Genomic DNA, 57,671 nt, shown 5'->3' on the forward strand with positions numbered 1-57,671 from the left:
TCTAACCATTTCTGTAGATAAAAAGAGCAACCTCCCCGGTTACGGCCCCTGGACGGTAAAGCACGAGCAATTTGCTGTGCAGCCTCCACTTGCTATACTTCAGGATAATTTTACCGTCCGTATTCATTTAGACGATACGGATGAGCAGAACGGTGCGCTGAAAGTGATCCCCGGTTCACATCTAAAAGGCATTTATCGCCCCGAAACCATCGATTGGACAACAGAACAGGAGGTAAGTTGTAATGTTCCGGCCGGAGGCATTATGCTGATGTCGCCATTGTTACTGCATGCATCGGGCCGCACTACTAATCAGCAGCAACGCAGGGTGCTGCATATAGAGTTTAGCCGGTCTGAATTAGCTGGTGGGTTAAGCTGGGCGGAGAAGGTAAATTGCTAAAGTAGGAGGCTTGTTTACAAATCTTTTTCTGTCTTAATCGTTCCGTAGGTAATTCCCAGATTGATGAACCACTTCTTCATCAGATCATATTTCTGATTGCACAACGTCCCGATAGAAAGTCGGTCATCGTTCATAGAGTGGCTTTCCATGCAATGAAAACATATTTGAATATAGTCAATTACTTTTCCATCCTTGTCGATAAAAACTACGGCGTTTCTGGGATCGTAACACCCGCCATGACCTTCAACATGGTAAGGAAAAGATGGGTTTCGCCAGTTGGTGTTATAAATCAGTTCTGTTAAGCCGTTAATCTGACTTTGGTTAATTTCTTTAGTTTCTATTAAAGTGGATCGATCAAGTGTGTCATGCGCTATTATTAAACCTTCTTTTCTATTGGTCGTATCTTTTGCCAATATTTTACTTCCATCGGCCATTGTTTTCCATATTTCATGTGGTGGTACCACTAATGGGTAGGAGACCGCAAGAATCTTTACAGCTTTGTTAAACGGGTATTTATTAAGGCGCTGGGCTAGTGAATATTTTTTTGTGTAAGTACAATCGTCATAGCTTGATCGATAACGGGCATCCAGCCATTGTATGGTATGGGGCTTTTTGGGTACCTTATTTGTTTTCGTTTGAGCAAGTAATGTGTTGCTGAAAATCACCAACCCCAATAATAGACTCAGCAACTTATTCATCGTCCCTTTTGATTGTACCAAATTGTACCCCCTGGTTAATAAACCATTTCTTTGCTAAATCCATTTTTTGGTAGCACTCAGTCCCAAGATTTATACGGCCAGATTTTGATTCATAATTTTGGCATGCAAAGCAAATCTGTATATAATCGAAGATCTTCCCGTTTTTATCAAAAAATAACAAGGCGTTTCTTGGAGCAAAACAGTTATAGCCGGGGTCCACACCATTATTGCCTTTTACGCGAAAATCGGTATTATAAATTAAGTTGGTTAAACTGCGTATTTGAGCTTTACTGAGTTTGACTAGCTCAACTATCGAGGTACCGTCTAAAGCCCCTTGTTTAATCCAAAGACCATATTTTAGGGTGTCTATTTGAGGAGTAGGGATGATTTTACCAAGACTATCTACACGTATTTCCTGGTTGGGTTGCCCTCCATTAAAATTGTGATAGGAAACAGCCAGAATAGTAACTGCCTCATTAAATGGATAGCGTTTAAGCCGCTCGCCTAAAGTGTATTTACTGTTAAATACGCAATCATCATGAGGGGAAACCATTGGATAAGCGTCATAGCGATATCGCTTACCTTTAGCTGGCTTCTTCGGCTGCGCACAAACAGCTACACCACAAAAACATAATAAAAGCAAGACAAGGTATTTAGGCATGCCCTAATTTACCTTTTTCTTCAAAAACTGCAATATCCTGCTGTTTACGGTGTCAGCCTGTTCAATCTGTGGGAGGTGACCTGCATCATCAACCGGGAAAAACTCTGTTTTGAGCACGGCCCGTACCGAGTCGCTAAAGCTGTAGGGAACTGTTTTGTCATCGCGCCCCCAAATGAGTAATACGGGTTTATGTCTGGTGTTTAGGAGCTTGTTTTCGCCGGCTCCGTCGCTTTCGTAATTGTACATGGTTGAAATGAGGGCGTTAACAAAGCCTTTGTATTGCATTTGTACATGGTATCGTTTTGCCCAGTCTGGGTGACGTTCAGGGTATTTAAAATCTGCCAGCTGGCTTTGAATGCGCTCTTTAGGGTGTATGCTTTCGTAGTAGCGGGCTATAAATTCAAACTTATCAGGCTCCATAGGTTGATAGGCCGGGTCTATCAGTATCACCTTGTCAACAAATTGAGGGTATTTCCCGGTAAAGTCGGTGGCCAATCGTCCGCCGAAAGAAACTCCGGCAAGTGTGACTGGCGTTTTAATGTGAAGTCTTCTAATTAGTTCTATCAGCTGGTTAAAGTAAAACCGCTGATCGTACTGGCCGTCCGGACGGTCGGAATAGCCGCGGCCGTAAAGGTCATAACGTAATACGCGGTATCCGGCTGCGGTTAGTTTGTTGTAGGTGCTGTCCCATATGTAATAGGGTACACTAAAGCCATGTAACAAAATTACGGTCTTGCCTGTGTCTGGGCCACCCAATTGGTAATGGGTTAGGCCGTCGCTTAATTTGATGTAACTACCACCGGCCGCTTTCCGGTCGGCATCTGTCAGGTTTTTTTTTTCTGAGTTCCGGTAAAGATACAGCGAGCCCAGAATCAAAATAGTTACTGCCGCCAGAAAAATAAACGGAATAGCAATAAGTTTTAAAAATCTCATTAGGGGGAAATGATTTATTATTGGTTAGTTAAATATAAATATTACTGCCAATAATTCACCATTTATTCGAACTTTGAATACTGTTATTATGCGTATTACAATTATAGGTTCGGGTAATGTGGCCACCCATCTTGCGGCTGCATTTAAAAATGCGGGGCACAATATTGTGCAGGTTTATAGTCGTAACATGCAAAACGCAGCCCTGCTGGCTTACCATGTTAAGGCCGAACCGATTGATAGTCTGGAGCAGATCAATCCCAAAACAGATCTGTTTGTTATCTCGGTAAAAGATGACGTGATTGGCGAGCTGGCCTGGGAGCTGGCCCGGTATCAAAAACTGATGGTGCATACCTCTGGCGCCACTGGCCTGCAAAAGCTGCTGGCCTATACAGAAAATGCGGGTGTGTTTTACCCATTGCAAACGTTTTCAAAAACCAAAGAGCTTGATTTTTGGCAGGTGCCCTTATGTTTAGAGGGGGCAGATGTAAAGATCACCAAAAAGTTGGAAACACTGGCGCGTACTATAAGTAACAACGTGTACCGGGTTGATTCTGCGCAATGTAAGGTATTACATCTCTCGGCGGTGTTCGCCTGTAATTTCCCTAATTACCTATATGATGTGGCCCGTCAATTGCTGCAGAAAAGTGAATTGCCATTTGATATGCTGCGCCCGCTGATTGCTGAGACCGCAGCCAAAGTTATGGAGCAATTACCGGCCGATGTGCAAACCGGTCCAGCTATAAGAAATGACCTAACTACCATGAATGCACACCTGCAAATGCTTGACGGTGAGCACGACTTACAGCAGGTGTACGAATTATTGAGTCAAGGTATTATCAAAATGGACAAAGGGGAGGTGGCAGACGGCTAATTTTATTACTTTTGCCACGATGAATATTTTTAAAGTTAAAATAAACTTTGAGGAAAAAGGGCTAGAGCCCATTGAGCTGCCCGTTGCCGAAGGCGAGTCTGTATTGGATGTTTGCCTTGACAATGGTATTGAATTGCAGCATAACTGTGGTGGTGTTTGCGGTTGCAGTACCTGCCATGTGTATGTAAACAAAGGGATGGACAACATCCAGGAAATATCAGATAAAGAAGAAGACTTTATTGACCGCGCTGTTAACCCGCGCATCAACTCTCGTTTGGGTTGCCAGTGCGTGCTGATTGATGGAGATATAGAGATCACTGTTCCGGATCAATCACAGTTTTTAGGACATTAACAATAACCGCTGACATACACTTTTTATGCAAGACAAATTTGCCCTGCCCATTCACTGGAACGATTACGAAGATATAGCCATGGGACTTTATGAAAAGTTTGGCGATGATTTCGACGAATCAAAAATATACCGTATCCGCTTTACCGATTTGTTAGAGTGGGTGCTATCTATCCCTCACTTTGCTGGTAAACGCGAAGAATCAAACGAAGGCCATCTGGAGCAGATCCAGAGCGCCTGGGTTTACGAGTGGCGCGATAACCAATAGATAAGTTTGCAGTAGGCAGTAGCCGTTATTAATTTATTGGAATTAAAAACGGCTACTATTTACTGAAGAACTGTCTATAACATAGTGAATACTGCTACTACTTACTGAAAACTGCTACTTAAAAATGGCCTTCTTAGACAAACTGCACGATATTAAAGCCTTTGTGTTTGATGTTGACGGCGTGCTCACTAACGGTGATGTTTACGTGACCGACAAAGGTGATCATTTCCGCCAGTTTAACATTAAAGATGGTTATGCGCTGCAATTGGCCGTAAAATGTGGTTATAAGGTTTGCGCCATCTCAGGTGCAGGCGCCGAGGCTATTCGCGTGAGGTTGAATAACCTGGGCGTGGAAGACGTTTATCTGTCTAGTAAAGACAAGCCCGAGGTTTTCCATAACTGGTTACAAGAAAACCAGCTCGATGCAACGCACGTACTCTTTATGGGCGATGATATTCCAGACCTGGGTCTGATGGGACTGGCTGGCTTACCTGTTTGCCCTGCCGATGCGGTTGAAGAAATTAAAGCCGCCAGTCAATATATTTCACCTATCCCAGGTGGTAAAGGCTGCGTGCGCGATGTGATAGAGAAAGTGATGAAGGTGCAGGGCAACTGGATGGGAGCTGAGGCATATAGCTGGTAGTAATGAGTTCATGGATGATGGTTCATTGTTCATGGAAAAAGAAATAAATACTTTTGGGAACTATGAACCATCATCTATCAACTATGAACACACCTAAAATCATTCTCGCTTCTAAATCTCCTCGCCGCCAGGAACTGCTGCGCTTGATGGATCTTGATTTTGAGATCGTACTGAAAGAGGTTGACGAAAGTTACCCCGACGGCCTCACCCCGGAAGAAATTGCCGTTTACATTGCCGAAAAGAAAGCCCTTGCTTTTGATGGCGATGCCTATAATCAGATTGTTTTGACGGCCGATACCATTGTGGCTATTGATAACCAGATACTTGGCAAACCCAATGATGCTGCCCATGCGATAGAAATGCTGCAAACGCTATCTGGCCGTGTGCACCGTGTGGTTACCGGCGTGTGCTTAACCTACCAGGGTAAAGTCAATAAATTTTATGATGTGTCTGAAGTTTTCTTTCGTCCGTTTAAAGACCAGGAAATCATCAGCTACGTAGAAAAATACAAACCATTTGATAAAGCCGGCTCATACGGCATCCAGGAGTGGATTGGTCTGGTGGGTATACAGCGTATCAATGGCTCTTATACCAACGTAGTGGGTTTGCCTACCGAGAAGTTGCATCAACAGTTATTGGCGATTCAGAATTAGAGGATCGTCGGGTTGAAGTTATAAAGGAAGGGTGTCATGTTGAGCTTGTCGAAACACGTGCTTAAGGTCGCGCGCGCTTCGACAACTTCAGGATGACACCCTAGTTCTTTTAATACCCTGTAAATCCTGAATGGCTCAGTTCATTCGCCCTTTCCACATTCTTGGATATGCCATTCCATATTTCAATAAACATACCGTAGCACAATTGTTTCAGGCTGATAATATTTGCACATTTGTAGATATGCACTTCCTGTATCCGGCTTTTCTTTTCGCTTTGGTTTCGCTGGCAATCCCGGTTATTGTGCATTTGTTCAACTTCCGTAAATACCAGAAAGTCTATTTCAGTAATGTTCAGTTTTTAAAAGAACTACAGGAGCAGCAGGCCTCGCGCCGCAACCTGAAAGAACGATTGATTTTAGCTGCGCGATTATTAGCCTTATTGTTTCTAATCCTGGCTTTTGCCCGGCCTTATATTCCGGCTTCGCAAACCGTAACGGCAGGTAAGCAACAGGTAGCCAGTATATTTATTGATAACTCATACTCCATGCAAACCCTCAGCAAAGAGGGATCATTGCTGGACGAAGCTAAGCATCACGCCAAAGAAATTGCGGCGGCTTACGGGATGAATGATCGCTTCCAACTGCTGACGCAGGATTTTGAAGGTAAGCACCAGCGCTTACTCAGCCGTGACGAGTTTAATGACGCGGTAGATGCTGTAAAGATTAGTCCGCAAAGCCGCACCTTACAACAGATTGTTAACCGGCAGGAAGGCTTGCTGAAGATGCAGGCGCCGGGGAGTGCTATTTATATCCTGTCCGACTTTCAGTCGAATATGGGTAAGCAAGCATTGATGGGCGTCGATAAAAGTACCAAAGTTAACTTTATCAGGCTAGATGCCAATAAATTGCCTAACCTGGCGGTTGATTCTGCCTGGTTGCTAAGCGCCGTGCACCGGCCGGATGATAATGAGAAACTGGTAGTGCGTCTGCACAATTACTCAGATGAACAGGCCGAAAGAGTGCCATTGAAGCTGACCATTAACGGTCAGCAAAAAGCATTGGGCAGCTTTACCATCCCAGCGCGGTCCGTTCAAAATGATACCATGAGTTTTTCAGGATTGAAGGCTGGCTGGCAACAGGGCGAGCTCACGCTGCAGGATAATCCGGTTACGTTTGATAATCGGTTTTTCTTCACGTTCAACGTAAAACAACAACTGCCCGTACTGCTGATTAACGGCGGTGTGTCTAATCCGTATTTGGCAGCTATCTTCAATACTGATAAATTTTTTGTGGCTAGTACCGTGCAGGATGGCAATGTAGACTATGCAGGCCTCAGCAAATATCCGGCAATTGTGGTGAGTGATGTTAAAACGATATCGCCTGGCCTGGCCCAACAACTCAAGGTTTACGTTAACAAAGGCGGTAATTTGGTGTTTTTTCCAGCGGCAGACGCGGATATGGCTAATAACCGGAGTTTCCTGCAGGCGCTTAATGCCGCTTATCCGGAGCGTTTGGTAACTGAGCCTACCAGGGTGACCGACATTAACGTAAAAAGCAATTTGTTTAAAGGCGTGTTTGAGCAAATGCCAGAGCACCCCGATTTGCCGGTGATTAAGAAATATTATCAGCTGAGTCATGCCGGCAATACGGTGACCGAGGGTTTGATGCAGTTGCAAGGCAATCAACCTTTCTTTTCGCTGTACCGTTCCGGCAGAGGAAGTGTCTACCTATCCGCAGTTGCCTTGACCGAGGATTTTAGTAACCTGCCACGCCACGCGTTGCTGTTGCCAATGCTGTTTAGGATTGCCTTGTTGAGCAGTAATGATCAGCCTTTGTTTTATACGCTCGGGCGCGACGAGAATATTGAATTGCCCCCTATACAGGTGGGCGAAAAACAGGTATTGAAGCTGATACATAATGGCACCAGTATTATTCCCGATGCGCGGCAACAGGAGGGAAGTACGATACTTTACATCTCAGATCAACTGAAAGAGACCGGCAATTATCAGCTAAAAATGCAGGACAGTACACTTGCGCAATTAGCATTTAATGATAACCGGAAAGAATCAGACCTGAGTTACCTTACGCCAACTGATCTCAAAAATATTTTCCCGCAAGGCGAAATGATTAATGGTGCTAAGCCAAGTTTAAAATCAGAAATTTCTGGTTTGAATTTAGGCACGCAGTTATGGAAACTTTGCATAATTTTGGCGTTGATATTTCTGGCAGCCGAAATTGTGCTCATCAGATATTTTAAAACAGACCGGCAGGCCGCAAATGCGCCTGTTTAAACTACTACACCTGCATGAATTTGCTCATCACATCAGCCATTATTATTGATCCAAATTCACCTTTTCATCAGCAAACGGCTGATATCTTGATTGAAGACGGTCGCATTAAACAGATTGGTCAAGGCCTATCATCAGACTTTGAAAAATTTGACGCCACCGGTAAATACGTTGCGCCGGGTTTCTTTGACCTGAACTGCAACATTGGCGAGCTGGGACTAGAAACCAAAGAAGATCTGCAAACCGGTACCCGCGCCGCTGCCGCAGGCGGTTTTACTGGCCTGGCGCTAATGCCTAACAGTAACCCACCCGTGCACTCAAAAGCCGAAGTGGAGTACCTGCGCAATAAAGCCAAAGGCAACCTGGTTGATGTTTATCCGCTGGGCACCATCTCGCAAAAACGCGAGGGTAAAGATCTGGCCGAACTGTATGATATGTACCAAAGTGGCGCCAAGGCTTTTACTGATGGTAACCGCCCCGTGCAGGATGCCGGCTTAATGGAGCGCGCGCTGTTGTACGCCCAGGGCTTTGACGCATTGATTTTCTCTTATCCTGAAGATACTGCCATAGCCGGCAAAGCTAAAGTGCACGAAGGCGAGGTGAGCACTTTGTTGGGGATGAAAGGTATCCCATCATTAGCTGAAGAGCTGATGATAGCCCGCGATTTGTACCTGGCCGAATACACCGGCTCGCCCATACACTTTAGTACCGTATCTACCAAACGCTCGGTAGAACTTATTGCCGAGGCAAAAAAACGAGGCCTGAAAGTAACCGCCGACGTAGCTGCGCATCATTTGGTACTGACAGACGAAAGTTTGATGGGCTTTGATAGCCATTATAAAGTTAAACCGCCGCTGCGCACACAAAGCGATGTGGATGCGCTGGTAGCCGGTTTAAAAGATGGCACTATTGACGCCATTGTAACACAGCATACACCGCACGAAATTGAATTTAAAGATGTAGAGTTTGAGATTGCCGAGTACGGCATGATTGCCCTGCAAACTACTTTTGCAATTGCCTTGAAAGCCGGATTGAGCGTAGAAACCATTGTTGAAAAAATGGCTGTTAACCCGCGCCGTATCTTAAACGTAGAGGCCGCTGGCATCGCCGAAGGCAATGCCGCTAACCTGGTGGTACTGGATGCTGCCAAACAGTGGGAATTTAATCGTGCTGATAATCAATCAAAATCAAATAATTCGCCGTTCATTGGGCAACAATTAACCGGTGCGGCTTTGTTAACGTGTAATAATAACCAGGTTTTTAAATCTAACCTTTAAAAAATATGACCGACCCAAAAGTAAAAGCAGCCATCAGCGCCGCGTTGAGCACCTTTGCCAAATATGGCGAAAGCATTGATGTAGCAGCACTTACCGCCAAGTTTGATACCGTGTTTTCTTCTGAAGAAGAGTTTATGGACAAGGTAGATGACCTTGACGAGGTATTTGACGATGAGCCTAAACTGGAAGCCCTGCGCGAGGTTTTCTTTGACCTGCTGATGGTAAACTTTTTCAGTGCTGATGTTGTGCGCCTGGAAGAAGATTACCTGGATACCCCTGAATGGGAAGCTATTGAGGAAGAAACTTTAGACCGCGGTACTGAATTGTTGAATCTGCTGCTTTATTTAACAGAGTGCGCAGATGAAGACATTGAGCCAGGATTGGAAGATTACCTGAAAGAGTTTTTATTGGTTGATGACGATGAGTTTCAGGATGAATACAGCATCTACGAACCGATAATTGAAAACCAGATACTGATTGAAAGCCCGGCATCAGAAATTGCCAAAGTGGCGTCAAAACTGCCTGATAATTCTGAACTGAAAGAACTGTTCTATCCAATTATGTGCTTCTTCCAGCAGCCTGATGGATCGGCGGAAGCAGAAACAGAGGCAGCAGCAAGTGCTCCATTTGATAAATCATTCGAGATGGCGGTATACCAGGTTTTAGTTAACTTCAGATAAACTAAGACATCATGGAAGACCAAACCCTTGAACAAAAAATAAAAAAAGCAGCGGTGCCTAGCGGCCTGATCTACGGCATTGTGTCGTTGGTGATGGCTATTGCGGCTTTCTATTACATTGTTGGCGTTGCCAATTCGCTAGTGGGCTTAACGGTAGTGCCTTTTATATTATCTGTAATTGTGCCGATTGCCGCGGCGGTATTTTTGACGCTCGATCTGAGAAAGAGAATTGGCGGCTTTTGGAACTTCCGCCAGGCGGTTACCGGCATCTTCATTGTGTTTTTTATAGGTTTCTGGGTAAGCTATTTGGGCAGAGATTTTCTCTTTGCCAAGCTAATTGAGCCCGATATGGTAACCAAAACAGAGAACGCCTTTGTTGCACCGATGACCAAAATGCTGGAAAAAAGCGGTGCCGATCAGGATAAAATTGATCAGCAGTTAGATAAATTCAAACAGAATTTTGAGACCCAGAAAGTGATGACCGTTGGCTCCGTAGTAAAAAACGTTACGATAGCCATTATCCTCACCTTTGTTTTTTCGCTCATCTTCGCAGCTATCTTTAAGAGAGAACCGCCGCTGTTTGATACACCGGTTGAAGAAGCTACTACCTGATAGTATAAGCAACTAAGAAATAAAAATCCCCGCAGTGTTTCTGCGGGGATTTTTTTGTTGTTTCCGTTTTCATTGATCGGCTAAATGGTTTTACAACCATCGGTTATAATTGCTATTTTTGCACCGATGACCAACAAGAAAGAAGATTACTCGTTCTGGACCAAATACAAGCGTTTTGCGGGTAACGAGGTGTTGTTATACGTTGTAATGATTATCGGCATTATAGCTGGTATCATTATGTTTAGTTAAGCTTGGTAAACACCACCTGGTAATTATCAGCATGGGATACGGCTTCATAAAAATCAATCAGGTTTTCGTATTCGTCTTTGTTAAAAGTACCGTCATTTAACTGTAGACGTCTTTTCAAGGTAAGTTTATTACCTGTTAAGCTCATATTCAGTTTGTAGGTCCCAAACGGCTTTTCAATATTCTTGCTAATCAGGTCTTTATCTAATTTATAGCCTTCGGGTAGGGTGTAGGTAAATTCATCCTCATCTACATATCCCCGGTTAATATATACGTCTCTAGACCGGTTGCGCACGTCATCTGGCACGTAGTTGTGCCTGTCGGCCAGATTGGGTAAAAAGTAAACCCGGCCGTTATTGTCGGTAGCAAAATCTACAGCTTTTAAGCTCATTGTTTCTGTGGTAACCGGTGTTTCGCTTTTAAGTTTAGTAAAGTTAAGGTGTTGTACATCCAGGTTATTGATATTATACTCATCGTGAATGTCTTTTACCTGCTCTTCGTAGGATTCGCTTATCAAATGATCGCGATTGTCAAATTCGGTGCCGGCAAAAGTGGTTTTCATATCGCCAGACAGTAATCCGGTATTACTAATAGTAAATTGGCCTGTACGGTGTGTCAGGTTTTCCTGCGGCGCATAACGGCGCGTGTGCATCAGCTTACCGCCCTCTGGCGTACAGGCTAATACCACGCGGTCATCGGTAAAATCGCCAATAAAGCCGAAAGGATTGGTACGACTGGTGCATTCTACCCAGGTGGTATCGTTTTTAAAGGGAACACAAAGAATAATGTGGTTACCTTCCATGCTGGCAAAATCAGTGGTCATGCTGCGTTTTACAGCGCGTTCGCCATAAACCACACAATACCAGGCATCAATACCTACGGTTTTAAGTAATGCCTTGGTATAGTTTACCAGCGCCTTGCAATCGCCGTAGCCGTTTTGATCTACATCAGTAGCGGTAAACGGCTGATAGCCGCCTATACCCACCTGAATGCTTACATAGCGCGTTTTCTGCTGCACAAACTCATAGATTTTACGAGCCTTTTCTTTAGGGTCTGTAATGTTTGCCGTTATCTCTTTGATATGATCGGCTGTCTCCTGAGGCACCACATCCCGACCGGTCAGCAGTTTATCATAGATCCATTTACCCAGACTGTTCCAATCGGTAAATACCCCCTCGTAACCATCATAAAAGAAATCAGACGAAGTGATGCGCACATCAGGCATAAACTTATCTGCCGACGGACTCATAGGCTCCTTGCGGTATGCATTAATATTTGATGCGTTCCAGGTATAGACAATCATCCCATTTTTGGTGGTAGATGTTGTCATCTTCTGCGGAATGTTTGACTCTTTGATGTTGATCTTCAAACTGGGTTTAGCAATAAACGTATATGAGCTGTTTTGCACGCTTAAGCCAAAATCGCATGGGCTCCATTCATGAAAATACATCGTTTGCCGGTTGCGCGTTTCATAATCATACTCAACGGTAAAAGGGTAGGTTGATACCGGCGGCGCAAAATATTTAACGCGTGTATCCAAGAAAAGCGAGAAACCATCAGCCGCAGAAAAGTCTTTCATGTCCCGCTCGTTAAATTTTCCCACCAATTTGCCATCCGCGTCATATATCGTTCCTTTTACGTTTTTGATGGAGGCCATTTTGTCATAATATAGATATAACGATGCTTTGTCGGCACCGCTTTTATTCAGTACCGTTATGGCTTTTTTGCAATGATAACTGTAGCTATACTGGTCATCGGCCTGCAGGGTCTGTTCGCTGGTGCGTACTACTGCTCCCGCGTACGATAAAAGCGGCTTTGGGATCAGGCTTACGTTATAATCGGCTTGCTGCGCAACGCTTTTCAATGTAAGGAAGCACAGACCTGTAAAAAACAATAATCTTCTCATTTCTTCTTAAATACCACTTCTGCGCTTTCTGCCTGGATAATTTTATTATACATCTCCTTAAGATAAGGATACTCCTCTGATGAGTATAACGAACGGTTAAACTGGATGGAATAACTGCAGTTAAACCCGTCGTCAGTAGGGGTGTAGCCTAACAGGAAGCGGCCGCCCTGGTTTGGCAGTGCCAGGCCTACTTGCTGTGGTAACGCTTCTGTGGTCATCTTATCCGGCAGGTGCACGGTGAGGATAAATCGCTCTTCAGACGGTGCGCCACAATCTACCGGGAAGGTACGCTCTGCTAATTTGAAAGGGTTGCTGGTAGTACGATCATACAGGAATGGGTTGAAAGACAAGCGCTTATCATTCTGCATATCATCATAAGCGTTAATCTCAATCTCGTATTTTTCAGCAAGTGGCTGCTCCAGACTGTCAAGGTTGTGAATTTCTGATTTCAGAATCTTCATTTTTTTAAGACGATTGTCCAGATCCTCTACATACTCATCTACAGTATTAAAGTTTTTAATTTGCTTGCGCTTATTGTAGGCGTCATAACCTCTTGAGTAGCAGGTCATAGAGCCTTTAAGTTTGCCGTCGTCGGTGAGCTTTAAATCAAAAGCATAAGTTTTGGTCTGCTTTTCGGCCTTCAGATCAATCCAGTATGATGGTTTATCCAGGCTCATTACCCTGCCCTGATCATTCATACATTTTAAAGGCAGCAGACCAAAGGGAAGTAAAGGGTCTGTTGCATCCAGCAGGTAACTCTGGTCGCCAATGTTAGCTTTTGCTATTACATAGTTAAAGTCAGAAATACCGGGATATAATTTATTAATTACGCCATTATTACGGGTAGATAGCAGCACTGCTTCTGTATTAATACCGGCCGCATTGAGCGCCGCAACCAGCGATAAATTGATATCGGCCACAGAGCCTGAATGCGAGTCAAACGCTTTGCGTATGCCATCATCACTGCCAATACTATAAATGTTGTTCCAGCGATAGTTTTTTTGTACAAACTCAAAAATGGCTTTGGCTTTTTCCAGCGGATCTGTAGTATTTGCGCCCACGCCTTTAATCCGGTCTTTCATCAGTTCGGTACGCCGCAACTGGGAGCCAAATGATTCGTTGTGCTTCAGGTCATAGTCAATGTCTTTCCACTCTTTGGTAACCTTTGTTCTGGCACCTGTTTCAAAATTGGTATATTCTGATAACTCGAAATTAATAGCCGACATAAAGTTTTTAGGCGATGTCATGAACGCCTCTTCTTTAAATGCCGGGATGTCTGTCATGATATAAGTAATCTTTGAACAGTCGCACTTAATGCCATTAAATGAAAAGCAGTCGCGATCTATATCAGAGTTTACTTTGGTTAGCTTTAGTGCTCCGCGCAATGATGCATTGTAAACATATATGCCCGGTATATGCACTTCATACTCTGAGTAGATTTTAGGAATATCAGCCTGGAAATTCCACTCTTTAAAGCTCCATCGGCGTGGTGATTCCAGTGTGTATTTATATTCAATAACACAACCTTTTGTTAAGTGCGGCAGGGCGAAGCTTAACTGGTCATAGTATCTGTTTAGCTTGGTATGGAAAATGTTTTTAGGATCTAATTCCGCTTGTCGCAACAAGTTGTTTTCATCCCGGTAATAGGTTATCGCTTTAATATCTCTTACAGATTCGAAATAGTTGTCGTCTTCTTTGTAAAGAGGAATTTTAACGTCGCCCCATTCGCGAAATGCTTCGGGATTCAGAATTTTAATTTTAACATGGTACTCGTGAATAAGCGGAATATGATCTGCACTACTGATCCATGTTTTGCCAAATTCTTTCAAAACCACGGCCTGTGCGCTGGTGTCTTTGGCATACTTAGTCATGTCTACATCGGCTCTGTCAACTTCGCCAAATTCAAAATCCTGGGCTTGGCAAAAACCAAAAGACAATGCAAAGACAAGGAATAGGAAGGTTCTTTTCATCAGAAATTAATTGTAATAAGTAGGTATTGAAGGTATAACTTCCACCTTAATAATTAAAAAAAAATTAAAAATTATTGCCTTGTAAACTTCGGCCATTTGGCCGACCTTTGCGATTACAATTATCTAATGAAACTAAACTTAAAAAGGCCGCTGGCTTTCTTTGATATTGAGGCTACCGGAGTAAATCTGGGTGTTGACCGCATTGTAGAACTATCTGTAATTAAACTGCATCCTGACGGTAGTGAAGAGGTAAAAACCTGGCGCGTTAACCCGGGCATGCCTATTCCGCTGGAAGCCTCATTGATCCATGGTATTTATGATACCGATATTGCTGCATCTCCTTTGTTTGCTGCAATAGGTGCAGAAATTGCCGCATTTATTGATGTGAGTGATTTGGCTGGTTATAATTCAAATAAATTTGATATCCCGATGCTGATGGAAGAGTTTATGCGTGCGGGTATTGAGTTTGATCTGGATCAACGCCATTTTGTTGATGTGCAAAATATTTTTCACCAGATGGAGCAACGTACGCTAAAGGCCGCCTACCAATTCTATTGCAGTAAAGATATAGTTAATGCGCACAGCGCAGAGGCCGATACCCGTGCTACCATGGAAGTTTTGCTGGCACAAATTGCCCGTTATGAAGCCACCGAATGGGAGGATAAACAAGGCAACAAGCGCATTCCGATTGTAAACGATATTGAAGCGTTGCATAAGTTTACCAACCTGCACAACACGGTTGATTTTGCCGGTCGGATGGTTTATAACGAAAATGGCGAAGAGCTGTTCAACTTTGGCAAGCACAAAGGCAAAAAGGTAGAAGATGTTTTTGCTATTGAGCCAAGTTACTACTCCTGGATGATGCAAGGCGATTTTCCACTTTATACAAAACGTAAGCTAGAAGCTATTTATAACCGTTGGAATGCCAAGCGTCAGGCAGAACGGCAAAGTCGCCCGCCACAGCCAAAACCTGCCGGTGACGCTGCTGCGCCAAAAGCAGATGCGCCGCCGTCACAAAATCAGCAGCCTAAGCAGAATTTTCAGCAACGCCCAAACAATAACTACAAAGGCAACAACCACAACAATAACCGCCCGTTTAAGCGCGACGACAAGCCTGCAGCGCCAGTTAATGACGATATGCTGCAGCAGTTGAAAGATAAGTTCAAGAAGAGCTGAGGCGGGTATTGAAGATTAGAAATTAGAGATTGGTGATCTCTATATAAAAAGAAAAGGAAGCACGATATGCTTCCTTTTCTTTTTATAAATCATTTGCAGTCGCTTGGCTCCAGCCGAGTGGCGATTATCTCACGGCCTCAGGCTGCCGATCTGCTATGCGAACTAATTTTTAATCTTCGCTAGTCTTTATCGCCCAAAAACTTAATGTTCCGTTTTAGTCCTGCAAACTTAGTGCGCTTTACTGCCGAGCCTTTAAAGAGTTTCTGATACACTTCTTCGCTGATATCCTGCCAATCGTTTTGTGTTAGATTCAACAGATCGGGGTGTGGATTAAATGCAGGCTCACTGTGAATGACCGAAAACTTATTCCAAGGGCAAACATCCTGACATACATCGCAGCCAAACATCCAGCTATCCATTTTATCTTTAAATTCCGCAGGGATCTCGTCTTTCAGCTCGATGGTGAGATAGGAGATGCATTTGCTGCCGTCTACCACATACGGGCCAACAATGGCATCGGTAGGGCAGGCGTCTATACATCGGGTGCAGGTGCCGCAATGATCGGCCGTGGGAGCAACGTCATATTCCAGTTCCAAATCTACAATCAGCTCTGCCAGGAAAAAGAATGAGCCGGCTTGTTTGTTAATCAGATTGCTGTTTTTGCCCACCCAGCCCAGTCCGGCTTTTTTGGCCCAGGCCTTATCTAAAACAGGGGCAGAATCAACAAATGCACGACCATCAACTTCGCCAATGTTTTCGCGGATAAAGTTTAAGAGATGTTTTAACTTGTCTTTAATAACCGTATGGTAATCAATCCCATAAGCGTATTTTGATATCTTGGGAGATGAAGCGTCTACCTGTTTATTATCGGTATAATAATTTAGTGCTAGGGAGATGACCGATTTTGCCCCATCAACCAGCAGACGTGGGTCAAGACGCTTATCAAAATAGTTCTCCATGTACTGCATCTGCCCGTTCATGTTGTTGTTGAGCCAGGCTTCCAACCGCGGTGCTTCTTCCTCCAGAAAACCGGCTTTAGCAATACCACAATGCAGAAAGCCGAGGTTTTTAGCCTCAGCTTTTATCATTTTACTATATGCTGAAAGATTTTGTGCCACAACTGGGGCAAAGATACGCAATACTTATTGCTGATCGAAAAAGCCCATTTGGCGCAGGAAAGAGATCTGATCGAAATACAGATCTTCTTTTATAATCTTACCATCCTTTATTTTCAGGATCAGGCAATTGTTGAGGATGAATTTGCGCCCTAACATGTAGGCCGGTGTTTCGTTTTCCGGGTGACTGAGGGTACCTGTGGTGGTATATTCTATGGTGGCTACGCTATCGCCGCTGTAATAAATGTTACCTACGTCATAGCGCAGGTTAGGCATCGATTTAAAAGAGCTGGTGTATGATGCTTTTTGTGCCGCCACACCGTTATGAATGCCGTCCCACGATGGGGACGTAGATTCTACTTTGATGTCGTAATCGCGGAGTAATTCATTAACATCATGGCGGTTCAGTGCATTAAAGCGATGCCTGATGAGCTGTTTCATATCAGTATGACTGTTACATCCTGATATTAACAAGCTCAGCAATGCAATTAATGCACTGAACGCCTTTATACTTCTAATCATTAGTTTATTAGAAGCTATTTTTAATGCTGTTGCTCAGGGTTTTGGTGCTCCAGTATCCGCTATCCAATATGCGGCGAACGGTCATTAGCGGATAATCGGGGTCGCGCTTATCAGCCAGCTGGAATGCAATTTTAAAGCCTTTTTTCTGGAACTCTGGTAATACCGGTTTTTTCCAGATGCCGAATGGATAGGCGAAGTAATCTATCTTCTTACCTGTAATTCCCTCCAGTTTTTTGGTTGGCTTGTCAATCTGGGTAACCCAGTCGTCAGTTGGCTTAAGGGTGATTTTGCCGTTTTTGCCCAGAATTTTCAGGCTTGAGTTGTGCGAATATTTATCTACACGGTGGTGATCCCAGGTGTGGCTGCCAATTACGTTACCTTCGTCGCTCAGTTGTTTTACCTGGGCCTCGGTCATGTAATGCGGGCGGTTTAACGATACGGTCATTACAAAATACACCGCTTTGAAACCATATTTTTTCAAGGTAGGATTGGCAATGGTAAACTGATCCTCGTCGGTATCATCAAAAGTAAGCATGATGGGTTTGCTTGGCAATTTGGCACCGGTGGTAAGATAAGCGTAAAGCTGATCTGGCAGAATGGTATGATAACCGCTGTCGGCCAGCATTTTAATATGTTCTTTGAAAGCAGTAATGGGTATAATATAATCTTTAGCGCTTTTAGAGTCTGTCGGACGCCAATCACGTATCTGGTGATAACAAATAACAGGCACCTGTTTGCGAGCCATAATGGCTGCGTTATTAACCGGACCAGAGGCTGCAGCCGTAGTGGCAGAAGCACTTGCTGCTGTAGCACCGGATTTATCGCCAACTGGTTTTGACTGGCAGTTGCCAAAGCTTATCAAACTGATTAAAGCAGTTGCTGCTAAAAATTTAGACATATTAAAGTAGATTGATGTAGATATATAATGCCCGTAAAATTAAATTATTTTACAAGCCGGCAAATTTAATTTATAAACAATTGAACCAGGATTTAACGGATTCTATGGATTAACAGAATTTTTGTACTAAATCATTTACTGATTAATATTATATCCTGCAAATCCTGCAAACTCGTTTAATCCTGGTTCCTTAAAATAAGGAATTCTGCCCGCCTAATTTGGTCAAACCCAAGTGGCGGTAAGCATGCTCAGTAGCCTCTCGTCCGCGCGAGGTCCGCATCAGAAAACCTTCCTGAATCAGGAACGGTTCGTAAACTTCCTCAATGGTACCCTCGTCTTCTCCCACGGCGGTGGCTATGGTTTTTAAACCTACCGGGCCGCCTTTAAATTTCTCAATAATGGTGAGGAGGATTTTGTTATCCATCTCATCTAAGCCATGTTCGTCTACATTCAGCGCGTTCAGGGCGTATTGAGCAATGTCGCGGTCTACGGTGCCATTGCCTTTTATCTGGGCAAAATCTCGGGTGCGGCGCAGCAGTGCATTGGCAATACGCGGGGTGCCACGGCTGCGGCGGGCAATCTCAAAAGCGCCGGTTTCTTCAATCGGGGTTTTAAGGATGGATGATGATCTTAAAACTATGGTGGTTAAGAGTTTAGCATCATAATACTCCAATCGGGCATTAATACCAAAACGCGCGCGCAAAGGGGCCGTTAGCAAACCAGAGCGGGTAGTAGCGCCAATTAAAGTGAACGGATTAAGTGATAACTGCACCGAGCGCGCGTTAGGGCCGCTCTCCAACATAATATCAATTTTAAAATCCTCCATGGCAGAGTAGAGGTACTCTTCCACCAGCGGACTCAGGCGGTGGATCTCGTCAATAAACAAAATATCGCCTGCTTCCAGGTTAGTTAGTAGCCCGGCCAGATCGCCGGGTTTATCCAGTACCGGTCCTGATGTAATCTTGATACCGGTGCCCATTTCATTAGCGATGATGTGCGACAGTGTGGTTTTACCCAATCCCGGGGGGCCATGCAACAGCACGTGATCAAGCGCCTCGCCACGCTGGCGGGCGGCTTGTACAAACACCTTGAGGTTAGTGAGGATTTTTTGCTGACCGGTAAAATCTTCAAAAGCCTGCGGCCGCAGCACTTTCTCAATATCATACTCGGCCGGCGAAATATTGTCACGTTCGGGATTAAGATGCTCGTTCATTGCTAACAAAGTTAGTGATTTTTATTTCGGATTTCGGATGTTCAATTTCGGATTTTAAGATTTTAAAACATGAAATTATCATCCAAAGAGGCAAAATCCGAAATTGAAATTTCGAAATCCCAAGTACTAATTAATCTCCGTCACCTTCAGGGTATTTCCTGAAAATGCTGTTAATCTTCATCTGGATTACACCAAAGAAGGCTTCGCGGAAGATGCTTGTAGACATTTTAGAGGTACCGGCGGTACGGTCGGTAAATATGATAGGCACTTCTACCAGGTTAAAAGCATGTTTAACGGTAGTGTATTTCATCTCAATCTGGAAGGCGTAGCCCACAAATTTAATTTTGTGCAAACGGATGGTTTGCAGCACGCGGCGCTTGTAGCATACAAAACCGGCGGTGGCATCGGTTACGCTCATGCCGGTAACAATGCGTACGTACATAGATGCAAAGTAGCTCATCAGTACGCGGCTCATTGGCCAGTTAACCACGTTAACACCTTTCAGGTAACGTGAACCTACAGACATATCGGCGCCGTCAATACAAGCCTGACGCAGGCGCAGCAGATCTTCAGGGTTGTGCGAGAAATCGCAGTCCATCTCCATAATGTAATCATAATGGCGCTCTAATGCCCACCTGAAACCATGGATGTATGCGGTACCCAAGCCCAGTTTGCCCTGGCGTTCTTCTATAAACAAACGGCCGGGAAATTCCAGTTGCAGCTCTTTAACTTTTGCGGCAGTGCCATCGGGCGAGCCATCGTCAATGATCAGCAAATGAAAATCATGCTCAAGCGAGAACACTTTACGCACCATGCGTTCTACGTTCTCAATCTCGTTATATGTAGGTATTATGACTACGCTATCGGGCACCGGGGTATCTGTTATGTTAAAAAAGACTGCGAAGCTAAGGGCTTATAATTTAAATAGCAAATATAACAAAGCCATTTAACATGGTTTAACAGTTAAATGGCTTTGTTTATTGCAGATTTAAGGCTATAAATTGTTGGTGTCGGCTACAATTTTGCCTTCTTCGGCAGCGGTAATGTAGTTATGTTCTTTTAAGCGTGGCGAAATAATCATAAATGCCACCGTGAAAATCGATACAAAACCCACAAAAAACCAGTAGTAGTTTGCGCCTATCATGTATTTCTCCAGAAAACCGTGATTAGATATGTTCTTGTTGACGGCTCCGGTAATCAGGTTACCCAGTGCTACCACCAGTAACCAAATGGCTGTCATGGTACTCTTCATTGATTTTGGTGAATGGGTGTAAGCATATTCCAAACCGGTAATTGATACCAAAACTTCGGCAGCCGATAACACCACGTACGCCAGGATCTGCCACCAGATAGATGGGTGAGCGCCGTGGTCAATCAAACTTTGTATCCAGGCAATAATAGCAAATGATAATGCGGTTAGAAATAAACCAAAGCCCAATCTTCTGAGTGGGGTGGTTTTTAGTCCCATTTTATCTAACGCGGGATAGATCCAGTAGTTAAATATAGGGATAAAGATAAGCAGGAACACCGGGTTAAAGGTTTGTACCTGTCCGGCCAGCATGGTAAACTTGGTGAAGCCCAGGTTAATTTCGCGGTTCATCGTGTCGGCCTGCAAAACCCATTCAGAAAGGTTTTGATCCCAAACCGCCCAGAACGCCAGCGCAAAGAAGAATACCATAATAACGCGGTAAACAGCTTTAACACCCTCTACTTTTTCAGGATCGTGCTTGGCTTTGGCTACATCCAGCAATGATTGTCCTTTTTGCTTTTGACCAGCGTGGAAAAGCGCATATAACGAGATAAATACAAAGTTGTCTTTATTAACACCGGCCGGAGGTACGCGCACATACAACTTACGGCCAGAGAAAAAGATAATAGTGGCCAACGCCATTAATACGCCCGGAATACCGAAAGCCCATTTGGCACCATAGGCCTCATATACCCATGGAATAAGAATAGTAGATATTACTGAGCCTGCGTTGATGCTGAAATAAAACCAGCCATAAACTTTTGAAAGCAGATCCTGGTTAGAGGCATCAAATTGGTCTCCTACGTTGGCAGATACACACGATTTAATACCGCCGGCACCAATGGCTATCAACACTAAACCTGCAGTAAACATATCCAGGTTGTTATCAAACAACGCCAGGAAAAGGTGACCAATACAGTAAACAATAGAGATGTTAAGGATGATGCGGTATTTGCCGGTAAACCAATCGGCCACAAGGCCGCCAACAAATGGAAGGCTATAAGCCAGCGCCACAAAAAAGTGCGTGTCTGCGTTGGCCTTAGCCTGGGCTACGGTGGTTAAAGCGGGATTGTGAGTTGGATTATAAAACTGGTTCACCAAAAATATTACCAGGATAGAGCGCATGCCATAAAAGCTAAATCGCTCGGCGGCCTCGTTACCAATAATAAAAGGGATACTTCGGGGGTATTTTGACTTGGTTTTTTGTACTGATACAGCTGTTTCTGCACTCATGTTAATTTTTTGTTTGTTTCGTTTGTTTGTCGTGCTAAATTAATATTAATATACCAATTCAAAATTTAAAGCAAGATTATTATGCAATGCATAGTAATTTTTTTGACCTACTGCTGTTTCCTTATGGGTAAGATCTTCTTGCGTTCGCCCATGGGGCGTTTGTTGGGTTCTATGTACTGATCGTCTTCCGGGTTGGGCATGTTGCGCATGTCCAGGTTTTCAATCAACGTCCATTTACCATTTTTGAGCTGATAGCCATCGTAACTCAGATCGGGGCCATAGGTTTGCGGTTTATCTTTCAGCTTTTTATCAGGCGGCGCCAGATGATCAAAAACAATCAGGTTGCGTTCGGCCACAAAGCGCAGCAGCATGGAGGCCTGGCGGGTGTACTCAAACACACGGCGCTTTTTGGTGGTGCCGTTAAAAACTTCCATACCCAGCACCGGCTTGTTTTTCTGAAATGAAAGTACCTCAATTACTTTCTTTGTTGATTCTACCGTATTGCCCTTCCAGCCCAGTAACATATAATAAGGTTTGGAACCGTAAACCGGGATAATCTTGTAATACTGCGCACCATACCATCTACCATCGGTTAAAACCGAGTCCTCGGGGGCTTTATCCAGCAGTGGAGTATAATCTTTGAGCGGGAACATTTGCAGGGGCCCGCCGGTATTCATTTGTATGGTGCCGAAGAAGCGGTAGCTGCCATCGGCATACTGTACGTACCAGCTAAAAATGCGGAAACGGTTATCGGGCGCGTTCAGTATACTCACATATTTCAACGAGTCGAACTTGTAGATAAACGAGTTGTTGACTTTTAGCGCGCTGGTCAGCGTCTTGATAAAATTGTAGTTGGCATTCTGACGCTCCAGTTCGTTATTGTCTTCAACAATTCTTTTGCCAAGGTGTATCAGGCTATCCTCATACATTTTAAGTGATTGCAGGCGAGAGCGCTCGTCTGAATGTTGAGCAAACGCATTAGATATAGTGGCAAAAAGGAAAAGTATCGGCAGTAATTTTTTCATGTACCTATTAACGCATATTTTCTATAACAATTGCACTTGCACCACCGCCGCCATTACAGATGCCGGCTGCGCCATATTTGCCTTTATTTTGCTGCAATACATGCAATAACGTAACCACAATACGCGCGCCGGACGCCCCCAGCGGATGCCCCAGCGATACTGCTCCGCCGTTAACGTTTACTTTAGCAGGATTTAGTTTGAGGATCTGATTATTGGCAATGGAAACCACCGAGAAAGCCTCATTGATCTCAAAATAATCAATCTCATCTGAAGATAGGTTCGCCCGGTGCAAGGCCAGCGGCAGTGCTTTCGACGGCGCTGTAGTAAACCACTCGGGCGCCTGCTGGGCGTCGGCATAAGCAATTACGCGGGCCAGGGGAGTGATGCCCAACTCATCGGCTTTATCTTTACTCATCAGTACCAATGCCGTGGCGCCATCATTTAAGGTTGAAGCGTTAGCGGCTGTTATGGTTCCGTCTTTTTTAAAGACTGGCTTGAGTGTTGGAATCTTGTCGAATTTTACATTTTGGACATCCTCGTCTTCTGTCACCAACGTTACTTCACCTTTTTTGTCTTTAATTTCAACCGGAGTAATCTCCTCATTAAAACGCCCTTCGGCTTGTGCTTGTTGCGAGCGCTTGTAGGATTCTATGGCATAAGCGTCTTGTTCCTCGCGACTAATATTACATTCCACCGCGCACAACTCTGCGGCCGAGCCCATGTGGTAATCGTTATAAACATCCCACAGACCGTCTTTTACTAATCCGTCGGTTACCTGGCCGTGACCTAAACGGTAACCATTGCGGGCCTTATCCAGGTAGTAGGGTACATTGCTCATGCTTTCCATACCACCTGCTACTACAATGTCGTTCTGTCCAAGGGCTATACTTTGTGCCGCCAGCATAATGGCTTTCATGCCCGATGCGCATACTTTATTGATGGTTGTTGCGGGCAGATCCGGTAATCCGGCAAACTTTGCTGCCTGCGTTGCCGGTGCCTGACCTAGGTTGGCCGACATAACGTTGCCGAAATAAACTTCCTGAATCTGATCTGGTTTTAAGCCAGAACGCTCTACAGCGCTTTTTATAGCTATGGCACCTAACTGCGTGGCACTAAGCCCAGACAGTGAACCGCCAAACGCACCAATAGGTGTGCGGGTAGCACTAACAATAACTACGTCTTTCATTTGAGTTTCTTAAGTAATTGGCAATGCAATTTAGGGTTTTTGTGGTAAAGTTAAACCGGCAATAGTTAGTAGTTGATGGAGTTTATTAAGTGAATGGTCGTCTTATAAAAATAAATAGATGGCAATCGAAACAATTAATTAACTACTCACTTAATCAACTATTCACCACTCACCAAAAAAGCGTATTTTTGATGGATTTTATCATATAAATGGCTACACTAACGGTATCACGCCAAAAGGCATTGCTGCGTAAATACAACCGCAACGTCAAATATTTTATGATGTTGCTGAGTGTTTGTTTAATAGTTTGGACGCTGCCCAAGCAAGCCAAATTCAGATATGAATATGAGAAGGGTAGGATCTGGAGTCAGAAAGATCTGATATCGCCCTACAACTTTGCCATCCTGAAAACCAGTCAGGAAATGGCTGCCGATCAGGAAGCCGCCCTGCGCAGCATTACCCCAATTTATCAGTTAGATGAAAGTGTAGCTAACGATCAACTGAACGGCTACAAAAACGATTTTGAGATTAAGTGGCATGATGCGGGTATTAGTGAGCGGTTGAAAGACCGCTATCAGCAAATGGGCTATGATTTGCTGAAAAACATTTACGACAAAGGAGTGCTCACGCTGATTGCTAAATACCAGCATGGGAATGAAAACTATCCTATCACCATTCTTGACCACAATGTTGCTACAGATAAAAATACTGCAGAGACCTACACTCGTGAACATGCTATTGCCTATGCCGGCCAGCAATTGAACGGTTTAAAGGATGCAGACAAGAACTTTTTACTGGGGCTTATTCAAAACCGGTTGCAGCAAAATCTTGCTTATGATGATCGGTTGACGGCCCGCCTGGAGAAGGAGGTGTTAGAAGGCCTGTCGCTTACCCGTGGTATGGTGCAAAAGAATGAGGTAATTGTAGCAAAAGGATCTGTAATAAACGATGATGTTTATCAAAAGCTGGAATCATATAAAAGTGCTTTTGAAGATAATGCCCGCGTAAACGGTAACCCGTATCTGGTATTACTGGGGCAATTTATGCTGGTAAGCATTGCGGTGGCCTTACTGGTTGTGTTTTTGTACCTGTTTCGTAAAGATATTTATCATGACAACCGTTTGGTTGGCCTGATATTACTGGTAGTTACGGCCATGCTGGGCACGCTGTCGTGGTCTATCAAAATCCAGCAGTTTAATATCTATTATATACCGTATTGTATCGTTCCTATCATCATCCGCATTTTGTTTGATACGCGCCTGGCGCTCAATATCCACTTGCTGGTGGTGCTGATTGCCGGTTTCTTTGTACCCAACAGTTTTGAGTTTGCCTATTTTGAAATTACGGCCGGTATGGTATCTATTTATAGTATCAAATACCTTTCACGCCGGGATCAGTTTCTGTGGTCGGCACTCATCATTACGTTTACCTATTTTGTATCCTTCCTGGGCATTACGTTTATCCGCGAGGGAACTTTTCTGGGGATCGACTGGATGGATTTCTTTCCGTTTGTGGGTAGCGTGGTGCTTACCTTGCTGGCTTATCCGCTTATCTATGCCTTTGAGCAGGTGTTCCGTATCACCTCAGATATCACACTTATTGAGCTTACCAATACCAATGCGCCGCTGTTGCGCCAGCTGGCGTTTAATGCACCAGGCACCTTTCAGCACTCGCTGCAAGTGGCTAACCTGGCCGAGAACGCTATTTATACTATTGGCGGTAATGCTTTGCTGGTAAGGGCAGGGGCGTTGTACCATGATATAGGTAAGATGGAGAATCCGCTTTATTTTATCGAGAATCAGAGTTCGGGGTATAACCCGCATGATAAACTCTCGTATGAAGAAAGCGCGCAGATTATCATCCGCCACGTGGTTAACGGTATAGAGATGGCACGTAAAGCTAAACTGCCTGAAATTGTGGTCGATTTCATCCGTACGCACCATGGCGATACACGTGTGGATTATTTTTACCAATCGTTCCTCAAAAATTTCCCCGAAAAATTGGTAGACGAGAAAGTGTTCCGTTATCCAGGGCCTATACCGTTCTCTAAAGAAACAGGCGTGCTGATGCTGGCCGATTCGGTAGAAGCGGCCTCACGCTCGCTGAAAGAGCCCGATGCGCAGTCTATTAATGATCTGGTAGATCGTATTGTGAGTTACAAGCTAAATCAGGGACAATTGAACGATAGCAACATCACGCTGAAAGATATTGAGACCATAAAAGCAATCTTTAAAAAGATGCTGATGAGCATTTATCACGTCAGGATTGATTATTAGTGGTGGATTTTGCGCGATAAATGGAGAATGCGGGGGTAAAGAAAAAAATATTTTTCGGAGTAGTACTGGAGTAAAATACTGAAAACCAACCACTCACTTCACCAACTGAAATTAACTCAAAAAACTATCGCCTAAAAAAGAAAAAATTGTTTTGACGGGTGTGCCTAATTACTATATTTGCAAACCCAAAAACGAAACACGTTTTTAAAACGGTGAGGTGCCTGAGAGGCCGAAAGGATCAGTTTGCTAAACTGACGTACGGGAAACTGTACCGAGGGTTCGAATCCCTCCCTCACCGCCAGATAATCAATCAAAAACTATCAAAAGCCTGTAAATCATGTATTTACAGGCTTTTTTGTTTTAACGAAAACGTCAAAATATGTCCGGATTCGCATAGTTTTAGTGCGTCATTCAGTGCGTCTTTTCTGCGAGAAAAAAGACGCACTAAAACAGGGGTAACTTGTTGATTCACATCTAGTTCATTTCGTGAACATCTTGTAACTCAATAGCTGCATTTCGATATTTATTAACCATTTAATTGATGTCGTTATGTTAGAGAACAGCTTTGGTTTATTGTTTTTTCTGAAAAAGCCAAGAAATTATGAAAGAGGCCCGATGTATGTCTATCTCAGAATTACGGTAGACGGGGTGCCAAAGGAAATGTCCGCCAAGCGGAATTGGGAACCATCCCGTTGGGATGCGAAAAAAAACCGGGCGCTCGGAACGAAGGAGGATGCCCGGGCATTGAACGAATACCTGGATATACTTCAAAACAAGGTTTATGCAGCTAAAAAAGATCTTGTTGAACAGGGAAAGGTAATTACATCATTGCAACTGATTGATATATTGTCGGGCAATGAGCAACGCAAACGCGGCCTGATGGCGCTATTCAAGAAGCACAATGATGATATGGAAAAGATGATCGGAAAAGGAGTGGCCAAAGGTACATGGACAAATTTTAATACGAGTTACAAGCACACTACAGCCTACTTGCGTTCGCAATACCAGATGGATGAAATTAACATCCTCGCGCTTGATCTGGAGTTTATTAAAGGTTTGTACCATTGGTATCGAACAATCAAAAATCTCGGGCATAACAGTGCGCTTAAGAATATTGCTAATATGAAGAAGATCGTTATCTCTTGTGTAGATAACGCTTGGCTGAGGTCTGACCCTTTTGTGAAATTTGACGAGACAAGGGAAGAAGTCGACACCACTTTCCTGATCAAAGAAGAAATTCAGGCGATCGCTGAAAAGGAGATCCCTAATGAGAGACTCAGCCGGGTTCGCGACGTTTTTATCTTTTGCTGTTTTACAGGCCTTGCTTTCGCTGACGTCAAAAAGCTAAAAAAATCAGAAGTATCTATCGGAGTTGACGGTGAATTAAGGGTTTATAAAGGACGACAGAAAACCGGCACACCGTCATTAATACCCCTGCTGCCCATCACTAAGACTATTTTGAAGAAGTATAAAGGAGATCCTGAATGTATCGCAAAAGATCAGATGCTTCCTGTTCTGTCCAATCAAAAATATAACAGTTATCTAAAAGAGATCGCAACGATCTGCGGTATTCAAAAAGATTTGAAAACGCACGTAGCAAGACATACGTTTGGTACTACCGTAACATTGGCTAACAAAGTTCCTTTAGAGTCTATTAAGGATATGATGGGACATAAGAGTATGCGGCAAACTTTGCATTACGCGAAAATCACTGGCATGAAGATCAATGAGGATATGGCTGAACTAAAAAAGCGGCTTACAAAGACGAAATTTATTAGTGATGAACAGATAGCCGGAAAAAAGAACTGATATCTCAATAACAGAAATCCCGACAGAGCCCCTTTTGGGGCTTTTTTGTTTTTCAGCGTCTGATTTTTATCGGTACTTCCGAAAAGCTGGTGAAATCATTTAGCGAAATGCGTGGAGCTTTGAAAAAAAATTATGGCAGTTGAGATTATCACAAGGGAAGATCTTGAAGTATTTAAGAAAGACCTGATCAATGAAATAAAAAAGCTTCTTGGCCGTGAAAGGTCTACTGATTCAGAATGGATCAGGAGTAATCAGGTTAGGAAAATGTTAAATATTTCACCGAACACCTTACAAAATTTGAGAGTTGCCGGTAGCTTGAAATATACCAAAGTTGGGGGAATCTTCTATTACAAAAAAGCTGATATCGACTCTATTATGGAAAGGGGAGACCGATGACAGTTGATCGTGAATTTAAAAGATTTATAGAAAAGCAAGACGCTGATCGATGCCTTACAACACTTCATTTTACACTCTATATGATATTGTTATACTTGTGGAAAGAAAGGGGATGCCAGGGCTCTTTCCGGATTACTAGAGCGGAAGTAATGAGGCTCGCAAAGATCAAATCAATAGCGAGTTATCATAAAATTCTAAAAGATCTGATTGGCCTTGGCTATCTTGTTTATCGCCCTTCCTATAATAGATTAATGGGCAGCGTAGTGATACTGAAATGAAAGTAATAGATTTAGACGGCAAGAAGATTTGGACTTCCAGGAGTGATTGCACCTTGGTTTTTGCAGATAAGATATTTTGAGCATAATGTATAACAAACTTACCGGGCTTTCTTTGAACCGAAAATTATGATATTTCAAAGGTTTTTACGATCGTCTGCCATACCGATGGGGAGCAATCATTTGAACAGCTTTTGGAATTTTTAGAGCTTTTTGCGAGGGTGCTCAATAATAGAAAATGATCTGATGTAAAGGGATTAGAGTGTAGAGGATATTTGATTATCTAAATCTAAGAGGTGGAACAGTAGTCGCTAGTTGTTGTTTATTAGTAAGTGAAAATCAGTTAGTTAATCGATGTTGGAATTGCCAACATATCAATGTTGTTTTTTGTTTTGACCTGAGTTGCCTGGCGTTTTGTGATAGGTTGAAGGAGAAAAGCCGAACTGTGTTTTAAAGCATCGCCTAAAGTAATCGGCATCAGCAAATCCTATTTATAGCACACGTCGAAAACATTGTTTTTCTTTGAGCTGAGTAATTCCTGCGCCCTTGTCGACCTGATTTGCCTGACGAGATCAACAGTACTTTAGCCGGTTAATGTCTTCATCTTTCGATAAAGCTGACATTGGCTCAGTCCCACTTTATAGCCGATGTCCTGTATGCTCATAGTTGAGTGGGCCATACGCTGATCGATGAAATCCAACACCATCTTCAGTAGCTTTTCGTCCGCGAATCCGGAACGATAGCTCTCGTAACAGTCGAAAGACGAACTTTGGGTATGCACTTGACGTGAAAAGACATTGCCTATCAGTGTGACATCTTTAAAAATACCACCACCCATTTGGCCCGGCACACTTTTGCCAAAACAGTATCCCCGATGGGGGCGCAATTTGCTTTGAGCTTGACTCTCCGTTCTTTGTGGATTGGAGTTACGAAAAAGAATAAAAAAGCAATGAAATTGAGTATGGATTCAAAAGATTGCTGTCTTTTAACCAATTTGTCTTTTACTATGAACCGACGTGTTTTCTTGAAAAATGGAAGTCTTGCCTTAGCAGGTGTAGCTGCTTTCCGCTCATTTGGAGCTTATGGTTTTGATAATGGTGGGTTGCCCCATTCGGAACGCATTCGTTACGATGCGATGTGTTTGACAATCGATGAAAAAGATACTTTTATCTATAGCGGTGCGTTTCATTATTTCCGCTGTCCAAAGGAACTCTGGCGCGATCGTTTTCAAAAAATTAAAGAAGCCCATTTCAATACAGTTGAAACTTACACGCCCTGGAACTGGCACGAACGATTAATGCCTGATTCTCCCAGAGATTTTTCAAAAATTGAAAAATTAAAGGATCTGGACGAATGGTTGACCATGGCAGAAGAGTTTGGTTTCAACGTGATTGTTAGGCCCGGCCCCTATATCTGTGCAGAATGGGATAATGGAGGGTTTCCTTTATGGCTGAGCGCACTGAAAACGCCGGCCAAACCACTACACCCAGATGGCTGGATGCGGTCGGACGATCCGATTTTTTTAATGTGGACGAAACATTGGTTTGATGCGGTATGCCCAATTATCGCGAAACACCAGATCACGCGGAAGGCGCCAGGTAAGCCAGGTGTTATTTTGTTTCAATTGGAAAATGAATATGATTCGGCAAGTTTTGCTGATGATATAAAAATTGGTCAGCTCAAGGCGCTTGCGCGCTTTGCACGAGCTGGCGGGATTGATGTGCCCTTCATTACTTGCTGGACAAAACAAGTTCGAGGATCCAAAGATCCGATACTTCAGCAGATTTTTGACAGCTGTAACTTTTACCCACGCTGGAACGTGACCAAAGAACTTGGCAAAGAAATTCCAAAATTGCGCAGAGAGCAGCCTAACGCCCCTTTGTCCACAACTGAACTTCAGGGTGGCTGGCTGTCGGTAGTGGGCGGTAAATTGAGCGATCAACAGGAGGGGCTCACCGCTACACAGATTCAGAATATCACGCTTTGTGCCTGGCAGATGGGCGAGACGATCACCAATTATTATATGTTGTTTGGAGGTACCAATTTCGACGACTGGGGAGGTTATAACATTACTACCACCTATGATTACGCTGCACCGATCCGGGAACATGGGGGTGTTGATGCACGTTACCAAAGCGTTAAGGCGCTTGGTGAAATGATCCGGGAACATGGGGAGAAACTTGTACGTGCTCGCTTGGTCGAAGTGAATTCGAAGACTACACATGACGATGTGACGGTAGCAGAGCGTCAGGCCTCCGATGGCAGTCGCTATTTCTTTGTTCGGACTGACAATCACAGTGGCCGAAGTACCGGACTAGCTGAGGTAAAAGAGCAAGGTGGCGCGGAGTTTTCATTCGAATATGATCTGGAGGCTTTTGGCTCATTGGTACTTTACCTGCCGGCCGGTGAGACCGATACCCGTAAGGGAGAATGGCTGCCCAAACCTGCACCAGCAGTTAAGCGCCCAACTGATTTATCATCATCAGTTCAGGTCAAAAACCTGGAACGGCTCACCGATCCGGTGCCATCCGCCTGGACATCGCTTAAACCGAATGAACTGATCGAGGCGCATGCGGTGCTGGATAGTCACTTTATATACTACCGCATTCGCGGCAATGCTGGTGCAACTATAGATATAGAGGTCCAGCCAAAAGACGAGATCTCCGGTAGTGCTGGCGCGAAGATGCTACCTGTAACCGTCAGCCCGGATCATAAACATTTTAGTTTTACGCTGCCTCCGGATGCCAACGAACTGATAGTGATTCATGATAAACACGGCCATCGTAACGGACCGAAAGGGATGGAAACAGGTGGGACTTACGGTCTGTTGTCTGTTAAAGGAGCAAATGACAGTGTGCCGTTGCAATTTGCACAAGGTGGATCATTGGGCAAAGAGCGTACCGTCGGTGAAGCTATTTCACGTGGGGCAACAGGTATAGGTCATGGCTGGAAGCCTGCAACCTTTAAGCAAAGTCTCGGTTCTGTTCCACAATCGCTGCTGACCTGGTATCGAATGCAGTTCGAGTTGCCAACACCAAAGCCAGGCGTTTGGGTGCCATGGCATTTGCATTTAGAGGCGATGGGCAATGGCTTCATATATATTAATGGTCAATGTCTGGGGCGCTACTGGCAAGTTGGCCCGCAGCATGATTTCTACATTCCGGAAACATGGTTAAATTATGGTGTCGGAAAAGTTAATACGATCGCTTTGAATCTACGACCACTTGACAAAGATGTGTGCATCCAGGATGTTCAAATTGTTCCGGACAATGCTTTTGCAGAATTTCGTTAAGCACTCATAGAAGATGCCGCCACACCCTTTGTTGCAGAATTTCTATGGGTTCGGCTTGCGTTTCTCGTTTACTGCCGAAGATGACTTTTGTAACTTTAGTAATACAATTTACCCGCAGCAAGGCTTGTTGAGTATGACGAATATATCCGGTTGTCTTAGTTCATGTCCGTAGTGAAATGTAACTAAGTAATATGAGATATTTAAAAAAGAACCTAACAATTCGTACACCTCTAATCGTTATACTTTTTCTTTCTGTCCTGATAAGTAAGGGACAGGCTGAAAATATTTTGAAGGTTTATTCTGCGCCTGCTGGTGTAGCGCAGAATAAATCGTTTGCCATAAAGGTGAGAGTGCCGGGAGGCAAATGGCAGGATTTGCCGGTATATCTGATCAATGTTGATAAAGTCGTTGATGCCCGTCACGCAGAGCAAAACTCTTCAATGGCTTATTTTGATTTTTCAGGAACGGTAGAGGTTGCCGTTACCTATAATAAGGGGACGGTAGAGAGCGCCAGGATCAGGCCGCTTTCCTACAACATTCAACATCAGGTTGATCACAAAACCGTGTTCTTCAAATTGAACAAGCCTGCTAATATCTCGGTAGAGATCAACGGCAATATTTTTGATAACCTGCATCTTTTCGCAAATCCATTAGAAGAGGTTGTCCCCGGCGCGCATGATCCTAACGTGATCTTTTTCGGCCCCGGTTATCACCAGATTGCCGGTGGACGGTTAGTGGTTCCCTCTGGTAAAACTGTTTATATTGCCGGTGGGGCGGTAGTTGACGGTCAAATCGTGATCCAAAACGTCACGGATGTAAAAGTATTGGGTAGGGGTATGTTAACACAGGAGCCCGGCAAAGGAGTGAAAATAGCCTGGTCGAAAAACGTGCTCATTGAGGGGATTTTTTGCGGTCAATGTTTTACAGGCGGCTCAGAAAACGTAACTATTAAAAATATAAAGTCGATCAGCTACTGGCAATGGGGAGACGGGATGAATGTGGTATCCAGCAACAATGTCCTGTTTGACGGCGTATTTAACCGGAATTCAGATGACTGCACAACTGTCTATGGATCCCGGGGACCATACAAAGGTGGTTGTAAGAACGTCGTTATGAAGAATTCTACTTTATGGGCGGATGTAGCTCATCCCATATTGATTGGTACGCACGGTAGCACCCCCAAACCAGTTATACTCGAAGACCTGACTTATGAAAACCTGGACATACTAGACCACATGGAGTTTCAATACGATTACCAGGGATGCATGAGTTTAAATGCAGGCGACAGTAACCTGATCAGAAACGTTCGCTTTGAGAACATCCGCGTAGAGGATTTCAGGCACGGGCAACTGCTTAACCTGCGCGTGTTCTTTAACAGCAAATACTGCACCTCGCCTGGTCGGGGAATAGAGAACGTGATCTTCAAAAACGTATCCTACAAAGGCAGTAACGCGCTTACCTCAATCATTGCTGGTTATGACGATCAAAGAACTATTAAAAATATAGTTTTTGATAATCTTCGCATTAATGGGCAACTTATAACCGATAAAATGCCCGGCAAACCCGGCTGGTACAAAACATCAGATATGGCTGGCTTTTTCGTGGGCGAACATGTATCAGGCATCTCCTTTGTTGAAAGCAAAGATTGATTTCTCCCCTTCACCCAAAGAAAAGCCTCGCTGTTTAGTCAGCGAGGCTTTTCTTTTTGAGCGGTTTGCCATTAAGGTTCTAAATCCACGTAAGTAGGGGTATCCCTGTCGCACACAATCTTTCCATCCTCATACTTCAACTCCACCACCTGAATGCTCGACCGTTGCTGCTGGTAACGGCTTCCTTTGATCCTGATACCCGGATGTACAAAATAATAAAGATATGCCCGTCCGTTAGCGCTGATGCGTACATCACAATGGCCGCCTTTAACGCCATCGTCGGCACCCTTGCCCGCTCCGGCTAACAGATTGCCGCCCTCCTGCCGGGTCCAGGTCTTCAGATCTGCGGATGAGTAAACCGCCAGACCCTCCCAAACATCGGTAATCATCCAATACTGATTTAACCATTTGAAAGTCTTGGGACCTTCTCCCCGTTGGTCGTCTATGACCTTGCTGCCGTCAGTCCAATGGTAAAGGTCAGGACTATCCGCATAATAGATAGATTTCTTATCTGCTTCGTTATTATACCACATGCGCCAGGTGCCGTCCGGGAGCTGTAAAACGCAGGGGTCAATTACTTTATCATTAACCAGATGCAAGGTCGATTCAAATTTCCAGTCCGTCAGATTTTTGCTGGTCAAATGAATAATATTACGCGGATGATGCCAATCGGCAAATACGCCCGGAACATAGGTTAGGTACATATGATATAAACCTTTGTGCTCGATGATCTCAGGCGCCCAGTAAGTATATCCGGAATCGGGCTTATAATTAATCTTCGCAGTGCCCAGGTACTTCCATCCAGCACCATCGGCAGATGTAGCAATGCCAATATCGGTACCATGCACCCATGATACCCCAAAATCTGTGGTATCAGTTGCACGGCGATTGGTATAAAACATAAACCATTGCTTTTTTGTCCGGTTCCAGATCAGCGTTGGGTCGGCCGCGCCGTTAAAAACCGGATCGCGGTAAACAGGTTTGGGTGCGAGGGTGCCCGTGGTAGATTGCGCAAAAGCAGGGCATGTCATAAACAGTAGCGCAATTAAATAAATGTGTTTCTTCACTTTTAGCTTTAATAAATTGGATTGGTAATTTGAATGATTGATAAACAGCACAAGTTAAAATGAATCTGTCGACGCTAACGGGTTCAAAATCGTCCATTCAGGGGCATAAATTCAGCATAGTCAACCAAAGCATTTTTGCGCTTAATTGATTTAAACGATCTTACGGTTTTTGATAAGTAATTTGAGTATGGTTTACGGTTTCTGCTGTCTAAGTTAAATAGCCAGCTTTGGTAAGCGCGCTATCAATAGATTTATAAACAAATACAAAATGATTAAACGGTTTATCCTGATTCTGATCTGCGGATTTTTATTTGCCCCTAATTTGTATGCCCAACAATATCCAAAGGCCATTATGCCGGGAGACTACCCCGATCCCTCCATTATGCGCGAGGGGAAAGATTATTACATGACGCATTCTCCTTTTTACTATGCGCCCGGATTTTTGATTTGGCACTCGCAGGATCTGATGAACTGGGAACCGCTGGTAAGGGTTATGCCCGATTACCAGGGTTCTGCCATGGCTCCGGATCTGCTGAAATATAAAGGCAGATATTACATCTATTACCCCGCTGCAGAAACCATATGGGTAATCTGGGCTGATAACATTAAAGGCCGATGGAGTAAGCCGGTAGACCTGAAAATAAAGGGCATTGACCCCGGACACATTGTTGGTGAGGACGGCAAAAGATACCTGTATACAAACGAAGGCGACTACATCCAACTAACCGATGACGGACTGGCTACCGTTGGCGAAATAAAGAAAGTATACGATGGCTGGAACTACCCGTCAAAATGGGTGGTAGAGTGCAAATGTTTGGAATCGCCTAAATTGATACATAAAGACGGCTACTTCTACCTTACCTCTGCCGAGGGTGGTACTGCTGGGCCGGCTACCAGTCACATGGCCATAGTAGCACGTTCTAAGAGCATATTTGGCCCATGGGAAAACTCGCCCTACAATCCGCTGGTACATACTTACAGCGATACCGATAACTGGTGGTCTAAAGGCCATGGAACCTTAATTGATGATATTAACGGCAACTGGTGGATCATTTATCATGCTTATGCCAAAGGTTATCATACCTTAGGGCGGCAAACATTAATTGAGCCGATAGAATGGACCAGTGATGGCTGGCCAAAGCTTAAACAAATGGCAACTCCCATCGTCCCCGAGCAAAACATAAAAAACGGGATGCCCCTTTCTGATGATTTTGACCACAACAACCTTGGCCTTCAATGGACCTTCTGGAAAGAGAATGCACTGAAAAACATCACAATTGCCAACCAAAGTTTAACAGTAGCAGCCAAAGGCAGCAGTCCCGCCAATGCACGATTGTTATTGGTAACCGCCACTGATAAAAACTACGAAACACAGGTAGCTATAAATGCAGGCAAAAGCAACACCGCCGGACTGATGCTGTTTTATAATGAAAAGGCTTATGCCGGTGTGGTATCTGACGGCAATAGATTTACCATCTACAAAAACGCTGATGAGCAATTGAAGTTACCTAATAAATTCGGCAAGCAGTTTTTCCTTAAGATCCATAACCATGGCAATACCTGTAATTTCTTTGCCAGTAAGGATGGCAATAATTGGCAACTGTTGGCAGAGAACATTAATGTGGCGGATATGAATCACAATAAGTATCACGGATTTTATGCGTTACGGATTGGACTGATGTCTGCGGGAAAAGGGCAGGCCAGGTTTAAGCAATTTCGCTACAAAAATGCTGTTCCAAAAGAATCGGATATGAGCGCCTACTTGATGGTTTTCCATAAGGATGAAACGCATGGCTTATACATGGCCGTAAGTAAAGATGGCTACTCGTTTACCGATGTTAACAATGGTAAGCCAGTCATCGCCGGTGATACTATTGCCGACCAGAAGGGTATCAGAGACCCCCACATTTATCGCGGACCTGATGGCGCATTTTATCTGGCGATGACAGATCTGCACGTTTTTGCCAAACGTGATGGCCTGCGCGAAACAGAATGGGAGCGTGATGCAAAGATTTACGGCTGGGGCAACAACCGTGGCCTGGTACTCATGAAATCATGGGACTTGATTAATTGGAGCCGTACCAACATCCGGTTCAATGAACTATCGGCAGAGTTTAACGAAATAGGTTGTGCATGGGCACCCGAAACCATTTATGACGAGGCGAAAGGCAAGTTAATGATCTATTATACCATGCGCTTCAGAAACGAGGCCAACAAGCTTTATTACGTATATGTAAATGATGATTATAATCGCCTGGAATCGGTCCCACAACTGTTATTTCAATATCCTGATGAGAAGATTACCGCTATTGATGGCGATCTGACCAAAGTGGGCGACAAATATCATCTGTTTTATGTGGCACATGATGGCATGGCTGGCATCAAACAAGCCGTATCAGATCAAGTCAATGGCAACTTTAATTATGATGCCCGTTGGTATGATTTTGAACCCAAAGCCTGCGAAGCGCCAACCGTGTGGAAACGCATCGGGGAAAATAAGTGGGTGCTGATGTATGATGTATACAGCATTACTCCAAACAATTTCGGTTTTACAGAAACATCAGACTTTGTTAACTTTAAAGACCTTGGACACTTTAATGATGGCGTTATGAAAGCAACAAACTTTTCTTCGCCCAAACATGGAGCCGTTGTTCATCTGACTAGTGAAGAAGCAGATGCGCTGATCAACTATTGGGCAAATAAGAAAAAATAGACGGCACAAAACACCATAATCATCCTAATCAATTCTTTCAGATGTATAAAAAGCTTTTTTTAGCCATAGGTTGTATGGCTGCCCTTTGTCAGTCTTCTATAGCGGCCAATAAACAACAGGATTCTGTTTATCTGTTTTCTTATACCACCAGTTCGAATCTTTCACGCGGAGGACTACATTTCGCCTGGAGCCGAGATAAGCAGAACTGGAGGTCGATCGGCCAGGAATTTGGATTTTTGCGTTGTGATTACGGAAACTGGGGGACGCAGAAGAAAATGTTCAGCCCTTCTTTATTGTTAGGACCTGATGACTTTTGGCATTGTGTATGGAGCGTAAACGAGACCGACAAAGTATTTGCGCACGCCGCGTCAGCCGACCTGATTGATTGGGGACGTCAGAACTTCCCGAAAATAAACAGTGGCGATGCTTGCCTGGAGCCGTTGTTGGCCTATAATAAACAAACTAAACTTTATTCCGTATTTTATCATGATAGCGACAACAAATATTTTGTAGTTACTTCTGCTGATTTAAAAAAGTTCAGTCCGACGAAGTCCATTCCAGCTTCACAATATCGCGATACAAGGGAATCAGTTTTAGTTGATGGGGAGCAACAAACCGGGCAGGTAAAAAAGGTAGCCTGGAGTGTGGTTGAAAAACTGCAACATTATTATGAGGCCAAGCAATTTAAAGGAACAGAGAACAAAGAAACCATAGCTAAGGATGCCGAAACCTATAAAACCCTGAAACCTTTAACTGCAACCATCAACCTTCAGCCTCAAAACACCAAATCTATTAGTGATATGCTGATTGGTATCTTTTTTGAAGACCTGAACTACGCTGCCGACGGCGGCCTGTATGCCGAGATGGTGCAAAACCGTGATTTTGAGTATAAACCTACAGACAAACTCACGCTTGATAAAAACTGGAATCCTTCTTATGCCTGGAAGTTATCTGGAGAAAATGCCAGCTTTACTATCGACAGCATTAAGCCTATCCACCCCAACAATCCGCATTACGCTCTATTGAACACTACTGCCGCTGGCGCGGCTTTGGTTAACGAGGGATATGATGGCTTCAACATCAAAAAAGGAGATAGATACAAACTGTCTTTATTTGCCAAACTATTGAAAGGTGCAGGTGACATCAGCGTAAGCCTGCTCAGCGAAAAGAATGAAGTATTGGCGCAAACAGACCTTTCTGTTAGTGGCAGCAACTGGCAAAACCTCAAGGCTGTGCTTGTTCCGTCAGCAGACAATGAACACGCTGTATTGCAAATCAAACCAAAACATCCCGGTTCAATTGCGTTCGATTTGGTTTCGTTGTTTCCGGAAAGCACCTTTAAAGGTCGGCCTAACGGCCTGCGGGCAGATCTGGCACAGACGATTGCCGACATCCATCCCCGATTTATGCGTTTCCCCGGAGGGTGCCTAGCTCATGGCGATGGGTTAGCCAATATGTACCGTTGGAAAAATTCTATCGGTCCGCTGGAAAGCCGCCTACCACAACGTAACATCTGGAACTACCACCAAACCGTTGGCTTGGGCTATTACGAGTATTTCCAGTTCTGCGAGGATATTGGCGCTGCGCCGGTTCCGGTTATTGCTGCTGCGGTTCCCTGCCAAAACTCAGCAGTAGGAGGGGCGGGACAGCAAGGCGGGCTGCCCATGACAGAGATGGGCGCCTACATCCAGGATATTTTAGATCTGATTGAATATGCCAACGGCCCTGCCACCAGCAAGTGGGGAAAAGTGCGGGCCGATGAAGGGCACCCACAGCCATTTCATTTAAAATACTTAGGCATTGGCAATGAAGACCTGATTAGCGATGTATTTGAGGAACGCTTTACGATGATCTACAATGCCATTAAGAAAGTTCACCCTGAAATAGAGGTTATCGGCACCGTTGGGCCAGCTGCTGAGGGAACCGATTATGAGCAGGGATGGCAATTGGCCAATAAACTCAAAGTACCAATTGTAGACGAGCACTACTATCAGCCGCCCGGTTGGTTTATCAATAACCAGGATTTTTATGATGGCTATGACCGCAAAGCGTCAAAAGTGTATCTGGGCGAGTATGCAGCCCATGTGCCCGGCCGTAAAAGCAATGTGGAGAGTGCCCTGACTGAAGCATTGTACCTAACCAATTTGGAACGAAATGCAGATGTGGTTAAAATGGCATCTTACGCTCCTCTGCTGGCCAAAGAAAATCACACACAATGGACACCGGATCTGATTTACTTTAATAACCGCGAAGTCAAACCAACGGTAAATTATTACGTACAGCAACTATTTGGCGAGAACAGCGGCAACAGCTACGTGCCAAACAGCTTCGAAGTTTCTGACAATACCGATAACGTACGCAAGCGCATTGCCTGCTCGGTTGTAAGAGACGGCGCATCTGGCGACCTGATCATTAAGATCATTAACCTGTTACCGATATCAGTTAAAAGCGCTTTCAATTGGAACGGACTGGCAATACCAAAGGGCAAACTAACGCAAACCACCTTAACGGGCTCGCCAACCAGCGAAACCGCCAGACCAGCAGTAAAAACTGTTGATGATAAAGCTGGCAACCTGGATCTGCCTGCGTACTCGCTAACCGTATTAAGGTATCAGCAGTTATAAAGATCTGTTAACTAGGTTTTTTCAACCCGGTCTGCATCAAATCAGACCGGGTTTTTTATTGCCCATGTTTCACCGTTCTTCATAGAATGAGTATGTTCATCTAAAAAACTTGTCATTAGGAAAAAACACCAAAACATGTTAATCTTCCGAAGATCGATTAAAGTATTAATTGCCCTGCTGCCAATATGCAGCTTTTGCCGGGGACAAAACCAGGTATCCAACTGGCATGAAGTGCAACCCGGCATCTGGTCTGCCATAATTGGAAAGCCAGACAGCATTGATTTTTTAAAAGCATCAGGCGCAAAACCACAAACCGCGGCGTTGAAAACAATGCCTGCCGCCGCGTTTCCGCTGGACAAATCGCAGATTATGGCCGAAACACGCGATGGCCGCACCTACCTCAAGTTTCCATTGCAACCAGATGAAAAACTGTTTGGGCTGGGCCTCAACTTTAAACGCACCCAAATCAGGGGCAACGTCTATCGCCTGCACATAGAACATTACAATGGGATTGATGACGGCACCACGCATGCACCAGTACCGTTTTATGTTTCATCTAAAGGTTATGGCGTTTTTATTAATGCCGCCAGGTATATTGATGTATGGGCGGGTACTTCGGTTAGGCGTGATAGTAAAACCCAGCCGCAAGCCATTGACATGAATACTAATAAGAAAAACTGGGTAACCGTGCCCTCTGGCGATAATGTGGAGATGATGGTACCGGCCCAGGGCGTGGAGGTATACGTAGTAGGCGGCCCTACCATTATGGATGCTGTTAGCCGTTATAACCTGCTGCAGGGCGGTGGCTGTCTTCCACCAAAATGGGGACTTGGTTTTTGGGACCGTACGCCATCCTTGTACACCCAAGACCAGGTAGCTGCCGAGGTTGCTGAATTTAAAAAGCGCGATTTCCCGGTCTCGGTTATCGGCCTCGAACCTGGCTGGCAAAGCCGTGCTTACCCTTGTACCTATGCCTGGGATAGCACACGTTTTCCGCAACCCGCAAAGTTTGTGCAAGCCTTGGCTGCATCAAACATCAAAGTAAACTTATGGCTGCATGCCTGGGTTTCGCCACAATCGGCCATATATAAAAGTCTGGAGCCCTTGTCTGGCGATCATACCATATGGGCCGGCCTCGCGCCCGATTTTACGCTTAAAAGCACCACCGGTGTTATTAGCAATTATTTCAGAAAAACCCATCTGGACATAGGCATAAGCGGTTATAAGATGGACGAAAACGATGGTAACGTAAATGAAGGATGGTACTACCCGGATATGACGCATTTCCCCTCAGGCACCACCGGCGACCAGATGCACCAGCTATACGGCATGTTGATGCAAAAATTTACTACAACGATGTTCCGCGAGCGGAACCAGCGTACCTATGGTTTGGTGCGGGCCTCCAACGCCGGGGCTGCATCCTTCCCTTATGTGTTGTATGATGATTATTATAGTCATCCAGATTTTATAACGGCGCTGATCAACAGTTCATTCTCCGGCATATTGTGGACACCCGAAGCCAGAAGCTCAAAAGACGCCGAGGATTGGGTGCGCAGGATGCAGGCGGTTTGTTTCTCGCCGCTGGCCATGCTCAATGCCTGGTCGTCCGGAGCCAAGCCATGGTCATTTGATACCGTTAATAAGGAAGTTGCCGATGTTATTAAACTACGCATGCAACTGCTCCCTTACTTTTATACCACCTTTGCTGATTATGCGTTTAAAGGCGTGCCTCCGGTTAGGTCGCTCAATTTGCTGCCCGAGTTTTCAGTTAAAGAGGAAGTTAACAACAAGAAAGATTCGTTATATAACGCCTTTGTATCTAAGGATATCAAGAACGAGTTTATGGTTGGCGATAATCTGCTGGTTGTCCCCATTTTTGCCGGTGAAAAATCGCGCGACGTGGTGCTGCCCAAGGGCAACTGGTATGATTTTTACACGGGCCATTATGCGGGTAATGGCGAAGTGATCAGCATCGAACCTACCTTAGATAAAATTCCGCTTTATGTAAAAGACGGTGGCGTAATACCTATGATACCTGTACGTAACCAGGTTACAGACGAGAAACTGCCGGTAGAACTCCGTTACTACGGCCACCAGCCATCAAGTTTTGAACTGTATGACGATGACGGCAAAACTTTCGACTATGAAAAGGGCAAGTATGTGCGAATCAGCCTCATTACCACGAAGAAGGGAAATAAGCTGCTGCACTCAACAGTAATTCCACGCGGGCAAAAAAGCTGGTCATTTACTAGTTTTAAATGGCGTGATATGACGGAAGAGAAGTAAGGCAAATTAACCATCAACATTATTAAATCCTTCTAAAACAAAAACAGCCGGCTGATTAGCCGGCTGTTTCTGTTTTAACGTTTATTGGCGGTTAGTTGTCCTCTAACTATCCCGTTGGGGAAATTGGTAGTACATATTACGTAATACCATTTACCACTAAACAGATCGGCCTTTTCTGTAGCAGAAAAACCGCTGTATCCGCCGAGGCCAAGGTTTATAGTACCTGTTGCACCCGTACCTGAAAAAGCAACGCTTCTTAACAAGGTTCCGTTAGCCCCCGCCACCGCCGGACCATAAAAGTTTACCGAAGTAACGGCATCGGTGCCGGTCCAAAGTGCATTCCAGGTTACGGTGAAGGTTAACACGTTCAAGCCCTCATCATACCAGCCTGAAAAAGTGCCGGTACCGGTACTGCTGCCATTGGGCACCAGTTGCTGGGCATTGCTATTGCCAGATACCAGGTATATAGCGCCATCGGTTGATTTTAGATTTCCGCCTTTGGTACAACCCAGTGCAAAAACCGCAACAAGAGAGATGAGTGCGAGGTTCTTTATTTTCTTTAATGTGAACATAATCAAATGATTTAAAGGTTTTCTAAACGGATCAATACCCCGGATTTTGTTTCAAAGACGGCGATTTGGTGATCTCGGTCTGCGGAATAGGGAAAAAGTACATCGCATCGCGGAACACGTGTTTACGTACCACAATGGTGCGGTATGAATAAGTGCCGTTTGTTGCCCGGGTAATCTCCATGCCGTGCATGTCCTTGTTCTCGGTTGTCGGCGCAATCTTCCAGCGGCGCACATCCCAAAAACGCTGCTCCTCATAAGCCAGCTCCACCTGGCGCTCATTTTGCAGGAAAGTACGCATCTGGTCTTGAGTCATATTAGGATTGATACCGTACATACCATCTGTACCTGCGGCTATGCCTGCGCGGTTCCTGATATCTTTTAGCCAGGTATAAATCTGCGATGAAGGACCACTAAACTCATTGTTAGCTTCGGCGGCATCCAGCAAGATCTCGGCATAACGAATCAGGTTGCGCGGGCGGTTGAGCTCCTGTCCCAGCGGACCAACACCATCTGCGCACATCTTATAGCAGTAGTAACCGGTAATGGTACCGTTAGATTTATAAATACCATCGGTGCCCTGGGTTTTTAAATTATTGTCTGTAGTGGAGGCTATCACCCCGGTATAGGTCCACACCGGCTGATCGCCGGTATAACCATTTTGTGCACGTAACGCGCCGTTGTACAAAACAGTGAAGTAAAAACGTGGATCGCGGTTCTTATACATGTTATCGCCAATACCCGGATAGCCTGAAGCCGGGTCACTAATCGCTTTACCATTGGCCATACCAAAAGCATCTACCATTTCCTGTGTAGGGAACATGGATACCGTGGCAGTATACCTGGTACCCCGGCTAACCGGGTTACAATAAGTTTCTCTAAACATATTGTTAGGTGTGGTTGTAGGCGGATAATATGCCAAAACAGATTCAGGGTTCTGAAACGTCAGGAAGTTTTGGTAAAAAGCCGGTGTTGATGCGCGATATAAACTATACTGATTGAGGTTAATTACCGCCTGCGCTGCATCAGCAGCCAATTTCCATCGATTAATATCCGCATTTCCGTAGGATACCAGATGGTTGGGATCATCACCCCGGGCGGCGTTAGTAAGCGGACTTGCTGCGTAAAGCAACACGCGTGCTTTTAAAGCCAGGGCGGCTCCTTTGGTAATACGGCCATAATCAACCGTAGCGCTGTAAGGCGGCAGCGGATTCAGGTTGTTTAACGGCAACATAGCGGCCGCGGCATCGCACTCTGATAAAATGTAGCTAACGCAATCTGCATAAGAACTGCGGGGCACATCAATCTTATCGTCATCAGTATAAACATTATTGCCCACGTTAGGGAAACCGCCATAGTGTTTAAGCAAAAGTGAGTAATACCAGGCTCTTAAAAAACGTACCTGGCCTTCCCAGTATTTCCGTACGCTGTCTGATTTTAATGGGATTGTTTTCTCATTACGCAGGAAAATATTGAGGGCTCTTATTTGGGTGTAAGCCGTTCCCCAAAGGCCGTCGGTATTATTAGCCGGTGTTAATGCGCCGTTTGAGATAGTAGTACTTAGGAGGGATAAGCTTGTGGCTGATTCAGCCTCGTCACAAGCCGACTCCAGACCTGCAGAGGGATTACTGCCGAAGCGGTTGGGCTCATACGAAAAATCGATATTGGTATACCTGCTGTTGATAAACTGCTGGCTGTAGGTACTGTCAGAAAAAACAGCTTTCTCATCAATAACAGATAAAGTTTTGGCATCAAGAAAGCCACCTTTTTTGCATGCCGAAAATAGCAGAATGGCCAATAAACAAAGCCAATACTGACGGCGTATATTTTGTGTTTTCATATTACTGTGGTTAATTGATCTTATTATGGTTAAAATCCCAGCTGAACGCCTAAAATGTAGTTAGCCGTAATGGGATAGGCATTACCCTGACCGGAAGCAATCTCCGGGTCAATATCAAACTTGCCGGTGTTTCTGAAGGTTAACAGGTTATAGCCAGACAGGTAGATCCGGGCACTGTGCACAAACATTTTCTCCAGCGCCTTTGCCGGCACCTGGTAGCCCAGCTCTAACGACTTCAGGCGCACGTAACTGGCGTTCTGGTACCAGAAATCAGACGAGACATTGGCGCCGCCGGTTTGGTAAGACGAGTTGTTGGTGGCACTGTTAAAGCTGATGCGCGGATAGGTGGCCGTGGCCGCTGTTGAAGGTGTCCAGGCATCAACAAACCATGGGCGGATGTTACCCAGGAATGAATCGCTACCCTCGGCATTAATCAGTACCGAATAGCCAAAGGCACCCTGTATCAATCCGCGGAGCGAGAAACCTTTATAAGATACCGAAAGATTTAACCCATAAGTATCTGTAGGCAGGTTAGGTTTTGACATATAGTACTGATCGGCAGTGGTGATCAGGCCATCGCCGTTTAAATCTGCATACTTCATGTCGCCGGGTTGTATGGTGCTCCACAATGGCTTAGGTATGCCCGCTTTAACCTGTCCGTTGGCATCAAAATCTGAAGCCTGGTAGAACCCAACAAAATGATAAGCCAGTGATGAACCAAGCTGAGAACCGGTTCTGGCCTGGTAAGGATAGTTTGGCGCCTCGCTCACATAAATGATCTTGTTTTTGGCGTGCGAGTAGTTACCGCTTACGGTAAAGTCAACATTTTTCACTCTGCCGTGGTAGGTCAGCTCGCCATCAAAACCGGTGTTTGAGGTAATACCGATATTTTTTTGCGGTAATGCCTGTCCAATAAGCAAAGGCACATCGCCCTGCGCAATCAGCTGATCATAACGGTAGTTATAAAACCAATCTGGCGAGAAAGTAAGTTTGCCGTTAAACATGTTGATATCTAAACCGATATCTGTTTTCCGTTCTTTCTCCCAGGTAATGTTTGGATTAACCAGCGCGCCTTCATTAGCACCATTACCAAAATAGCTCACACCAGCCGGTAATGAGTATTGAACAACGCTGGTTACTGCTGTTGGGTTGGTATTGGTATATGATTTATCAGAACCGTTTATACCGTATGATCCCCTGATTTTGAACAGGTCAAAAAACGGGAACAGCTTATTAAAGAACTTTTCTTTAGAGATATCATACGCAATACTGGCTGCCGGGAACACGCCATATTTTTGATTGGAGTTGAAAACGTCGTTACCGTTTTTGGCTACCGTGAAGTAAAGTATATACCTGTCTTTAAACACGTAGTTAAGGATACCCGATAAGCCGCGGTAGTTTAAAGGCACGTTGCCGAGATTTTGATAGCTGTTTTGATTTACCAGTGCAACCAGATCAAACGAGTGCTCGCCAAACTGGCGTTTGTAATGCAGTTGCGCACGGATGTTGGTGTTATTATTAAACGCATCGTTACCAAAACCCTGACCGTATGGCGGCAATTGCGCAGTACCACCCGATTTTAAGTTATAGGTATTAGTTGCTGAATTATAGAAGTAAACCGGAATTTGCGAAGCCACAGCCCTGGTTTCATTACGGTGCTCGTTAATGTTGCTGGAGTAGGCTACGATAATCCCTGCATCAAGACCCTGAGTAATAAAATCAAGCTTTTGGGTGCCTCTAAAGGTGATATTGAAATTGTTGTTAAAGTTTCTGTTATAACCACCATTGGCCAGGGCTGCAATTGGATTGATAAAACCGTTAGACCCAATTTGAGAGGCATAACCATAAGTTCCGTTAGGATTTACTACCGGCATTGATAGCGGCGCCAGCGATTTGAACTCCTCTAACTGTTTAAAAAGCCCTGCCGACTCTTGCACACCCGCCGGGTTATTGAGGGTTTCAAACCTGCCGTTAATATCAAATTGCAGGTTAAGCGTTTTGGTTGGTGTAATATCAAGGTTAGAGCGAAAGTTAAAACGATTGTAGAAGTAGTTGTTGTTAACATCATCATCTGGTTTAACAGGCGCAAAATGTTTCAGCAAACCGTTCTGGGTGAAATAGCCCAACGAGGTCATGTATTTCACAATGCTGTTTCCTCCGCTTACATCAACGTTATAGCGCTGCTGGGTTGACATATTTTTCAGCAACTCCTTTTGCCAGTTAACGTTGGGATGGCCGTAGGGATCGGTTCCATCTTTAAAAGCCTGCAAATCTGCCGCGGTGTATGGCAGTGTTTTTTGTCCAGAGAGACCGTAACTATCATTAATGTAAGCTTCGTTCATCAACACAGCAGTGGTGTAGGCATCCATGTAATCGGTAAATTTGATCACCTGGTTAACGCCGCCCTCGCCGGTCAGCGTAATTCTGGGTTTGCCAATTTTTCCGCGTTTAGTGGTGATCAGCAAAACACCATTAGCGCCTTTAATACCATAAACCGCTGTTGTTGAGGCATCTTTCAGGATGGTTACAGATTCAATCTCATTCACGTCAAGCTGGGCCACCTGTGCGTAGGTATATTCAATATCATCCACAATAATGAGCGGCTGACTGTCGCCGTTTAATGAGTTGGTGCCCCTGATGTAAAAGTCGGCTGCATCGGCTCCGGGCTGACCGCTTCGTTGCTGCGAGAAGAAGCCCGGCAAACGTCCAACTAAGGTGTTCTGTAAGGTAGCCGTAGGCACATCCGCAACTTCTGATGCTTTGATTGAGCTTGATGCACCGGCAGATAAGGCCCTGGTTGTTGTTTGATAGGCACGCACCACCACTTCATTCAGGCCTTTAACATCCTCTTTCAATACAATGTTGAGGGTAAGCCTGCCGTTAAGTTTTACAGGAGTGGTGGCATAGCTAATGGCTGAGAACGAAAGCGTGGCCGTTTTGCTGCTGGCCGTTACCCTGAAATTACCGTTTGCATCGGTAACTGCAATGTTTTTAGGATTTTCAGGCTCCTGCACGGTTACGCCCGGCACTGGCACGTTCTTTACGTCTACCACCTTGCCGGTTATCGTCACCTTTTCCTGCGCCCACGTGGAGATGGCGCAAAACAGGAAGGTGAGACTTATGACGAATTTTAATATTTTCATGTTTAAAGTGACTTGACCGTTAATAATTAGGGTTTTGCTTCATGTTGGGGTTGACCTGGATCTCGTTGTTGAGGATCGGTAACAAGTTCATTCGGTCGTCATAAAATGGCGTAGCAACCACCTTTGGTGTGTAGGTGAACGTGCCATTTGCATTTTTGGTAACAGTTACGCCATGCAGAGCGGTACCATATACGGTTTTAGCAATCTTCCAGCGTCTGATATCGTAATAGCGTTGCTCTTCAAATGCAAACTCAAGCCGGCGCTCATTACGGATCATATCCCGCATTTGCGATTGCGAAAGACCGACAGGCAGCGCGTAAGGCACTAAACCGGCACGTTGTCTAACGGCCTCAACAGCACTGTAAACACTGGCATCAGGCCCGGAGTACTCGTTCTGGGCTTCGGCATACATCAGCAAAATATCGGCATACCTGATCCAGCAGAACGTTGCCGTTACCGATGGGTGATACATCGTCGGCGTAAAGGAGGTGTTGTTATTATCATTAGCCAATCCCTTTTTGGCATAGTAGCCGGTTTGCGTTTGCACACCACTGTTTACGGTGTTATTATTAGGCTTATCCAAACCACCTTCGTAAGTCTGAATAGCTCGTTTTAGCCAGGTACCGCCGTTATAGAATATGGTTTGATCTAATCGCGGATCGCGATTGGCGTAGGGGTTGTTAGGGTCATAACCAGATGTAGGGTCTGTAATTGCCTTCCCGTTTTTCATCGGGAAAGCATCAACCAGTTCCTGAGTTGGGCTTACCAGACCGTTGCTGGCAACATTACCCACGGTATACCCCACAGGCGACATACGGTTGCCAAATGTGGTTTGATAACTTGCCCCAAAACGAACGAAAATAAACTCCTTATTAATGTGCGTGGTGTTGAGGATGTAGCGGTTAGACTCTAAAGCAAAAAGATTAAGATCCATTACCGCTTTGGCAGCATCGGCAGCCGCCTTCCACCGGCTGGCGTCATAACTGGCATAGCCGGTATAATCCAGATTGGGTGTTGATGAAGGATTAAACAGCGGACTTGCAGCCAGCAGCAGCACCTTTGCCTTAATAGCCAAATCGATACTTTTACGCATGCGGCCAAAATCTCCGTCGGTACCATCTGTTGTGCCGTTGCCGCTGCCACGTTGGGCTAAAGTAGCCTCTGGGCGCATGTCATCTTTCACGGCATCCAGTTCAGATACGATGTATTTCACACAGTCATCAAAGCTGGCGCGTTTTTGGGTAAACAGTGTCGGGTCATTCGGGTCAAACACCTGGTCGCCTATCAGCGGCACGCCACCGTAACGCTTCAGCATTTCATAATAAAAAATCGATCTCAATACTCTAACCTCTGCTGCCAGCCACTTAGGCAAAGTTGGATCTGCCCAGTTAACTCTTTTATAATTGGCCAGAAACATGTTACACCTCCGGATGGCACCGTAGCAAGTCCCCCAGTTATCATCATAAGTATTCAGTGGCGAGTAGCCTCCATTAATAACATTCCACGTGGCGCTACCTTGGTCTGAAGGCACAGCATCATCAGACGCCACCTCGAGGATATTGCCGTTGATGCGGATGTAGCCGGTTGGCAATTGCGAGTATATTTTAATTACCCAGCCCTGTGCGAAATTGCCGGTAGGGTCTGATGAATCCCAGATATATTCGTCGGTAGTATTGGTAAGCGGGTGATCTTCAAATGTTTTTTGACACGAAACGCTGAAGGCAACCGAAATTACCAGCATAGCGTATATGATTTTCTTTTTCATAATATCAATCTTGAGCGTGATTAGAATTTGGCGTTGATGCCGAAATTGATAGTCCGGAGGATAGGGTACGGATAGCTGGTGCCAGTGTAAAGCGACTCAGGGTCAATATCTTTCCGCAGTTTAAACAGCTCTGACCAGGTAACCAGGTTAAGCCCGTTAGTAAACAATTTTAGCGATGGCACCCCGATTTTACGCGTCAATACAGATGGAAGCGTGTAGCCTACTTCGGCATTTTTCAGACGGATGAAATCGGCATTCCTTAACCAGAAAGACGATGTCTGTGTGTTGTTTACATTTGATCCTACCCAAAGGCGGGTAGCCGTGGTGGATGGCTGGCTCGGTGTCCAGCGGTTCAGATTATATTCATAGGCATTGTTATTGCCGCCGTTGCCAAATCCATACCAGAAATCGCCATTGAGGTAAGCCTGGTGGTTTTGGGTGCCCTGAAATAATACATTAACATCAAACCCTTTGTAACTGAAACCGGCAGTTATACCATAATAGATAGTTGGTTTACCATTGCCAATCGGACCAATATCATCCGAGTTGATCACACCATCACCATTTCTGTCCAGATACCTGATATCGCCCGGCCGTAAGCTCGATTTTGGTGTTGATGCAAATACGGCTGTCTTTGGATCATTGATCTCTGCGTAGCTTTGAAAAACTCCGGTAGCAATGTAGCCGCTGCGTAGTCCCACAGGTAAACCAGTAAGGTTTTGATAGCTATAGGTATGCGGAATTTCGTCCAGGAAAACAGCCTTAGACTGCACGAACGAGAAATTAGCGTTCAGGAAATAGTTAAAATTGCCAATGTGGCTCTGCCAGCCGGCGGTTAGATCAGATCCCCAGTAATCATACGTGTATTTGTTTGTTTGGGGGAAACCGATGCCAAGCAACGTTGTCTGTTTGCCGGGATTGCCAACCAGGTCATAAAACCGGTTTTTAAAATACTCTGCACTTAAAGTAAACTGGTTATTCCAAAGGCCCAGATCAAGACCCAGGTTCAGTTTTTTAGCTTTCTCCGGAGCCACAACCACGGCAAGAGCGCTCTGACCGGTACTGCGGGTTACGCCGTTTGTGCCAAAATAATAACCATCATTGTTAAAGGTGTTTGAGTAGTTCCAATAGGTTTGGATATAGGTATAGTAACCTGCGTTGGCCTGCCCGGTTCTGCCGTATGAGCCTCTGAGTTTCAGGTTGCTGATGGCTTTAATATTGTCGGCAATAAAGGCTTCTTTGTGAATGTTCCAGCCCGCACCTACAGCGCCAAAGTTTGCCCATCTGTACTGCGGCGCAAACCAGTTGTAGCCAGAGTGGCTACCAGATGCTTCCAGCAAATATTTCTGATCCCAATCATAAGTTACCCTGGCCGCGTAATCGGTGTAGTTTTCGGGCAGGTTGCCGGTATCAAACTGCATATTGCTTTGCTGGTCGGTAAGTATTACCGCACTTACATGGTGTTTGCCAAAGCTGTGAGCATAACCCAAATCAGCCTCCGCATAAGTTACCCTCGACCGCGCGCCTGGGGCGCCAGCTGTGGTTTGTGCACTGGTTGCGCCAATTTTGGTATAGCTGTTGGTGAGCGGGAAATACTGGAAAACAGCAAAGTCTTTAGCTCGTGTGGTGGTATAATTAGAGGAGTTGTTATAAGATCCTTGTCCTTTAAGGTACAAGCCCGGCAGCAAATCATCCAGACGTTGGGTTACTTGCAGATCCACCGCCATATCACGCAGGTTGGTAAACGAGTATCCCCTTTGAACAGCCTGCCCGTAAATATTTACGTTTTGGCCGTAAAGACTGGTACCACCCAATGATCCATCCGGATTAAATACCGGGTAGGCGTTGTTTGGCGTAGTTGTCAGCGCGCTGAAAATGCCATTTGATCCCTGCGCGGGAGTGCCGGCACCCACACCCGGCTGATTGTTTTTTTCCATGCGGCCAAAAAGGTTCAGCTGCATTTGGGTTGTACGCGTAATATCTACCCCCAGGTTGGTACGGAGGAGATAACGATCAAGCTGGGCGTTGGTGTTGTAGCTGTTAGAGTCAATGGTTTTTAGCAGACCGGTCTCGGTCATCTGATCAAGATCAACAAAGTAGCGGAAGCCCTTTCCGCTGCCCTGCAAATTGAAATTGTATCTTTTGAGTGCCGAGGTATTTTTTAATACCGTTTTATACCAATCCACATTAGGGTGTCCGTAAGGATCTGAACCATTATTGTATGCGGCAATATCTGCCGCCGAATATTTGGGGGTGATGGTTGTTGTACCGGCATCATTTTGCTGAGCCTCGTTATACAACAGCGCATATTGCCCTGCCGATAATGGCTTTGGCAAACCCAGCGGACTTTCTACCCCAAATTGATAGCTGAATGATATGCGTGGTGTACCGCTATCCCCTTTTTTTGTAATGATAGAGATGATTCCGTTGCTGGAGCGCATGCCAAACATGGCAGTAGACAGTGCGTCTCTCAGTACCGAAACAGATTCTATTTCTTCCGGATCAATAGACAGAAAGCTGCGTTGCACGCCATCTATCAGGATAATGTTTGCGCCCAAAGCAGAGCGAACGTTATAGCTGAGACCCACACCATCAAGCGCTGGGCCACCGCTGGTGAAGCCAATATTGAGGCCGGCAATGCGGCCAGGCAGCGCCTGCAGAAACTGGGATGCCGGAGTGGTTGTCAGCTGTTCGGTATAAGCGGTGCCTACTGATTGCAGCATGGTTGTGGCCGATTGCTCGCCATGCAGAATGCTAATGGCGCGGGCAGTATCATGCTTCCCGCCGGCAATATTGCGCAGAAACCGGCGGCTTAACTGAACCTGCATATTGACATCTGCCTGTTTTTGCTTGGTATAAAAATCGCGGTGGTCAAATGTCAGTACCTGGTTTGGGCCACCGGGTATGGCAAATGTGCCGTCGGCTTTAGTTTGGTAACTTTTGTCGGTGCCGGCATAGATAACTACACCGGTCAGCGGCTTACCGTTGTCATCACGAACAACGCCCCTCACGGTGTCCTGCATGGACGAAGAGGCGCGGGTAGCATTTTTGTGCACCTGCGACTTTTGTGCCAATGCCGTTTGCATAATGGCGCAGCAACAAAAGAGGATGCCGCCTCTAGTGCATAATTTCTTGATTGTCATTGTTTTAATCTGATAATAATTGGTTTTTTAAATAAACAGGAGTCCTGTCCGAAACTATTGCCGGTCAGATAGTGCGAAATGTTGCTGCTGTTTTAGGCCAGGGCAGAAATTGGGTACATCTCTCTCATAATTAAAGTTTAAGGTTATTAATTGATTAATGTTGTAAAGACAATTCTCAAGGAAGTCTATACTCATTTTTAATCAGAAATATTGAGATGGATAGTAAAGGAAAAGACAGAGCGCGAAGACAACCGACCGAAGGGGGGGCATTAATATCTAAAAAATCAATCCACTATAATCTCGTCGCCTATTATTGTTCTGCGACGAGATTGCTTCGTCACTCCCTACCACAACCATAGCCGTTCCTCGCAATGACAAAAAGATTAACTAGCAACCTGGGGTACTCAATCATACAAAAAAGGCTGCCCCGGTTAGAGGCAGCCTTTCGGTTTTTAATAATTTGGATTTTGTACAAGGTTTGGATTTAAAGACCTTTGATCGTTTGGTATAGGATACAGATAATGCATCCGCTTAAACTTTCTGTTAGTAGCCGGATCAATAATAACTGCCCCGGTTTTGCTGTCAATTCCATAAACAAACTTACTAGCGTTGTAAAGTGGGTTCTTGGTAATTGGGTTGGTGCCGGTAGCCACTTCTGTTGCAGATCCGTTGTATTGTACCACCATACCTTCAATAGGCTGGTTTAACTCGGTTTCGGCAATGCCCCATCTTTTAAGGTCGTCAAAACGGCTGTTTTCCAGGTAAAGCTCCAGAGCCCGTTCCCGCCTGATTTCGCCCAGCATCGTCAAACTTGGGTATGGCGCAATTAACGCATTGGTTAACGGCGCCACATTATTGCGGGCCCTTATTTTATTGATAGAGATGTTAAGGTCGGCATCAGATATCGCTCCTCCGCCCAGTTCGCACTTAGCTTCGGCATAAATTAAATATACCTCTGCAAGTCTGATCTGCGGATAATCGTATGATTCCTGGTAATCAGCCCGGGTAGATTCTTCTGAGCAGAACTTACGATTGCCGTAACCGCCGTTAATATTGGTAGCCAGATCCGGATAAGCCGGTGTAATAATGGCCGGGAAGTTGAACGTGGTGATATAGTTGGCCAGGTTGTAATTAGCACCTGTTGTTGCTCCAAATCCCCAATACTTTTTCTTCGGGATATATACCAACGAGCGCAGGCGCCATTCGCGATTATCAAACTCGTCGGTCATTTTTGCATAGCCCTTTGCCAGCGGCGAAACCGAGAACGGAAGCCCGTCTGTACACAAATACATATCCATCATTTTGCGCGATGGTCCATAGCCCCCTAAAGTATGGGTAAGGTTGGCATTGCCCTGCAGCAGCGTAAAATCATAATGGCTGGAAAGGATGTACTCGTTATTACTGGTTTTGGTTAGCCCTTTAGGATTTGAGTTGGCATCATCAAGGTTAAACATATAGTAATAGCTCAAGGTATCAACGCCTTTAAATAAAGAGTAGGTATTGTCTGTCATTACCTGCGAGGCCAGGCTGGCCGCCTGGGTTAGCCAGGTAGTTGTGCTATCACCTTTCTTTTGGTTTTGTGCGAAGTCGGTGGTTGTGCCCACATACTTTTCCCAGGTTGCTTCATAAAGCAGCACACGGGCTTTGAAAGCTTTTGCTGCCTGCTGACTAACCTGCCCCTTGTCCGCAGCCGCTATATTGGCCTCAAGTGGTAAACCCGCAATAGCCACATCTAAATCGCGCAGGATCTGGTTAGCCACTTCGTAGCGCGTGTTCCGCGGCGCATTCAACTCAGGCGAGTTAACATCCAGTACTTTGGTGATGATAGGTACCCCGCCGTAGCGCTTAAGCAGAAAGAAATGATGCCAGGCGCGAAAAAAGTAGGCCGCGGCAACGTATTGCTTAATGGCGGCCTGATCTCCCGTATATACACTTGCCGCCTGGATCAGCACATTGTTTGCGCGGATGTAAGCATAGGCATTTACCCAGTAAATATCGCTGGCTGGTACTGAGATGGCTCCTTGCCCATAAGAAGTGATCGCCTCGGTAAGGTCGCTACCTGCATCCATAAAATCATAGATGTTACTGTTCCCTCCACCGGTTACACCAGATGTTACCGGACGAAAACCGATCATCTTGTTGTAGAAATCGTTAGCAAAAGATTTAAACTGACTGGTATTTTGGAAGAAACTAGCCGTTGTTGGCGAATCCAGCGGCTGTTGATCTAAAAACTCTTTTTTGCAAGCACCCGCTGTCAACAGTACCGCGAGTCCGATTATATAATAATACTTTTTCATGTTGCTCAATTTTTAAAATTCAACCTCTAAACCGAAGGTATAAGTCTTGATAAATGGATAGCTGCTGTCTGAAGAGCTGCCACGTTCCGGATCAAAGCCGTCTTTAATAGATGAAAATGTCAGCAGGTCATTACCAGAAAGATAGGCGCGTACCCGGCTCAGGCCAACCCTGCTGATCAGCGTCTTAGGCAACGTGTAGCCCAGGATCAATGATTTCAGGCGCACATATCGCAGGTTTTGAATATTAACATCATTGAACTGCCAGTTCCAGTTGTTGCGATTGTTATCAAATGATAGTCTTGGATATGCAGCACCGGTGTTGTCTGGTGTCCAGGTCTTACCAACGTAATAGGTATTAATATCAAGGTAGTTCCTGAAGAATGGGGCCCTGGCGTTGCCACCTCGCAATAAGTTCTGATTAAGCACACCCTGAAAAAAGGCAGAAAGATCAAAGCCTTTCCATTGCGCACCAAGGTTTGTCCCGAATGTATAATGCGGATCTGCGTCGCCGGCAAAATATAAGTCGCTCATATTAATAACACCGTCGCCGTTACGGTCGACTACATTCAGGTCTCCGGCCCTTAACTTACTATTACCGGTCATTGAGCCTAAATTGCCCACGGTAGTTGCTGTGTACTTGGTGTAATAAGCATCAGCAGCTGCCTGAGTAGGGAAATATCCAGCGGTTTGATATACAAACAGGGAGTTTAACGGATAGCCTTGTAACGGAGCATTTTGACCCTGGGCAATGGCCGTTGCTCCAGCTCTCTTAATCAGCAGGTTTTTATTGTTGCTAAAATTGATGCCGATGTTATAAGACACTTCTCCGATTTTATCGCGCCAGTTGATATTAGCATCGAAGCCGCGCACACGCAAATCACCGGCGTTGCTTGGCGGCGCATTTGCTCCCAGAACGCCTGGATAAATTAAACTTAAGATCAAGCCGGTATTTTTGCGCTCATAGATATCAAATGAGCCGCTTAACTTATTATTCAGCAAGGTGAAGTCTAGACCAATATCCTTGTTCAGCATCCTTTCCCAGGTTAACTGCAGGTTGTTGATATTGGAGATAAAGTTGGTGCCCTGGGTGGCTGCAGAGCTACCAAAAAGGGCAGTACCGGAACCGATGCTTGAAACATAGTTAAATGCGCCGATAGCTCCGTTGGTACTGGACAAACCATTAGTGCCGCCACCTAAACCACCTGTTTCTCCATAATCGCCGCGGACTTTCAGATAGTTCAGAAACTTCAGGGGTTTCATAAACTGCTCTTCCGAAATTACCCACCCGGCCGAGATGCCGTAAAAATTCTGACGGCGGTGATCAGGGTCAAAGCGAGACGAGGCGTCACTACGCCCAATGGCTTCGATCAGATAGCGTTTATTATAGTCATAATCAAACCTGCCGATATAGGAGGTTAGGCCCACCTTCACATCAGAACTGCCATTGGTTGCGTTTACTGGCGTAGCGGTATTCAGGTCAAATAATCCCGGATAAAGTAAACCGGTACGTCCGGCGCTTAAGGTCCGGTCTTCCTGCTTCTCAGCCGTACTACCCAAAGTCAGGGCGAAATTATGTTTTCCCTGGATCGATTTGTTATAATCGGCAAACACACCAAAGTTGTCATAAATGGTATTGGCAATAACCTCACTAACAGCTGCGGGATTATATTGGGTCGATGTAACGCGGTCGCCGGTCCAACTGTACAGGTTGTAGGTTTGGTTATAAGAGTTGTTCATGCCATCCCGTTTGGTAATGGCCGCAGTACCGCTTAAAGTAAGCCCGTCAAAAACTTTCACAGATAATTTAGTATTGAAGCGAAAGAAATTATCTGTATTTCTGATTCGTCCTCCCGCCTGGGTCATTGCCACTGGATTCCGGTAACCATAGTCATCATAATAGTTGCCGTTGACATTATACACCGGGAAAATAGGCGCGTCAAAAAATCCCGCACCAACACCATTTTTAGGACTCTGCACAGTACGTGTATCGTAAGAGATACCGGATGACCATTTTACATTCTTTGACAGATCGTAGTCGTAATTAAAGCGGGCATTATATTTAATTTCACCGTCATAAGCCGTTTTTAAGATCGATTTGTTATTGGAATATCCTAATGAAGCCGCATAAGCGGTTTTATCGGTAGCGCCTCTTAAAGACAGATTGTGTATTTCGGAGAATGAATTTCCATAAAGAGCGTTCTGCCAGTTATTATCTCCATAGTGCGAAACCAAGCCGCTCGGCTGAGTATAGTCGAATGATTCGCCATTGGCCATTCTTTGCAGGTTGGCTAATGTCCATTGGGGTAGATATTGAATCGGGTTACCAGAGGCATCGACACGATCCTGCGTTGAAGTTTGCAAATATAATTGTGCCCATTCTGACATGTTGCCCCATGGCACACTCTTGGCAATGGTGTTCAGACTAAAGCTTGGATTGTAAGTAACCTGTGCTTTGCCTTT

41 protein-coding genes and 1 tRNA gene (2 of these 42 cut by a window edge) are annotated in these 57,671 nt (G+C 44.9%); 21 read left to right on the top strand and 21 right to left on the bottom strand.

What is annotated here, in order from left to right; genetic code table 11:
* A protein-coding gene (locus ABZR88_RS07890) for a phytanoyl-CoA dioxygenase family protein (RefSeq protein WP_369434711.1) crosses the window boundary here: on the top strand, positions 1-397 show its 3' portion. 335 nt of this gene lie to the left of the window's left edge; 397 of the gene's 732 nt are visible here — the last part of the coding sequence; the start codon falls outside the window, past its left edge; the stop codon is at positions 395-397.
* Positions 398-411: 14 nt separating this feature from the next.
* On the opposite strand, the gene ABZR88_RS07895 is transcribed toward ABZR88_RS07890, so the two are convergent.
* From ABZR88_RS07895 to ABZR88_RS07905, 3 genes are read right to left on the bottom strand one after another with little or no spacing between them, the layout of a single operon-like run.
* Positions 412-1,095 (bottom strand): hypothetical protein, encoded by a 684-nt coding sequence (locus ABZR88_RS07895; RefSeq protein WP_107830808.1) that lies wholly within the window; start codon positions 1,093-1,095, stop codon positions 412-414.
* Positions 1,088-1,756: a hypothetical protein gene (locus ABZR88_RS07900; RefSeq protein WP_107830810.1), complete on the bottom strand. Its 669-nt coding sequence runs from the start codon at positions 1,754-1,756 to the stop codon at positions 1,088-1,090. The genes ABZR88_RS07895 and ABZR88_RS07900 overlap by 8 nt, the downstream gene beginning before the upstream one ends.
* A 3-nt stretch (positions 1,757-1,759) precedes the next feature.
* On the bottom strand, positions 1,760-2,689 hold the full coding sequence (locus ABZR88_RS07905; protein WP_107830812.1) for an alpha/beta fold hydrolase: 930 nt from the start codon (positions 2,687-2,689) through the stop codon (positions 1,760-1,762).
* Positions 2,690-2,777: 88 nt separating this feature from the next.
* On the opposite strand from ABZR88_RS07905, the gene ABZR88_RS07910 reads away from it, so the two are divergent.
* From ABZR88_RS07910 to ABZR88_RS07955, 10 genes are all read left to right on the top strand, one after another.
* Positions 2,778-3,560 carry a Rossmann-like and DUF2520 domain-containing protein gene (locus tag ABZR88_RS07910; RefSeq protein WP_107830814.1) on the top strand — a complete coding sequence of 261 codons (783 nt, stop codon included), beginning with the start codon at positions 2,778-2,780 and terminating at the stop codon, positions 3,558-3,560.
* A gap of 19 nt (positions 3,561-3,579) precedes the next feature.
* Positions 3,580-3,912, top strand: a complete 333-nt coding sequence (locus ABZR88_RS07915) for a 2Fe-2S iron-sulfur cluster-binding protein (RefSeq protein ID WP_107830816.1) — start codon at positions 3,580-3,582, stop codon at positions 3,910-3,912.
* 25 nt (positions 3,913-3,937) lie between these two features.
* A complete protein-coding gene (iscX, locus tag ABZR88_RS07920) occupies positions 3,938-4,177 on the top strand; it encodes a Fe-S cluster assembly protein IscX (protein ID WP_107830818.1) in 240 nt (79 codons plus the stop codon).
* A gap of 124 nt (positions 4,178-4,301) precedes the next feature.
* Positions 4,302-4,820, top strand: coding sequence for an HAD family hydrolase (locus tag ABZR88_RS07925; protein ID WP_107830820.1), 519 nt, complete (start codon positions 4,302-4,304; stop codon positions 4,818-4,820).
* Positions 4,821-4,903: 83 nt separating this feature from the next.
* Positions 4,904-5,473 carry a Maf family nucleotide pyrophosphatase gene (locus ABZR88_RS07930; RefSeq protein WP_107830822.1) on the top strand — a complete coding sequence of 190 codons (570 nt, stop codon included), beginning with the start codon at positions 4,904-4,906 and terminating at the stop codon, positions 5,471-5,473.
* A gap of 130 nt (positions 5,474-5,603) precedes the next feature.
* Entirely contained in the window at positions 5,604-7,763 is a 2,160-nt protein-coding gene (locus ABZR88_RS07935; RefSeq protein WP_107830824.1) for a BatA domain-containing protein, read from the top strand.
* A gap of 14 nt (positions 7,764-7,777) precedes the next feature.
* The gene (locus ABZR88_RS07940; RefSeq protein WP_107830826.1) at positions 7,778-9,037 is read left to right on the top strand and encodes a dihydroorotase family protein; all 1,260 of its coding nucleotides are present in this window, start codon (positions 7,778-7,780) and stop codon (positions 9,035-9,037) included.
* Positions 9,038-9,042: 5 nt separating this feature from the next.
* Positions 9,043-9,717 (top strand): hypothetical protein, encoded by a 675-nt coding sequence (locus ABZR88_RS07945; RefSeq protein WP_107830828.1) that lies wholly within the window; start codon positions 9,043-9,045, stop codon positions 9,715-9,717.
* An 11-nt stretch (positions 9,718-9,728) separates the two neighbouring features.
* Positions 9,729-10,328, top strand: a complete 600-nt coding sequence (locus tag ABZR88_RS07950; RefSeq protein WP_107830830.1) for a DUF4199 domain-containing protein — start codon at positions 9,729-9,731, stop codon at positions 10,326-10,328.
* A gap of 126 nt (positions 10,329-10,454) precedes the next feature.
* Positions 10,455-10,577 carry a hypothetical protein gene (locus ABZR88_RS07955; protein ID WP_281260213.1) on the top strand — a complete coding sequence of 41 codons (123 nt, stop codon included), beginning with the start codon at positions 10,455-10,457 and terminating at the stop codon, positions 10,575-10,577.
* Here ABZR88_RS07955 and ABZR88_RS07960 read toward each other — a convergent pair.
* Together ABZR88_RS07960 and ABZR88_RS07965 are read right to left on the bottom strand one after the other, a co-directional pair.
* The gene (locus tag ABZR88_RS07960; RefSeq protein WP_107830832.1) at positions 10,570-12,480 is read right to left on the bottom strand and encodes a DUF3857 domain-containing protein; all 1,911 of its coding nucleotides are present in this window, start codon (positions 12,478-12,480) and stop codon (positions 10,570-10,572) included. The genes ABZR88_RS07955 and ABZR88_RS07960 overlap by 8 nt on opposite strands.
* Positions 12,477-14,450, bottom strand: coding sequence for a DUF3857 domain-containing protein (locus tag ABZR88_RS07965; protein ID WP_107830834.1), 1,974 nt, complete (start codon positions 14,448-14,450; stop codon positions 12,477-12,479). The genes ABZR88_RS07960 and ABZR88_RS07965 overlap by 4 nt, the downstream gene beginning before the upstream one ends.
* 126 nt (positions 14,451-14,576) lie before the next feature.
* Here ABZR88_RS07965 and ABZR88_RS07970 point away from each other — a divergent pair, with 126 nt between their 5' ends.
* Complete coding sequence (locus ABZR88_RS07970) at positions 14,577-15,626, top strand: 3'-5' exonuclease (protein WP_107830836.1); 1,050 nt, start codon at positions 14,577-14,579, stop codon at positions 15,624-15,626.
* A gap of 179 nt (positions 15,627-15,805) precedes the next feature.
* On the opposite strand, the gene queG is transcribed toward ABZR88_RS07970, so the two are convergent.
* From queG to ABZR88_RS08010, 8 genes are all read right to left on the bottom strand, one after another.
* Positions 15,806-16,714, bottom strand: coding sequence for a tRNA epoxyqueuosine(34) reductase QueG (gene queG / locus ABZR88_RS07975; RefSeq protein WP_107830897.1), 909 nt, complete (start codon positions 16,712-16,714; stop codon positions 15,806-15,808).
* Positions 16,715-16,768: 54 nt separating this feature from the next.
* Positions 16,769-17,182, bottom strand: a complete 414-nt coding sequence (locus ABZR88_RS07980) for a nuclear transport factor 2 family protein (protein ID WP_170113676.1) — start codon at positions 17,180-17,182, stop codon at positions 16,769-16,771.
* 88 nt (positions 17,183-17,270) lie between these two features.
* Positions 17,271-18,161 (bottom strand): polysaccharide deacetylase family protein, encoded by an 891-nt coding sequence (locus tag ABZR88_RS07985; RefSeq protein ID WP_107830840.1) that lies wholly within the window; start codon positions 18,159-18,161, stop codon positions 17,271-17,273.
* A gap of 190 nt (positions 18,162-18,351) precedes the next feature.
* A complete protein-coding gene (gene ruvB / locus ABZR88_RS07990) occupies positions 18,352-19,374 on the bottom strand; it encodes a Holliday junction branch migration DNA helicase RuvB (protein WP_107830843.1) in 1,023 nt (340 codons plus the stop codon).
* Between the two features lie 130 nt (positions 19,375-19,504).
* Positions 19,505-20,245: a polyprenol monophosphomannose synthase gene (locus ABZR88_RS07995; protein WP_107830845.1), complete on the bottom strand. Its 741-nt coding sequence runs from the start codon at positions 20,243-20,245 to the stop codon at positions 19,505-19,507.
* 123 nt (positions 20,246-20,368) lie between these two features.
* A complete protein-coding gene (locus ABZR88_RS08000) occupies positions 20,369-21,856 on the bottom strand; it encodes a POT family MFS transporter (protein ID WP_107830847.1) in 1,488 nt (495 codons plus the stop codon).
* 107 nt (positions 21,857-21,963) lie between these two features.
* Positions 21,964-22,881 (bottom strand): hypothetical protein, encoded by a 918-nt coding sequence (locus tag ABZR88_RS08005; RefSeq protein ID WP_107830849.1) that lies wholly within the window; start codon positions 22,879-22,881, stop codon positions 21,964-21,966.
* A gap of 7 nt (positions 22,882-22,888) precedes the next feature.
* Positions 22,889-24,067 carry an acetyl-CoA C-acyltransferase gene (locus ABZR88_RS08010; RefSeq protein WP_107830851.1) on the bottom strand — a complete coding sequence of 393 codons (1,179 nt, stop codon included), beginning with the start codon at positions 24,065-24,067 and terminating at the stop codon, positions 22,889-22,891.
* Between the two features lie 209 nt (positions 24,068-24,276).
* On the opposite strand from ABZR88_RS08010, the gene ABZR88_RS08015 reads away from it, so the two are divergent.
* The 6 genes from ABZR88_RS08015 to ABZR88_RS08040 all read left to right on the top strand — a co-directional run bounded on the left by ABZR88_RS08015 (position 24,277) and on the right by ABZR88_RS08040 (position 33,764).
* Complete coding sequence (locus tag ABZR88_RS08015) at positions 24,277-26,343, top strand: HD family phosphohydrolase (RefSeq protein WP_245917107.1); 2,067 nt, start codon at positions 24,277-24,279, stop codon at positions 26,341-26,343.
* Positions 26,344-26,554: 211 nt separating this feature from the next.
* Positions 26,555-26,644: transfer RNA gene (locus ABZR88_RS08020), tRNA-Ser, on the top strand.
* A gap of 248 nt (positions 26,645-26,892) precedes the next feature.
* Entirely contained in the window at positions 26,893-28,152 is a 1,260-nt protein-coding gene (locus tag ABZR88_RS08025) for a site-specific integrase (RefSeq protein ID WP_107830853.1), read from the top strand.
* A 132-nt stretch (positions 28,153-28,284) separates the two neighbouring features.
* A complete protein-coding gene (locus ABZR88_RS08030; RefSeq protein ID WP_107830855.1) occupies positions 28,285-28,548 on the top strand; it encodes a helix-turn-helix domain-containing protein in 264 nt (87 codons plus the stop codon).
* Positions 28,549-29,697: 1,149 nt separating this feature from the next.
* The gene (locus ABZR88_RS08035) at positions 29,698-32,115 is read left to right on the top strand and encodes a beta-galactosidase (RefSeq protein ID WP_107830861.1); all 2,418 of its coding nucleotides are present in this window, start codon (positions 29,698-29,700) and stop codon (positions 32,113-32,115) included.
* Positions 32,116-32,402: 287 nt separating this feature from the next.
* The gene (locus tag ABZR88_RS08040) at positions 32,403-33,764 is read left to right on the top strand and encodes a glycosyl hydrolase family 28 protein (protein WP_245917108.1); all 1,362 of its coding nucleotides are present in this window, start codon (positions 32,403-32,405) and stop codon (positions 33,762-33,764) included.
* A 71-nt stretch (positions 33,765-33,835) separates the two neighbouring features.
* Here the strand turns inward: ABZR88_RS08040 and ABZR88_RS08045 are convergent, their stop codons facing one another.
* Entirely contained in the window at positions 33,836-34,831 is a 996-nt protein-coding gene (locus ABZR88_RS08045; protein ID WP_369434712.1) for a family 43 glycosylhydrolase, read from the bottom strand.
* Positions 34,832-35,099: 268 nt separating this feature from the next.
* Here ABZR88_RS08045 and ABZR88_RS08050 point away from each other — a divergent pair, with 268 nt between their 5' ends.
* From ABZR88_RS08050 to ABZR88_RS08060, 3 genes are all read left to right on the top strand, one after another.
* The gene (locus ABZR88_RS08050) at positions 35,100-37,544 is read left to right on the top strand and encodes a family 43 glycosylhydrolase (protein WP_107830865.1); all 2,445 of its coding nucleotides are present in this window, start codon (positions 35,100-35,102) and stop codon (positions 37,542-37,544) included.
* A 74-nt stretch (positions 37,545-37,618) separates the two neighbouring features.
* A complete protein-coding gene (locus tag ABZR88_RS08055; RefSeq protein ID WP_211309869.1) occupies positions 37,619-40,168 on the top strand; it encodes an alpha-L-arabinofuranosidase C-terminal domain-containing protein in 2,550 nt (849 codons plus the stop codon).
* Positions 40,169-40,303: 135 nt separating this feature from the next.
* Complete coding sequence (locus ABZR88_RS08060) at positions 40,304-42,454, top strand: TIM-barrel domain-containing protein (protein ID WP_107830869.1); 2,151 nt, start codon at positions 40,304-40,306, stop codon at positions 42,452-42,454.
* Positions 42,455-42,528: 74 nt separating this feature from the next.
* On the opposite strand, the gene ABZR88_RS08065 is transcribed toward ABZR88_RS08060, so the two are convergent.
* The 7 genes from ABZR88_RS08065 to ABZR88_RS08095 all read right to left on the bottom strand — a co-directional run.
* Positions 42,529-43,026: a CHRD domain-containing protein gene (locus tag ABZR88_RS08065; RefSeq protein ID WP_107830871.1), complete on the bottom strand. Its 498-nt coding sequence runs from the start codon at positions 43,024-43,026 to the stop codon at positions 42,529-42,531.
* A gap of 31 nt (positions 43,027-43,057) precedes the next feature.
* Entirely contained in the window at positions 43,058-44,863 is a 1,806-nt protein-coding gene (locus ABZR88_RS08070) for a RagB/SusD family nutrient uptake outer membrane protein (RefSeq protein WP_107830873.1), read from the bottom strand.
* Between the two features lie 29 nt (positions 44,864-44,892).
* Positions 44,893-48,006, bottom strand: a complete 3,114-nt coding sequence (locus ABZR88_RS08075; protein ID WP_107830875.1) for a TonB-dependent receptor — start codon at positions 48,004-48,006, stop codon at positions 44,893-44,895.
* 19 nt (positions 48,007-48,025) lie between these two features.
* Complete coding sequence (locus tag ABZR88_RS08080; RefSeq protein ID WP_107830877.1) at positions 48,026-49,771, bottom strand: RagB/SusD family nutrient uptake outer membrane protein; 1,746 nt, start codon at positions 49,769-49,771, stop codon at positions 48,026-48,028.
* 20 nt (positions 49,772-49,791) lie between these two features.
* A complete protein-coding gene (locus ABZR88_RS08085; RefSeq protein WP_369434713.1) occupies positions 49,792-52,857 on the bottom strand; it encodes a SusC/RagA family TonB-linked outer membrane protein in 3,066 nt (1,021 codons plus the stop codon).
* 509 nt (positions 52,858-53,366) lie between these two features.
* The gene (locus tag ABZR88_RS08090) at positions 53,367-55,211 is read right to left on the bottom strand and encodes a RagB/SusD family nutrient uptake outer membrane protein (RefSeq protein WP_107830881.1); all 1,845 of its coding nucleotides are present in this window, start codon (positions 55,209-55,211) and stop codon (positions 53,367-53,369) included.
* 12 nt (positions 55,212-55,223) lie between these two features.
* Positions 55,224-57,671 carry the 3' portion of a SusC/RagA family TonB-linked outer membrane protein gene (locus tag ABZR88_RS08095; RefSeq protein ID WP_107830883.1) on the bottom strand. The gene runs 708 nt beyond the window's last position, so 2,448 of the gene's 3,156 nt are visible here — the last part of the coding sequence; the start codon falls outside the window, past its right edge — the gene reads right to left on this strand; its stop codon occupies positions 55,224-55,226.

The sequence above is a fragment of the Mucilaginibacter yixingensis genome, from assembly GCF_041080815.1.
GTDB lineage: Bacteria > Bacteroidota > Bacteroidia > Sphingobacteriales > Sphingobacteriaceae > Mucilaginibacter > Mucilaginibacter yixingensis.

Coding starts and splice junctions, on each gene's coding strand:
- ABZR88_RS07895 (WP_107830808.1), bottom strand. CDS start 1,095: ATGAATAAGTTGCTGAGTCTATTATTGGGGTTGGTGATTTTCAGCAAC.
- ABZR88_RS08055 (WP_211309869.1), top strand. CDS start 37,619: ATGGCTGCCCTTTGTCAGTCTTCTATAGCGGCCAATAAACAACAGGAT.
- ABZR88_RS08060 (WP_107830869.1), top strand. CDS start 40,304: ATGTTAATCTTCCGAAGATCGATTAAAGTATTAATTGCCCTGCTGCCA.
- ABZR88_RS08065 (WP_107830871.1), bottom strand. CDS start 43,026: ATGTTCACATTAAAGAAAATAAAGAACCTCGCACTCATCTCTCTTGTT.
- ABZR88_RS07925 (WP_107830820.1), top strand. CDS start 4,302: ATGGCCTTCTTAGACAAACTGCACGATATTAAAGCCTTTGTGTTTGAT.
- ABZR88_RS07935 (WP_107830824.1), top strand. CDS start 5,604: ATGGCTCAGTTCATTCGCCCTTTCCACATTCTTGGATATGCCATTCCA.
- queG (WP_107830897.1), bottom strand. CDS start 16,714: ATGATAAAAGCTGAGGCTAAAAACCTCGGCTTTCTGCATTGTGGTATT.
- ABZR88_RS07965 (WP_107830834.1), bottom strand. CDS start 14,450: ATGAAAAGAACCTTCCTATTCCTTGTCTTTGCATTGTCTTTTGGTTTT.
- ABZR88_RS08025 (WP_107830853.1), top strand. CDS start 26,893: ATGTTAGAGAACAGCTTTGGTTTATTGTTTTTTCTGAAAAAGCCAAGA.
- ABZR88_RS07910 (WP_107830814.1), top strand. CDS start 2,778: ATGCGTATTACAATTATAGGTTCGGGTAATGTGGCCACCCATCTTGCG.
- ABZR88_RS08090 (WP_107830881.1), bottom strand. CDS start 55,211: ATGAAAAAGTATTATTATATAATCGGACTCGCGGTACTGTTGACAGCG.
- ABZR88_RS07960 (WP_107830832.1), bottom strand. CDS start 12,480: ATGAGAAGATTATTGTTTTTTACAGGTCTGTGCTTCCTTACATTGAAA.
- ABZR88_RS07950 (WP_107830830.1), top strand. CDS start 9,729: ATGGAAGACCAAACCCTTGAACAAAAAATAAAAAAAGCAGCGGTGCCT.
- ABZR88_RS07985 (WP_107830840.1), bottom strand. CDS start 18,161: ATGTCTAAATTTTTAGCAGCAACTGCTTTAATCAGTTTGATAAGCTTT.
- ABZR88_RS07955 (WP_281260213.1), top strand. CDS start 10,455: ATGACCAACAAGAAAGAAGATTACTCGTTCTGGACCAAATACAAGCGT.
- ABZR88_RS07930 (WP_107830822.1), top strand. CDS start 4,904: ATGAACACACCTAAAATCATTCTCGCTTCTAAATCTCCTCGCCGCCAG.
- ABZR88_RS08075 (WP_107830875.1), bottom strand. CDS start 48,006: ATGAAAATATTAAAATTCGTCATAAGTCTCACCTTCCTGTTTTGCGCC.
- ABZR88_RS07945 (WP_107830828.1), top strand. CDS start 9,043: ATGACCGACCCAAAAGTAAAAGCAGCCATCAGCGCCGCGTTGAGCACC.
- ABZR88_RS08070 (WP_107830873.1), bottom strand. CDS start 44,863: ATGAAAACACAAAATATACGCCGTCAGTATTGGCTTTGTTTATTGGCC.
- ruvB (WP_107830843.1), bottom strand. CDS start 19,374: ATGAACGAGCATCTTAATCCCGAACGTGACAATATTTCGCCGGCCGAG.
- ABZR88_RS07940 (WP_107830826.1), top strand. CDS start 7,778: ATGAATTTGCTCATCACATCAGCCATTATTATTGATCCAAATTCACCT.
- ABZR88_RS08035 (WP_107830861.1), top strand. CDS start 29,698: ATGGGGGCGCAATTTGCTTTGAGCTTGACTCTCCGTTCTTTGTGGATT.
- ABZR88_RS08050 (WP_107830865.1), top strand. CDS start 35,100: ATGATTAAACGGTTTATCCTGATTCTGATCTGCGGATTTTTATTTGCC.
- ABZR88_RS08015 (WP_245917107.1), top strand. CDS start 24,277: ATGGCTACACTAACGGTATCACGCCAAAAGGCATTGCTGCGTAAATAC.
- iscX (WP_107830818.1), top strand. CDS start 3,938: ATGCAAGACAAATTTGCCCTGCCCATTCACTGGAACGATTACGAAGAT.
- ABZR88_RS08010 (WP_107830851.1), bottom strand. CDS start 24,067: ATGAAAGACGTAGTTATTGTTAGTGCTACCCGCACACCTATTGGTGCG.
- ABZR88_RS07980 (WP_170113676.1), bottom strand. CDS start 17,182: ATGAAACAGCTCATCAGGCATCGCTTTAATGCACTGAACCGCCATGAT.
- ABZR88_RS08000 (WP_107830847.1), bottom strand. CDS start 21,856: ATGAGTGCAGAAACAGCTGTATCAGTACAAAAAACCAAGTCAAAATAC.
- ABZR88_RS07905 (WP_107830812.1), bottom strand. CDS start 2,689: ATGAGATTTTTAAAACTTATTGCTATTCCGTTTATTTTTCTGGCGGCA.
- ABZR88_RS07915 (WP_107830816.1), top strand. CDS start 3,580: ATGAATATTTTTAAAGTTAAAATAAACTTTGAGGAAAAAGGGCTAGAG.
- ABZR88_RS08030 (WP_107830855.1), top strand. CDS start 28,285: ATGGCAGTTGAGATTATCACAAGGGAAGATCTTGAAGTATTTAAGAAA.
- ABZR88_RS08005 (WP_107830849.1), bottom strand. CDS start 22,881: ATGAAAAAATTACTGCCGATACTTTTCCTTTTTGCCACTATATCTAAT.
- ABZR88_RS07900 (WP_107830810.1), bottom strand. CDS start 1,756: ATGCCTAAATACCTTGTCTTGCTTTTATTATGTTTTTGTGGTGTAGCT.
- ABZR88_RS08080 (WP_107830877.1), bottom strand. CDS start 49,771: ATGAAAAAGAAAATCATATACGCTATGCTGGTAATTTCGGTTGCCTTC.
- ABZR88_RS07970 (WP_107830836.1), top strand. CDS start 14,577: ATGAAACTAAACTTAAAAAGGCCGCTGGCTTTCTTTGATATTGAGGCT.
- ABZR88_RS08085 (WP_369434713.1), bottom strand. CDS start 52,857: ATGCAAACGGCATTGGCACAAAAGTCGCAGGTGCACAAAAATGCTACC.